This is a genomic window from Janthinobacterium sp. UMAB-56 (assembly GCF_900095265.1).
In the GTDB taxonomy this organism is placed as follows: Bacteria; Pseudomonadota; Gammaproteobacteria; order Burkholderiales; family Burkholderiaceae_D; genus Janthinobacterium.
In genome coordinates this window covers 113,234-161,198 of sequence record NZ_LT607657.1, presented here as the reverse complement: position 1 = coordinate 161,198, position 47,965 = coordinate 113,234, and the positions used below count along the sequence as shown (strand labels likewise).

General features: G+C 61.8%; 46 protein-coding genes and 2 pseudogenes. 26 read left to right on the top strand and 22 right to left on the bottom strand.

Annotated features, from left to right (window positions below; genetic code table 11):
• Window positions 1–846 (bottom strand): annotated as a pseudogene (locus tag K0F85_RS28790) (Ppx/GppA family phosphatase); the annotation flags it as partial.
• Between the two features lie 164 nt (window positions 847–1,010).
• Window positions 1,011–2,093: a calcium:proton antiporter gene (locus tag K0F85_RS14860; protein WP_219116762.1), complete on the bottom strand. Its 1,083-nt coding sequence runs from the start codon at window positions 2,091–2,093 to the stop codon at window positions 1,011–1,013.
• A gap of 280 nt (window positions 2,094–2,373) precedes the next feature.
• On the opposite strand from K0F85_RS14860, the gene K0F85_RS14855 reads away from it, so the two are divergent.
• Window positions 2,374–2,712 (top strand): hypothetical protein, encoded by a 339-nt coding sequence (locus K0F85_RS14855; RefSeq protein WP_219116761.1) that lies wholly within the window; start codon window positions 2,374–2,376, stop codon window positions 2,710–2,712.
• 7 nt (window positions 2,713–2,719) lie between these two features.
• On the opposite strand, the gene K0F85_RS14850 is transcribed toward K0F85_RS14855, so the two are convergent.
• Window positions 2,720–3,871 carry a diguanylate cyclase gene (locus K0F85_RS14850; RefSeq protein WP_219116760.1) on the bottom strand — a complete coding sequence of 384 codons (1,152 nt, stop codon included), beginning with the start codon at window positions 3,869–3,871 and terminating at the stop codon, window positions 2,720–2,722.
• A 37-nt stretch (window positions 3,872–3,908) separates the two neighbouring features.
• Window positions 3,909–4,184, bottom strand: a complete 276-nt coding sequence (locus K0F85_RS14845; RefSeq protein ID WP_219116759.1) for a hypothetical protein — start codon at window positions 4,182–4,184, stop codon at window positions 3,909–3,911.
• Between the two features lie 154 nt (window positions 4,185–4,338).
• Here K0F85_RS14845 and K0F85_RS14840 point away from each other — a divergent pair, with 154 nt between their 5' ends.
• Window positions 4,339–5,115 (top strand): transferase spermidine synthase, encoded by a 777-nt coding sequence (locus K0F85_RS14840; RefSeq protein WP_219116758.1) that lies wholly within the window; start codon window positions 4,339–4,341, stop codon window positions 5,113–5,115.
• A gap of 153 nt (window positions 5,116–5,268) precedes the next feature.
• On the top strand, window positions 5,269–8,139 hold the full coding sequence (locus K0F85_RS14835; protein WP_219116757.1) for an EAL domain-containing protein: 2,871 nt from the start codon (window positions 5,269–5,271) through the stop codon (window positions 8,137–8,139).
• Between the two features lie 15 nt (window positions 8,140–8,154).
• Here K0F85_RS14835 and K0F85_RS14830 read toward each other — a convergent pair whose 3' ends face one another.
• From K0F85_RS14830 to K0F85_RS14810, 5 genes are all read right to left on the bottom strand, one after another.
• Complete coding sequence (locus K0F85_RS14830) at window positions 8,155–9,237, bottom strand: hypothetical protein (protein ID WP_219116756.1); 1,083 nt, start codon at window positions 9,235–9,237, stop codon at window positions 8,155–8,157.
• Between the two features lie 49 nt (window positions 9,238–9,286).
• Window positions 9,287–9,532, bottom strand: a complete 246-nt coding sequence (locus tag K0F85_RS14825; RefSeq protein ID WP_219116755.1) for a hypothetical protein — start codon at window positions 9,530–9,532, stop codon at window positions 9,287–9,289.
• A 14-nt stretch (window positions 9,533–9,546) separates the two neighbouring features.
• Window positions 9,547–10,428, bottom strand: a complete 882-nt coding sequence (locus K0F85_RS14820) for a LysR family transcriptional regulator (RefSeq protein ID WP_219116754.1) — start codon at window positions 10,426–10,428, stop codon at window positions 9,547–9,549.
• Between the two features lie 80 nt (window positions 10,429–10,508).
• Window positions 10,509–11,126, bottom strand: a complete 618-nt coding sequence (locus K0F85_RS14815; protein WP_219116753.1) for a hemolysin III family protein — start codon at window positions 11,124–11,126, stop codon at window positions 10,509–10,511.
• Window positions 11,127–11,211: 85 nt separating this feature from the next.
• The gene (locus tag K0F85_RS14810; protein WP_219116752.1) at window positions 11,212–12,720 is read right to left on the bottom strand and encodes an NYN domain-containing protein; all 1,509 of its coding nucleotides are present in this window, start codon (window positions 12,718–12,720) and stop codon (window positions 11,212–11,214) included.
• A 277-nt stretch (window positions 12,721–12,997) separates the two neighbouring features.
• Between K0F85_RS14810 and K0F85_RS14805 the strand changes: the two genes are divergently transcribed.
• The gene (locus K0F85_RS14805) at window positions 12,998–13,369 is read left to right on the top strand and encodes a flagellar basal body protein (protein WP_219116751.1); all 372 of its coding nucleotides are present in this window, start codon (window positions 12,998–13,000) and stop codon (window positions 13,367–13,369) included.
• Window positions 13,370–13,553: 184 nt separating this feature from the next.
• Here K0F85_RS14805 and K0F85_RS14800 read toward each other — a convergent pair whose 3' ends face one another.
• Both K0F85_RS14800 and K0F85_RS14795 read right to left on the bottom strand, forming a co-directional pair.
• On the bottom strand, window positions 13,554–14,093 hold the full coding sequence (locus tag K0F85_RS14800) for a molybdopterin-dependent oxidoreductase (protein WP_257572789.1): 540 nt from the start codon (window positions 14,091–14,093) through the stop codon (window positions 13,554–13,556).
• Between the two features lie 30 nt (window positions 14,094–14,123).
• Window positions 14,124–16,112 (bottom strand): TonB-dependent siderophore receptor, encoded by a 1,989-nt coding sequence (locus K0F85_RS14795; RefSeq protein ID WP_257572788.1) that lies wholly within the window; start codon window positions 16,110–16,112, stop codon window positions 14,124–14,126.
• Window positions 16,113–16,389: 277 nt separating this feature from the next.
• Here K0F85_RS14795 and K0F85_RS14790 point away from each other — a divergent pair, with 277 nt between their 5' ends.
• From K0F85_RS14790 to K0F85_RS14755, 8 genes are all read left to right on the top strand, one after another.
• Window positions 16,390–17,214, top strand: coding sequence for an IclR family transcriptional regulator (locus K0F85_RS14790; RefSeq protein ID WP_219116749.1), 825 nt, complete (start codon window positions 16,390–16,392; stop codon window positions 17,212–17,214).
• A gap of 50 nt (window positions 17,215–17,264) precedes the next feature.
• The gene (locus K0F85_RS14785; protein ID WP_219116748.1) at window positions 17,265–18,419 is read left to right on the top strand and encodes an acyl-CoA dehydrogenase family protein; all 1,155 of its coding nucleotides are present in this window, start codon (window positions 17,265–17,267) and stop codon (window positions 18,417–18,419) included.
• 11 nt (window positions 18,420–18,430) lie between these two features.
• Entirely contained in the window at window positions 18,431–19,969 is a 1,539-nt protein-coding gene (locus K0F85_RS14780; protein ID WP_219116747.1) for a class I adenylate-forming enzyme family protein, read from the top strand.
• 60 nt (window positions 19,970–20,029) lie between these two features.
• Entirely contained in the window at window positions 20,030–21,196 is a 1,167-nt protein-coding gene (locus tag K0F85_RS14775) for an ABC transporter substrate-binding protein (protein ID WP_219116746.1), read from the top strand.
• Between the two features lie 108 nt (window positions 21,197–21,304).
• Window positions 21,305–22,177 carry a branched-chain amino acid ABC transporter permease gene (locus tag K0F85_RS14770; protein ID WP_219116745.1) on the top strand — a complete coding sequence of 291 codons (873 nt, stop codon included), beginning with the start codon at window positions 21,305–21,307 and terminating at the stop codon, window positions 22,175–22,177.
• Window positions 22,174–23,157, top strand: coding sequence for a branched-chain amino acid ABC transporter permease (locus K0F85_RS14765; RefSeq protein WP_219116744.1), 984 nt, complete (start codon window positions 22,174–22,176; stop codon window positions 23,155–23,157). The genes K0F85_RS14770 and K0F85_RS14765 overlap by 4 nt, the downstream gene beginning before the upstream one ends.
• Window positions 23,150–23,863 carry an ABC transporter ATP-binding protein gene (locus K0F85_RS14760; RefSeq protein WP_219116743.1) on the top strand — a complete coding sequence of 238 codons (714 nt, stop codon included), beginning with the start codon at window positions 23,150–23,152 and terminating at the stop codon, window positions 23,861–23,863. The genes K0F85_RS14765 and K0F85_RS14760 overlap by 8 nt, the downstream gene beginning before the upstream one ends.
• 4 nt (window positions 23,864–23,867) lie before the next feature.
• Window positions 23,868–24,569, top strand: a complete 702-nt coding sequence (locus K0F85_RS14755; RefSeq protein ID WP_219116852.1) for an ABC transporter ATP-binding protein — start codon at window positions 23,868–23,870, stop codon at window positions 24,567–24,569.
• A gap of 41 nt (window positions 24,570–24,610) precedes the next feature.
• Here the strand turns inward: K0F85_RS14755 and K0F85_RS14750 are convergent, their stop codons facing one another.
• A complete protein-coding gene (locus tag K0F85_RS14750; protein WP_219116742.1) occupies window positions 24,611–25,615 on the bottom strand; it encodes an HDOD domain-containing protein in 1,005 nt (334 codons plus the stop codon).
• A gap of 149 nt (window positions 25,616–25,764) precedes the next feature.
• On the opposite strand from K0F85_RS14750, the gene K0F85_RS14745 reads away from it, so the two are divergent.
• Complete coding sequence (locus K0F85_RS14745; RefSeq protein WP_219116741.1) at window positions 25,765–26,349, top strand: DinB family protein; 585 nt, start codon at window positions 25,765–25,767, stop codon at window positions 26,347–26,349.
• A gap of 1 nt (window position 26,350) precedes the next feature.
• On the opposite strand, the gene K0F85_RS14740 is transcribed toward K0F85_RS14745, so the two are convergent.
• Entirely contained in the window at window positions 26,351–26,743 is a 393-nt protein-coding gene (locus tag K0F85_RS14740) for a VOC family protein (protein ID WP_219116740.1), read from the bottom strand.
• 81 nt (window positions 26,744–26,824) lie between these two features.
• Here K0F85_RS14740 and K0F85_RS14735 point away from each other — a divergent pair, with 81 nt between their 5' ends.
• The 5 genes from K0F85_RS14735 (at window position 26,825) to fghA (ending at window position 31,752) form a co-directional block, all read left to right on the top strand.
• Window positions 26,825–27,364, top strand: a complete 540-nt coding sequence (locus K0F85_RS14735) for a GNAT family N-acetyltransferase (protein ID WP_219116739.1) — start codon at window positions 26,825–26,827, stop codon at window positions 27,362–27,364.
• 135 nt (window positions 27,365–27,499) lie between these two features.
• Window positions 27,500–29,074, top strand: a complete 1,575-nt coding sequence (locus K0F85_RS14730) for an oleate hydratase (RefSeq protein WP_219116738.1) — start codon at window positions 27,500–27,502, stop codon at window positions 29,072–29,074.
• A gap of 159 nt (window positions 29,075–29,233) precedes the next feature.
• Window positions 29,234–29,905, top strand: a complete 672-nt coding sequence (gene lepB / locus K0F85_RS14725; protein ID WP_219116737.1) for a signal peptidase I — start codon at window positions 29,234–29,236, stop codon at window positions 29,903–29,905.
• A gap of 54 nt (window positions 29,906–29,959) precedes the next feature.
• Window positions 29,960–30,823: an NAD-dependent protein deacetylase gene (locus K0F85_RS14720; protein WP_219116736.1), complete on the top strand. Its 864-nt coding sequence runs from the start codon at window positions 29,960–29,962 to the stop codon at window positions 30,821–30,823.
• A gap of 56 nt (window positions 30,824–30,879) precedes the next feature.
• The gene (fghA, locus tag K0F85_RS14715) at window positions 30,880–31,752 is read left to right on the top strand and encodes an S-formylglutathione hydrolase (RefSeq protein WP_306984788.1); all 873 of its coding nucleotides are present in this window, start codon (window positions 30,880–30,882) and stop codon (window positions 31,750–31,752) included.
• A 191-nt stretch (window positions 31,753–31,943) separates the two neighbouring features.
• Here the strand turns inward: fghA and K0F85_RS14710 are convergent, their stop codons facing one another.
• The 3 genes from K0F85_RS14710 to K0F85_RS14700 all read right to left on the bottom strand — a co-directional run bounded on the left by K0F85_RS14710 (window position 31,944) and on the right by K0F85_RS14700 (window position 34,190).
• Window positions 31,944–32,600 (bottom strand): hypothetical protein, encoded by a 657-nt coding sequence (locus K0F85_RS14710; protein WP_219116735.1) that lies wholly within the window; start codon window positions 32,598–32,600, stop codon window positions 31,944–31,946.
• Entirely contained in the window at window positions 32,587–33,264 is a 678-nt protein-coding gene (locus tag K0F85_RS14705; RefSeq protein WP_219116734.1) for a cupin domain-containing protein, read from the bottom strand. The genes K0F85_RS14710 and K0F85_RS14705 overlap by 14 nt, the downstream gene beginning before the upstream one ends.
• A gap of 227 nt (window positions 33,265–33,491) precedes the next feature.
• Complete coding sequence (locus K0F85_RS14700) at window positions 33,492–34,190, bottom strand: ferritin-like domain-containing protein (RefSeq protein WP_219116733.1); 699 nt, start codon at window positions 34,188–34,190, stop codon at window positions 33,492–33,494.
• A 559-nt stretch (window positions 34,191–34,749) separates the two neighbouring features.
• Between K0F85_RS14700 and K0F85_RS14695 the strand changes: the two genes are divergently transcribed.
• The 5 genes from K0F85_RS14695 (at window position 34,750) to K0F85_RS14675 (ending at window position 38,401) form a co-directional block, all read left to right on the top strand.
• Window positions 34,750–35,040: a hypothetical protein gene (locus K0F85_RS14695; RefSeq protein WP_219116732.1), complete on the top strand. Its 291-nt coding sequence runs from the start codon at window positions 34,750–34,752 to the stop codon at window positions 35,038–35,040.
• A gap of 98 nt (window positions 35,041–35,138) precedes the next feature.
• Window positions 35,139–35,687, top strand: a complete 549-nt coding sequence (locus tag K0F85_RS14690) for a 2'-5' RNA ligase family protein (RefSeq protein WP_219116731.1) — start codon at window positions 35,139–35,141, stop codon at window positions 35,685–35,687.
• Window positions 35,688–35,765: 78 nt separating this feature from the next.
• Window positions 35,766–37,109, top strand: coding sequence for a sulfatase-like hydrolase/transferase (locus K0F85_RS14685; protein ID WP_219116730.1), 1,344 nt, complete (start codon window positions 35,766–35,768; stop codon window positions 37,107–37,109).
• Window positions 37,110–37,217: 108 nt separating this feature from the next.
• Window positions 37,218–37,841, top strand: coding sequence for a hypothetical protein (locus K0F85_RS14680; protein WP_219116729.1), 624 nt, complete (start codon window positions 37,218–37,220; stop codon window positions 37,839–37,841).
• 14 nt (window positions 37,842–37,855) lie between these two features.
• Window positions 37,856–38,401, top strand: a complete 546-nt coding sequence (locus K0F85_RS14675; RefSeq protein WP_219116728.1) for a class I SAM-dependent methyltransferase — start codon at window positions 37,856–37,858, stop codon at window positions 38,399–38,401.
• On the opposite strand, the gene K0F85_RS14670 is transcribed toward K0F85_RS14675, so the two are convergent.
• From K0F85_RS14670 to K0F85_RS14655, 4 genes are all read right to left on the bottom strand, one after another.
• The gene (locus K0F85_RS14670; protein ID WP_219116727.1) at window positions 38,386–39,111 is read right to left on the bottom strand and encodes an ABC transporter ATP-binding protein; all 726 of its coding nucleotides are present in this window, start codon (window positions 39,109–39,111) and stop codon (window positions 38,386–38,388) included. The genes K0F85_RS14675 and K0F85_RS14670 overlap by 16 nt on opposite strands.
• Complete coding sequence (locus K0F85_RS14665; protein ID WP_219116726.1) at window positions 39,111–39,800, bottom strand: ABC transporter permease; 690 nt, start codon at window positions 39,798–39,800, stop codon at window positions 39,111–39,113. The genes K0F85_RS14670 and K0F85_RS14665 overlap by 1 nt, the downstream gene beginning before the upstream one ends.
• Before the next feature lie 119 nt (window positions 39,801–39,919).
• Window positions 39,920–40,894, bottom strand: coding sequence for an ABC transporter substrate-binding protein (locus K0F85_RS14660; RefSeq protein WP_219116725.1), 975 nt, complete (start codon window positions 40,892–40,894; stop codon window positions 39,920–39,922).
• A 36-nt stretch (window positions 40,895–40,930) separates the two neighbouring features.
• Window positions 40,931–42,097 carry a hypothetical protein gene (locus K0F85_RS14655; RefSeq protein ID WP_219116724.1) on the bottom strand — a complete coding sequence of 389 codons (1,167 nt, stop codon included), beginning with the start codon at window positions 42,095–42,097 and terminating at the stop codon, window positions 40,931–40,933.
• Window positions 42,098–42,558: 461 nt separating this feature from the next.
• Between K0F85_RS14655 and K0F85_RS14650 the strand changes: the two genes are divergently transcribed.
• The 3 genes and pseudogenes from K0F85_RS14650 to K0F85_RS14640 form a co-directional block, all read left to right on the top strand.
• Complete coding sequence (locus tag K0F85_RS14650) at window positions 42,559–43,407, top strand: hypothetical protein (RefSeq protein WP_219116723.1); 849 nt, start codon at window positions 42,559–42,561, stop codon at window positions 43,405–43,407.
• A gap of 25 nt (window positions 43,408–43,432) precedes the next feature.
• Window positions 43,433–44,527 carry a DUF455 family protein gene (locus K0F85_RS14645; RefSeq protein ID WP_219116722.1) on the top strand — a complete coding sequence of 365 codons (1,095 nt, stop codon included), beginning with the start codon at window positions 43,433–43,435 and terminating at the stop codon, window positions 44,525–44,527.
• A 288-nt stretch (window positions 44,528–44,815) separates the two neighbouring features.
• Window positions 44,816–45,232: pseudogene (locus tag K0F85_RS14640) on the top strand (integrase core domain-containing protein); the annotation flags it as partial.
• A gap of 97 nt (window positions 45,233–45,329) precedes the next feature.
• On the opposite strand, the gene K0F85_RS14635 reads toward K0F85_RS14640, so the two are convergent.
• Window positions 45,330–45,995 (bottom strand): alpha/beta hydrolase, encoded by a 666-nt coding sequence (locus K0F85_RS14635; RefSeq protein WP_219116720.1) that lies wholly within the window; start codon window positions 45,993–45,995, stop codon window positions 45,330–45,332.
• Window positions 45,996–46,144: 149 nt separating this feature from the next.
• The coding region (locus K0F85_RS14630; protein ID WP_257572787.1) for a xanthine dehydrogenase family protein molybdopterin-binding subunit at window positions 46,145–47,965 on the bottom strand (1,821 nt) is incomplete at its 5' end.

The window sequence follows — 47,965 nt, the reverse complement described above, 5'->3', positions numbered from 1 at the left end:
CGGCGTCATGGCGGGAATGGCCAGTTCGCGGAACAGGCCGATCAAAATGGCCAGGCCGCCGACGATGGTACTGGCGCGATCAGGCCGCAAGCCGGGCATGTCGATGCGGCTGGTGTGACCGAGTTCAATGAAGCGGCGCGCCAGCGCATCGAGGCTGACGCTGCTGAGCAAGCCGTCGCCCAGCTTGTTGCGGGAGATGATGTCGGCGATCGTGCGGATGGTGCCGGAAGAGCCGTAGGCCGTCTTCCAGTGCTGCGGGCGGTACGGCGGCGCGGCATCTTCAAAATGGCTGCGCGCCGACAGGATGGCCGCCTCGAACGACGGCGCGTCGATGCGCCCGCCGACGAAGAACGACAGGCTTTGCTTGACAGTGCCCAGGCTGAAGGACTCGACCCTTTCGATATCGTTGCCGCGCCCCAGTATCAGTTCGGTCGAGCCGCCGCCGATATCCATCACCAGCCGGCGCTCGCCGGGAATGGCCAGCGCATTGGCCACGCCCATGTAGATCAAGCGCCCCTCTTCCTCGCCCGAGATGATCTCGATCGGGTAGCCGATGGCTTGCTCGGCCAGCGGCAGGAAGACGGCGCCGTTGCGCGCCACGCGCATGGCCGACGTGGCCACCACGCGCACGGCATCGAGTTCGAAACCGGCGAGAATGGCGCGAAAGCGCTGCAGGCAGGCCAGCGCCGCCTGCATGGCCGCCTCGGTCAGGTCGCCATTGTCGTCCAGGCCGGCAGCCAGGCGTATCGGGTCGCGCACGCTCTTGACCACGCGTATGGTGTCGCCATCATGCTTGCCGACGTGTAAACGAAAACTGTTGGACCCCAGGTCCACCGCTGCATACATACTGGCCTCTTGTCATGTCATTGCAATGCCAACTGGAAAAGTTGGCAAATTCAGTTGCTAAACTATATAAATCATTTAAACGATTTAAAAATCCTACCACACTACCCCCATCGTATGACAGCGGCGTGACAGGATTGTGACAAGAAGTCGCGCGATGGCGACGCTTAAGGCACGATGGTGGTAAATAAATATACGGCAAAAATTACCAAATGCACCGTGCCCTGCATGACCGTGGTACGGCCCGTGCCCAGCGACAGGGTGGCCACCATCAGCGACAGCAGCAACAGCACTGTCGACTTGATATCGAGCCCCAATGTGACCGTCAGGCCCGTGGCCAGCGACACCACCACCACGGCGGGTATCGTCAGGCCGATGCTGGCCAGCGCGGAGCCGAGCGCCAGGTTCAAGCTCGTTTGCAAACGGTTGGCGCGCGCGGCGCGCACGGCGGCCAGGCCTTCGGGCAGCAGCACGATGCCGGCGATGACGATGCCGACCAGGGTTTTCGGTGCGCCCATGGCGGCGATCGCCGTCTCCAGCGCGGGCGCCAGCGACTTGGCCAGCAGCACCACGGCGCCCAGGCATACCAGCAGCGCGCCGGCGCTGACCCAGGCGACGGTGGGCGTGGGTGGCGCCGCATGCACCTCTTCATCGCCGACAGCTTCCTTGGGCAGGAAGTAATCGCGGTGACGCACGGTCTGCACCAGCACGAAGGTGCCGTACAGGACCAGCGAGATCACGGCGATGAAGATCAGCTGGCTGGAATTGTAGTACGGGCCGGCGGCGCTGGACGTGTAGTTCGGCAGCACCAGCGTCAGGATGGCGATGGCCGCCAGGGTGGCCAGCGAAGCGCTCACGCCCAGCAGGCCGAAGGTCTGTTCCCGGTGGCGCCCGGCGCCCAGCAGCAGGCAGATGCCGACGATGCCGTTCAAAATGATCATGATGGCGGCAAACACGGTGTCGCGCGCCAGGCCCGTCGTCTCCGGTCCGCCGGCCAGCATCAGCGAGACGATCAGCGCCACTTCGATCAGGGTCACGGCCAGCGCCAGCACCAGGGTGCCATACGGTTCGCCGATGCGGTGCGCTACCACTTCCGCGTGGTAGACGGCGGCCAGCACGCTGCCGATCAGGCCGGCCACCAGCAGTATCTGGTAGGCGCCGCCGAGATTGAAGGTGGAACCGAAGAGTAACAACCAGCCGGCAAGCGGGGCGGCAAGCGGCCATACAGGCAGGGATTTCAGCATTTTCATTATAGGCCTGGCAAGAGTCAAAAAGAGGGTGCGGTGCGAACGGCAAAGGCGAGCCTGGCGTACGCGCCTAGCATAACTTGCTTAGCTTAAATGAAAGTTAGGATATGCACACGTTTGGCTGCCGCTGCCCCGCGCCGCGTCACCTTGCTGCAATGCACCTGTTTGCAGCAAGTAACTATAGTCCCTTTGGTAACATACCGTTGCAATTTTCTAGTCTATATGCTTCCGGCTGCCGTCATACTGCAGGGTACGCCTTCCCGGCACCAAGCAAGGATAAACCATGATTTCAGTAAACAGCGCCGCCATGCGCATGCTCGTCTTGGCGGGCAGCTTGCTGTGCGCCGCAGCACACGCGGACACACCGCCAGCGCACGCCGCGCAGGTCGATGCAAACTGGGCCACCCCGCCCGCACCCGCCGCAGAGTCTAGGTGGCAAGACAGCCTGCCGCCCGCGCCGCCCATTGCGCCACGCGAGGAAAAGATCCTGCCCAAGAGTGAATGGTTGAGCGTGGAGCCGATGAAGGCGCCTGACCGGCGCTGCGATCCTGGCCTGGACGCCTTGTTCTTGAGCAAGGAATGCGGCAAGGAACCCAGCTGGCTGGGCTCGCGCAAAAAGTAAGCCGGCCTTAAATATCCAGCGTGCTGGCGCCTTGCGCTTCCACCACTCTGTTGCGACCCGCGTGCTTGGCCGCCTGCAGCGCCTCGTCGGCCCGCTTGAACAGGCTGACGGTGCTGTCTTCGGCGCGGATGGTGGTCACGCCCAGGCTGGCCGTCAGTTGCAGCACGGCGCGCTCCGTCTTGACGGGCAACACTTCGACAGCGGCGCGGATGCGCTCGGCCACCATCAGCGCATCGACCAGGGTCGTGCGCGGCAACTGAATGGCGAATTCGGCGCCACCCAGGCGCCCCATCAGGTCGCTGTCGCGCAATTGCTGGCGGCAGGTGTCGACGATGGTTTTCAGCACCGCATCGCCCACCGGATGGCCATAGCTGTCGTTGACTCTTTTAAAGTGGTCGATATTGAGCACTACCAGCGCCGTCGGCAAGCCCGGCCGGCGCGCCAGCGCCATCCATGGCGCCAGTGCCTGGTAAAAGCCGCGCCGGTTCGGCACGCCTGTGGCCGCGTCAAGCACTTCCAGGCGCGCCAGCTCGCCACCCAGCTTTTCACGCGACAGCAGCAGATAGCCGAAGGCGTTCGTCAGCATCATCAGGTACAGGGCGCCGAAACCGGCCAGTTGCAGCAACTCGGCGTCAAAGTCGGGGACGGCGGCGGCGAGCACGCCGCGCGCGGCGATCAGCAGCGACAGCAAGCCCATGCTGACGACGAGGAAGCGGCGCAGCATGCTCGCCTCGCGCCATTTCAGGCACAGCGCGGCCACGCCGGCGAGGAAGAAGCAGGCCACGATCAGCGAACCGCCGGCGCTGCGCAGCAGCGGCGCCACATCGAACAGATAGCAGGCGGCAAACAGCGCCACCGATAGCCCCAGCGCCGGCAATACATAGCGGCGCCAGCCGCTGCGCCCGGCCGCCTGCCACAGCGCGCCCGCATCGAGCGCCATGCCGGCAAACAGCAGGCTGTTGCCGAGCAAGATAGAGAGGAAATCGGGCAGCACGCCACGGAAATACAGCAAACACCAGGCCACGGCCTGGCATTGCTTGGCCACCGCCCAGGTAGACATGCTGAGCGACTTCTTGCGCTCGTACTCGAAGAAGAACAGGGCAGCGCACAGGCTCAGGTTGCCGAGCGCCAGGGCCAGTACCAGGGTCTTGATATCCATGGTCTAGGCTATCGATGCGCAGGCGCGGCGCGCCAGGTCAGATTTCGTGTTCGACATTGGTGCTGCCGTCGCCGATCTTGCTGGCCCACGCCTGCACGAAATACTGCTTTTCCACTTCGCTGGGCGCCTCATGCCAGAACACGATGAGGGTGCCCTTGTGATCGTGGATTTGCGCTACTTTTTCAATGAATCCGACATTCTCGGCCACGTCAGCCAGCGCCGCCGCGTAACCATACACGCGCGTCAAGCGCTCGATGCGGTCAGGCTCCGTAAAACTGTTCGTCGCCGTAATGATGGGGTGATCCAAAAACATGCTTGTCTCCATGGTGCCCGACTGCGCGGCCGTGCTGCCGCGCGTCTGCATACGCATGCTCGGCGCGGATTAATCGGGTATGCTCACGGGAGCTTATCAGATTTCTCTGAATGCAACAAAGCATCTCCCCCAGTCCACTCAGCGAAGTCGTCCCATGCCGGAAAACAGAAGCTCTACCCCGCTTGCCCCGCAGGTGCATACCTGTGGCGACCGGCGCCGCCTGGAATTCCAGCCCGGCATGATCCAGAGCGAAATGCTGCTGTCGCGCCCCGACCATCTGCTGTTGCGCTATGCGCGCGCCATGATGTGCTTTACGCTGTTCGTGCCGCGCCCCCGGCATATCCTGATGGTGGGCCTGGGCGGCGGTTCGCTGCTGAAATTCTGCCACCGCCACCTGCCCGACACCCGCATCACGGTACTGGAATTGCGCGCCGACGTGATCGCCCTGCGCGAGCAATTCATGCTGCCGCCCGATGATGCGCGCCTGCGCATCATCGAAACGGACGCCGTCAGCTATCTCCGCCAGCATCCTGGCTGCGCCGACGTGCTGCTGCTCGACGGCTACGATGAAACGGGCTTGCCGCCCGCCCTGGGCAGCGCGCGCTTTTATGCCGATTGCCTGCGCACCCTGCTGCCCGGCGGCGTGCTGGTGGCCAACCTGTTCAGTTATGACGAGCACTACCCCGCCATGCTGGCGCGCCTGATGCTCACCTTCCGCGGCGCCGTGTGCCACTTCGACGGCATCGCCGGCAATAACCGCATCATCTTCGCCGCCAAGCCGGAGCAAGGCCACGCCACAGACGGCCGCGCCATGCGCCTGGTGCGTCTGGTGCGCTGGCGGCGGATGGCCGGCCTGGCTTTCCTGAACCGCTGGCTGCCCGCATGGCAGTTGTGGCGTTTGCGCCGCCGCTCAGGCGCGGGCAGCGACTGAAAGTCGTCCTCCCCTGCTATAGATGTTGTTGCCTATTGGCAGTGAGTTGGTGCATCATTCGCATGATGGATGTGGTTTATGACAAACTACTGCCTGCGTGGGGCCTGCAGGCGCCGCCGAACCCATAGTCCATGAAGTGAGATAGGAAAAACCATGCTGCGTGGCCGCCTGCCATTGTCGATTTCCGCCGCAGCCGCGCTGACCTTTGCCTGCGGCGTCAGCGTGACGGCCGTGCTGTTCGCCGCCATCAGCCAGCTCGAATACGACAAGATGAGCCTGAGCCTGCAGCAGCGCGCCGGCGCGCGCGTTGCCGCCATCGAACAGGGACTCGACGATGCGGTCGAGGTGCTGACCACGACGAACCAGCTGTTTGCCGCCGTCGTGCCCGTCACGCGCGAGCAATTCCACGACTTCACCACGCCGCTGCTGCAGCGCCACCCGTTCATCCAGGCCTTCAATTTCCACCGCATCGTGCCGCATGACCAGCGCGCCGCCTTCGAGGCCGAGCTGCGGCGCATCGTCCCCGATTACGCCATGACGGAAATGCGCGATGGCGTCGTCGTGCCCGCGACGACGCGCGCCAGCTACCTGGTGGTGGACTACCTCGTCCCCCTGCAGGGCAACCGCCCCGCCTTCGGCTTGAACGTCAGCCCGAACGGCGTCCTGGCACGCGCGCTGGAACAAGCCATCATCAGCGGCCAGGCCACCGCCTCCGGCTTGCTGGCCCTGGCGCAGGGACCGCAGCAGGGCTTCGTCATCGTGTACCCCGTGTACCGCCACGGCCTGCCCCTGCAGACGGTGCAGCAGCGGCGCGCGGCGCTGATCGGCGATACGGCGGCCATCGTGCGCGCTGGGGAACTGGTGCAGAAAATCCTCGCCGGCGCCGACCTGCTGGGCGACCCGCAACTCGAACTCAGCGTCTATGCCGACGCCGGCGCCGACCCGCGCCAGTTGATCTTCCGGCATGGCCAGGCGCCTGCCGACGAAGCAGGCGCCTGGAAGGCGCTGCCACGCTGGCTGCATTTTGCCTATCACAGCCATTATGACCGGGCCTTTCTTTCCGCCGGCCGGCCCTGGCATGTGCGCGTGGTAGCCCATCCGCGTCCCTTCCTGGCAGATCATATAGGCTCGCTGTTTACCCTGATCGCAGGCTTGCTGTTCAGCCTGCTGACTGCCGCCTTCGTGCAATCACTGACACAGCGTTCGCGCCGCGTGCAGCTGCTGGTGGAGCAGCGCACGGCCGACCTCAAGCGCAGCAATGAACTGCTCAGCGCCGACGTACGGGCGCGCCAGCGCACGGAGCGCGCCTTGCAAGACAGCGAAAAGCGCTTCCGCCGCCTGCTGGCCCTGTCTTCGGACTGGTACTGGGAACAGGACGCCAACTTCTGCTTCACCCACATCACCAGCGGCTTTACGGACAAGTCGAACATGCCGCTGGAGCGCTTCATCGGCATGACGCGCTGGGAAAACAATGCGGAGATGCGCAATTCGCGCTGGGGCAAGCAGCATATCGCCAACCTGGAAGCGCACCTGCCCTTTTCCAACCTCGAATATGCCATGAAAGACCGCGACGGCCAGCTGCGCTGGTTCAGCATCAATGGCGAACCGCTGTTCAACGAACTGGGCGAATTTCGCGGCTACCGCGGCACGGGGTCCGAAATCACGGAACGCAAGCTGGCCGAGCAGCAAATCCAGCACATCGCCCACCACGACGTGCTGACGGGCTTGCCCAACCGCGCCCTGCTGCGCGACCGCCTGGCACAGGCGATGGCCCTGTCGCGCCGCAAGAACCGCGCATTGTGGGTACTGTTGATCGACCTCGACCGCTTCAAGTTTGTCAACGATAGCCTGGGCCACAAGGCCGGCGACCTGCTGCTGAAAACCATCGCCACCCGCCTGCAGGCCAGCCTGCGCGAAAGCGATACGGTGGCGCGCCTGTCGGGCGACGAATTCGTCGCCATCCTGTGCGAACAGGCCGACGAAGTGCTCAGCGGCGCCATCGTGCAGCGCGTGATGGATGCCGTGGCCCAGCCGGTATTGCTCGACGGTAAGGAATTCTTCGTCACCTGCAGCATCGGCGTCGCCGTCTACGACATGTCGCGCTATGACGCCCCCGGCGACGTGACCCTGAATGGCGAGACGCAGAACCTGATCGAGCAGGCCGACATCGCCATGTATTGCGCCAAGAAACAGGGCCGCAACAATATCAAGTTCTACACGACAGCCATGAACCAGGCCACGCTGGAACGCCTGCGCATCGAGACGGCGCTGCGCAACGCGCTCGAACGCGAGCAGTTCGTGCTGCATTACCAGCCGCAGCTGGACCTGGCCAGCGGACGCATCGTCGGCGTGGAGGCGCTGCTGCGCTGGCAGCACCCGGACCTTGGCATGGTGGCGCCGCAACGCTTCATCGCGCTGGCAGAAGATACGGGCCTGATCGTACCGATCGGCGCCTGGGTCATGCGCGAGGCGTGCGCGCAGGTGAAACGCTGGCATGCGGCGGGACTGGACACGCTGCGCCTGGCCGTCAACCTGTCGGCGCGCCAGTTCAACGAGCCGAACCTGGTCGCCTCGATCGCCGAGGTGCTGCTTGAAACGGGCTTGCCGCCCGCCTGCCTGGAACTGGAACTGACGGAAAGCCTGTTCATGCACGACGTGGCGCTGGCCGTCAGCCAGCTGCACGACATGAAGGCGCTGGGGGTGCAACTGTCCATCGACGATTTCGGCACCGGCTATTCCAGCTTCGCCTACCTGCGCACCTTCCCCATCGACGTGCTGAAGATCGACCGCAGTTTCGTCGGCGACGTGGCGCGCGACGCGGACGATGCGGCCATCGTCGTCTCCATCATCGCCCTGGCGCACAATTTAAAACTGCGCGTGGTGGCCGAAGGCGTGGAAACGGCGGAACAGCTCGATTACCTGCGCCAGCACGGCTGCGACGAAGCGCAAGGCTACTATTTCAGCCACCCGCTGCCGGCGCACGAGGTGGAGACGCTCCTGAGCAGCACGCAGGCGGCCGCGTGAAGACAGGCCGGCGTGCTATTTCTTGTATCTGAGCGTAAATCTGAACGGTACTACCATCGCGCAGGGCTGGCCTGCGCAACGGCCCGGTGTAAACCGGAGATGCATGAACATGGCAGCCGCCAGCTTGCCGGACTCGCTGTCCGGGCTTTTCATCAGGGTGACATTCTGAGCCATGCCCTGTTCATCGACACTGACATTGACGTGCAGCTCGCCGATAGCATCCTTGTACGAGATCAGGCTTTGTAAGGCCCGCGATAGTTCCAGTATGCCTTTTTCCGGATACGGCGGCGCATCATCATCCTGCAAAACTGCGTAGTGTTTTTTCACGCGCTGCTGCTGCTCCGGCGTCAACTGGGCGTATGGCTTTTCCGGGGGGACGTCAAAGCCCCCGGAGGCAATTCTACGAATGTTCGAGCCAAGCGCCGCATTTTGTTCCTTGATGGTGTACACATTGGGTGCATCAGGCAATTTCGGCAGCGCCGTCAGATGGAAGCTACCATTGAAACGCCCCTTCAGTACGAGTCCGTTGGGATACAAGATCTCACCGTCACCAAACGGTCGTCCTTCGCGCCATTGCCCACGATAGGCGCCGCCCATAAAAAACGTCATGGTACCGTGGCCTTCCGGACCATTTTGCCAGCCGCCCTCATACTGATCGTCACCCGGAGAGCCAAACCTGACATTGCCTATTGGCTTGTCCTGCTCGAAATTGCCTTCCAGTTTTTCCCCATCTTTAAAGATCACTACACCAGCGCCCTGCAGCATGCCATCCCGGTAGTTCCCTTCATGCAAGCTGCCGTCCGCCCACTGAGCAATGCCTGCGCCCTCAGGCACGCCCTTGCTCAGCGTTCCTTCATAACGTTCCGTTGCCTTGCCGTCCTTGCTCCACTGCAAAGCACCAGGTCCGCTGGCATAGCCATCAATGCAAGCGCCACTCCAGTAGGCTGCGTGCCCGCTCACCCGCGCATGCTCGACAACGCGGCAGTCCGCCTTGCCCGCATAGTAGACGCTGGCGGCGCCGGCGCTGGACAAGTATAACAAGCCGATCAGGGCAAAATGTTTGTGCATATTTTTTGGCAATATTTTAATTCGCAACATGCTAACATGGCTTGCATGATAAAAAATACACACTTTCTCACGCGAGGCACTACGGTTTTATTTCAGGAATTGCTGGCACTGGCAATCTCTCCACGATCTCGAGCTCATTCCAGTCACCTTGCAGTCCTGACTCGCTGAGAAACGTGCCGACATCAAGCATGTTGTCTGCCGTGAGGCGCGTCTCCGGATGCGCCCACAGCAAATCGCACTCCGAGCAGACGATCACCTGCTGCCCCGTTTTGCGGATGGTTGCGTGCAGCAGGTCGCCATACTCGCCGCAAGTCGGACACTGCATGAAGGTCTCCACGGCTATAGCTTCCGCTGCAAAAATTCAAGGAAACAACTGATGCGCTGCGCCAGTTGCGTGTTGCGGTAGTAGACGGCGTGGATCTGCTGGCGGTAGCCTGTATAAAACGGCTGCAGCACCTGCACCAGGCGGCCGGCGGCGATGTCGTCCTTCGTCATGAAGTCGGACAGGCAGACGATGCCCTGGTCGTGCAAGGCCAGCTGGCGCAGCGTTTCGCCGCTGGAGGCGGCCAGCGCGGGCACGATTTGCAGGCTGTTGCCCGCTTCATGGCGCAGCGGCCATTGGTTGCCCAGGTCGTACTGGGCAAAGCCCAGCAGCGCATGGCCGGACAGCGCTTCCGGCGTGGCAGGTGTGCCGTGGCGCGCCAGGTAGGCTGGCGTGGCCAGCACGTGCAGCGGGCTGGCGCTCAGAGGGCGCGCATGCAGGGTCGAATCGACCAGGGCGCCGATACGGATGGCGATATCGGTGCGGTGCTCGAGCAGGTCGGCGATCTGGTCGTTGCTGGTCAGCTCCAGGCGGATCTCCGGGTACATGGCGCGAAACTCCGCCACGTGGGGCACCACGCAATGGAGCATGAAGGGCGAGGCGGCATCGACGGACAGCCGCCCGGCCGGCTTCTGACGGCGGATACGGATCGACTCTTCCACGTCTTCCATCGAGGCGAGGATGGCGCGCGCCTTGTCCAGGAATAGCTGCCCCTCTTCCGTCAGTTCCATGCGCCGCGTGGTGCGCGTCAGCAGCGACGTGGCCAGCTTGTCTTCCAGGCGCGACAGGGCGCGGCTGACGCCCGAGGTGGTTTGCCCCAGGTGCACGGCAGCCGCGCTCAGGGTGCCGCTGTCGATGACGGTGACGAAGATTTTCAGGTCGTCCGAGTTGATATCCATGCTAGCCTTACTATTGCCCGTGTTTCACATATCGCGCCATTATAATGGAATCACAGCAACAGTGAGGACAGGGACCAACGTCAGGCAACGTAGAACAAAATGGCGATAAAATGGCAGCTACTGCCAGCCAGCACGAACAGATGCCAGATGCCGTGGCCATGGCGCAGCTTGTGATCGGTGGCGTAGAAAACAATGCCGCCCGTGTAGCACAGACCGCCTGCCACCAGCCACAGGAAGCCGTTCCACTCGAGCGCCGCCAGCAGCGGCTTGATGCCGATGACGATCAGCCAGCCCATGGCCACGTAAATCACCAGCGACAGGATGCGCGCGCCTTTCGCGTACACATATTCCTGCACGATGCCGAGCAGGGCCAGGCCCCAGACGACGCCGAACAGCGACCACCCCCATGGACCGCGCAGGGTCACCAGCATGAAGGGGGTGTAAGTGCCCGCGATGAGCAGGTAGATGGCGCAGTGGTCGAGCCGCTGCAGCACGGCCTTGGCCTTGCCGCGCACGCTGTGGTACAGGCTGGAAGTGAGGTACAAGGTCAGCAGCATGGCCGCATACACGCTGCAGCTGACGATTTTCCAGGCGTCGCCCGTGCGGGCCGCCACGACGATCAGGATGACGCCACCGATGGCCGCCAGCGCGGCGCCCACCGTATGGGAAATGCTGTTGAAGCGTTCACCGTGGTACATGCTTATGCCGGGCGTATCGAGACGCAGCAAAACCCCGGGCTCAGACCCGTCACGCCTGCCCCCGGCTTTCCACTGCGGATGTCAATCAAACTTCTGCCGCCTTCTTGCGCGCGGGACGGCGCGCCGGCGTCTTGCGCGGCGCCTTGGCTGGCTGCTCTTCGACCACGACAGCCACATCCACCGGCAACGGTACCGGTACCGCTTCGACGACAGGCGCCGCTTCCAGCACGACATCTGCCGCCTTCCTGGCCGGCTTCTTCGCCGCTGCCGTCTTGCGGGCCGGCGTACGCGGCTTGGCCTTAGTCTTCGCTTCGGCGACGGCTTCCACTATCACTTCGGCTACCGGCTCAGGCGCTGGCATGGCTTCCACTACCGGCGCCACGTCGACGGTTTCGGCGCGCGCTTCGCGACCGCCATCGCCATTCTTGCGGCCGCCACGGCCATTGCGGCGCGAACCGCGCTTGGCGTTGCCTTCTTCGGCCACCACTTCGGCCACGGCTTCGACTTCCTCGTGCTGCACTTCCGGCTGCGACACCGGCACATACTGCTCGACGACGACTGCTTCGGCGTCGGCCACCGGCACGAAGGGCTGTGGCGCTTCGCCACGGCGTTGCTCGTTCTGCTTGCGGCCGCCACGTCCGTTGCGGCGCGAATCGCGGCGGCTGCCACCTTCGCGATGATTGCCCTCTTCCGCCGTGGCGCCAGTCTCGCTGCTGACACTTGCCTCGCGGGCGGCGTCCGCGTTCACCGCAACCGGTACGGCCACCAGGGCGCTGCTGCGGTAGACATAGGCGCCCGATTTTTCATCGCGGCCAAATTCCAGCAAGCCGCGCGTCTGCGCTTCTTCCAGCAGGTTGCCGAAGGTGCGGAAACCGTAATACGATTCGCTGAAGTCCGGCTTGCGGCGCTTGATCGCTTCTTTCAGCATCGAGGCCCAGATCTTGCCGCTGTCGCCCCGTTCGGATACCAGCGCATCGAAGGTTTCGACGGCCATCTCGATCGCTTCCGTCTTGCGCGACTCGTATTTTTCCTTGCGGCGCATTTCTTCATCAGGCGAGCGCTTGGCAGCCGCAGCCGGGCTTTCGCGCGCATCGCGCTTGGCGGCCGTACGGCGGCTTTCGCGCACCAGGTCGTCGTAAAAAATGAATTCGTCGCAGTTCGCCACCAGCAGGTCGGAAGTCGACTGTTTGACGCCCACGCCGATCACCTGCTTGGCGTTTTCGCGCAGTTTCGACACGAGAGGCGAAAAGTCGGAATCGCCACTGATGATGACGAAGGTGTTGACGTGGGCCTTGGTGTAGCACAGGTCCAGGGCATCGACGACCAGGCGGATGTCGGCCGAATTCTTGCCCGACTGGCGCACGTGGGGAATTTCGATCAGTTCGAAGTTCGCCTCATGCATGGTGCCCTTGAAACTTTTATAACGGTCCCAGTCGCAATATGCCTTCTTGACAACGATGCTGCCCTTCAGCAGCAAGCGTTCGAGAATGGGCTTGATATCGAATTTTTCGTAATTTGCATCTCGCACGCCAAGCGCGACGTTTTCAAAGTCGCAAAACACGGCCATGCTGAGGTTTTCGGGGGATGACGCCATAAGGATGAATTCTCGCTGATGATAAGGGCAGACGGGAAGCGCAACGCCTCCCTTTTCCCCTAGTATATTCGCCCATCCCCCGTTTCGGCGACAACTATCGTGCGCGGCGGCCTATTGTGCGCCGCCGGCGGCGCTCGCGACCGGCCAAACGAGGCGTTCATCGAGCGCATACAGCTGGCACGGCAAGCTGCTGCTACGCTGGCAAGAGGGCAGCGCACGCACAGCGTGATTTTCCCCGCTGACAGGAGTAACATAGGCACATTCTGAAGGAGTCGCCATGTCCATATCCGCCCTCACCACCGGTACCTCGGGGCTGACCGCCAACCAGCGTGCGCTGGATGTGGCCGCCAACAATATCGCGAATGCAAATACGCCGGGCTTCCAGCCGCAATCGGCCAAGTTCCAGGAAGCCAGCCCGGCCGGCACGGGCGTCACGCTCTCCGTCGAAGGGCGCAAGCTGGCCGCCAGCGAAAGCGTCAGCGGCGCCAATGCGAATGCGGCCAAGGCGGCAGAAAGCCGGCCGAACGGCGTGGGCCTGGCGTCCGAACTGACGGACAACCTGGTCTACAAGGCCGGTTTTAATTTGTCAGCGAATGTCGTCAAGGCAGCCGACCAGGCCCTGGGCAGCCTGATCGACGTCAAAACCTGAGCCCTGTGACTATCTACATCATAGCTCGACGGCATGATCCACGCATCGATCCACATGTTGGGCTTGACGCCAGCGGCACGCGGATTGTTTGACGTGGCGGGCCAGGCGATGCGAACCGCGCTGGCGGCATCAGAAAACGCGCCAGGGATGGCTCCACGGCGCGTTTTTCCTCAGCAGCCCAACATCAGTCCACCAGCTTGCGCACCTCGATGGCGTTCAGCCACTTCACATGACGCGGACCGGTGCGGATATCCTTCGCCGAGATGAGGGCGATCTCTCCATCGCTGTCGTCGAGCGCCTTGCCGTTTTTTTCGTAGTAGACAATCACGCCCTCGCCGGCCGGCGCGTTATACAACTCCCCCCAGGAAAACACCACCGCATAACCATCCGTGGCCGTGGCGATGATGGCGAGCTTCTTGACGTCGTTATGGCCAGGCGCATCGAGCACCGCCTTGTCGAGGATGTCGCGCAGGCGCACTCCACGATAACTGGTGATCGTCTCGGCCCTGTCGCCATTCTGGCGCGTGACGGCGATTTCTCCGCCATTCGCCGGCGGCAGCTGGCGCAGGTCGGCCACCTTCAGGGTCAAGGGCGTTTCCAGCATGCCCGTCACGGCGAGCGCGTGACTCATGTTGTCGCGCGCAGGCGAAGGAGCGGCAGACCACACGGGTGCCGCGACAAGCAACGCAGACGCGGCCAAAACGGCGGCTATTTTCTTAAACATGCTATGTCCTTTCATTGAACAGTCAAAAAATCAGAACTGGTACTGCGCATTGGCCAGCCAGGTGCGGCCCGCGCTTGGGAAACCGTCAGCCAGCGCGTAATTGCGGTCAGCCACGTTGTGCATGCCCGCTTCCAGGGTCATGGCCGGCAAGGGGCGGTAAACGGCCTTCAGGTTCAGCGTCGTAAAACCACCAAGTTCCAAAGTGTTCGAGACCCAGCGCCCGCTGTTCGTTTCCGCGATGGCCACCACGTCGACCTGGCGCGCCGCGTGCAGCACGGCGTGCGCCGTCAGTTTGTGGCGCGGCACGTCCGTCAGGCGCGTGGCGCGGTCGCTGACATTTTTCATGTTGGTATGCGTGTAGTTGCCGCCAACCTCCAGCCAGGCGCCTATGCGGCCGCGCAAGCCCAGTTCCACGCCGCTGATGTGCGCCCTGCCCGCGTTGCGCATCTGCGCGCGCACGCCCGAGACATACGCCACGCTCTGGATCTTGTCCTTCACGTCGCTGTAGAACAGTGCTGCTTCCACCTTGGCGCCCTGCGAGTTTCCTTGATACCCCAGTTCATAATTCATCGCCTCTTCCGCGCGCAAGGCCGGGTTTTCGATATACGTGCCAAGGCGCTGAGAATAGCGGTCCTTCAGGGTCGGCAGGCGCGACTTGCGCGCCACGGTGGCGTACACGCGCGCATCAGGACCGATCTTGTGAAACAGGCCTGCCTGCAGGTCGGTGGCCGATTGATTGTCCGGCAAGGAATACGCATTGCCGGCGCTGTAGACGGCGTTCGGGCGCAATGCATTGCGCGACACGCCCAGCGACAGTTGCGTCGCCGCGTTGAGGGCGATGCCGTCTTCCGCACCCAGCGTCCACAGGGCATCCTTGTACCAGGTTGTGCGCAGGCCCCTGGCGTCGAGTTCCTGATGCTCATCGGCCTTGTAGCTGGCAACAAAACGCAGGCTGTGCGCGGCCAGGCGGAACGATTCGAGTTCCACCGCGCCGCCATTCGTGCGGTCCTTATAGATGCTGCGCCCGCCGCTGACGCTGCCCTGGCCGCTGCTCTTGATGGTGCTGTAGCTGCCGTTCGTGTAGGACGTGATTTCATTGTCGTAGCTGTCGTGGTACAGGCGCAGTTTCAGGCGCTCGGCCTCGCCCAAACGCGTATGCGAGACGATATACACGCTTTCCTTGTTCCAGTACGGCCACTGCCAATAGCGCGCGCCGACGGGATGGGTCGATGGCGGCTGGCCCTTTTCGCCATGCTGCTTGTAGTAGCTGAGTGCGTATTCATCACCAAACTGCGCGTCGCCGCCACCGGGCGTGTAGCCCACCTTGAACGACAGTTTATGGTCCTTGCGGTAGGCGTTGTTGCGCATGCCGCCGTCTTCCGTGGCCGTGGCGCGGAAACCGGACGACAGGGGGAAGCCGTCGCTGTCGATAGACGAGACTCCTGCCTGCAGATACCACAGGCCCTGGTTCATGCCCACGTTGGCCGACGCCTGGCGCTCGCCACCCGAGCCGAATCCCACCCTGGCATCGCCTTCCATCGGCGCGGTCGGCTTGCGCGATACCAGGTTGATGGCGCCGCCCAGGGTATTGGCGCCATACGCCACGGAACTATAGCCCTTGGCCACCTGGATGGCGGCCAGGTCGGCGGTGCTGAAGCGGTTAAAATCGACATAACCGTCATACGGCACGTAGACGGGAATGCCGTCGATGTACAGCGGCACCTGGCGAGAGTCGAAGCCACGAACGGTGACGGTTTTTTCATTGCGCGCATTCGTCGACAAGGACACGCCGGACAGCAGATTCAGGGCATCGCCCACATTGTCGCGGTTGAAGCGGCGCATCTCGGCGCGGCTCACTTGCGCGCCAGCCTGCTGCGCTGCCTGACCTGCCTGCTCGCGCTGGCCAATCACCGTCACCGTGCCCAGCACGAACGGCGCCGCCGCATCCGCGTCCTCCTTGCCAGCGGCCTGCTGGGCCAGCGCCAGCATCACGGCGCCGGCCATTATCTGTTTCAACATCGTCTACATCTTCCACTATCGTTATATATCGCCTTATATAGCGATACTCGAATAAAACGGCCACTGCTGCGGCGGCCGTCACCCAGTAGCGCAATATACAGACGTATATAACGATGCTCAAGCAACAAGGCCGGAAACACCGTCGCAGGTCAATTTATCTTGAAAAATTCCCGCACCGCACCATTTCGCTGTGCGAACGAATGTTTCACAAAACGGTTGACACGTCCAATTTGGCTAGGCAAACTGATTTCCAGGGAGCCTGAAAATGAATGCAAATATGACAAATGTTCAGACCGCAGCAGATCCGGAACTCATCGTCTTCAGCGATGACGAGGAAGGCAAGGACCGCCAGTTCGTCAACGCGCTGGCGCGCGGGCTGGAAGTGCTGCGCTGCTTTCGCCCCGGCGAAGTCTATCTGTCGAACGCGGACATGGCCAAGCGCACGGGCATCCCGAAACCGACAATTTCGCGCCTCACCTACACCCTCACCAAACTCGGCTACCTCAATTATTCGGACAACCTGGGCAAGTACCAGCTGGGCGCCGGCGTGCTGGCCCTCGGTTACCGCATGCTGTCCAATCTCGACGTGCGCAAGATGGCGCGTCCGCTGATGGAGGAACTGGCCGAGCATGCGCAGGCCTCCGTTTCGCTGGGCACGCGCGACCGTCTCAGCATGGTCTACGTGGAAACCTGCCGCAGCAGCGCCAACGTCACGCTGCGCCTCGATGTCGGTTCGCGCATCCCCCTGATGACGACCGCCATGGGCAAGGCCCTGCTGTGCATCCTGCCGCAGGCCGAGCGCGACTACCTGATGGACCATGCGCGCGTGCACGAAACGGAACGCTGGCCGCGCATCAAGGCCGGCATCGAGCAAGGCTTCAAGGATTACCAGGACCGGGGCTTTTGCATCTCCGCCGGCGAGTGGCAAAACGACGTGCATGCCGTGGGCGTGCCGATGCTGGGTGCCGATGGAGAACAGGTGATGGCCTTCAACTGCGGCGGCCCCGCCTTCCTGCTCTCGCGCGAAAAACTGGAATCGGACCTGGGACCGCGCCTGGTCGCCCTGGTCAAGACAGTGGAAAAAAACCTGGGCCGCGGTTAGACTGCGCGCCCCTCTCAATCACAGCTCCAATGACAGCAGCGAGGACCCCGATGATACGCGACGAAGAAACCCTGAACATCCTGCTCGACAGCATCGCCCGCTTCGTGCGCGAAGTGCTGGTGCCAAATGAGGCGCTGGTGGCCGAAACGGATACCATTCCGCCCGCCATCGTGGCGCAGATGCGCGAACTGGGCCTGTTCGGCCTGTCCATCCCGGAAGCCTACGGCGGCCTGGAACTGAGCATGGAAGAGGAAGTCCGGGTGGCTTTCGAAATCGCCCGCACCTCGCCCGCCTTCCGCTCGCTGATCGGCACCAACAACGGCATCGGCTCGCAAGGCATCGTTATCGACGGCACGCAAGCGCAGAAAGAGCATTACCTGCCGAAGCTGGCGGCCGGCGACATCATCGGCTCGTTCGCCCTGACGGAAGCGGGATCGGGCTCCGACGCGGCATCGCTGCGCACGACGGCCGTGCGCGACGGCGATTTTTATATCCTCAACGGCAGCAAGCGCTACATCACCAACGCGCCCGAGGCCAGCATCTTTACCGTCATGGCGCGCACGGACCCTGTCAAGCGTGGCGCCTCGGCCATTTCCGCCTTCATCGTGGAAAAGGATACACCTGGCCTCTCGCTGGGGAAAATCGACAAGAAGATGGGCCAGCAAGGCGCGCATACCTGCGACGTCATCTTCGACAATTGCCGCGTGCCGGCTGCCAATCTCATCGGCGGCAAGGAAGGCGTGGGTTTCAAGACGGCCATGAAGGTGCTCGACAAGGGCCGTTTGCACATCGCCGCCGTCTGCGTGGGTGCGGCCGAACGCATGCTGGCCGACGCCCTGGCCTACGCCATGGAGCGCCAGCAGTTCGGCCAGCCCATTGCGGAGTTTCAGCTGATCCAGGCCATGCTGGCCGACAGCAAGGCCGAGATCTACGCGGCGCGCAGCATGGTGCTCGATTGCGCGCGCCGGCGCGACAACAAGGAAGACATTTCGACGGAAGCGTCGTGCTGCAAGCTGTTCGCCTCCGAAATGTGCGGCCGGGTGGCTGACCGCTCGGTGCAGATCCACGGCGGCGCCGGCTATATCAGCGAATACGCGGCCGAGCGCTTTTACCGCGATGTGCGCCTGTTCCGCATTTATGAGGGCACGACGCAGATCCAGCAGATCGTCATTGCCCGCAACATGATCAAGGCAGCGCAAAAGTGAAGGAGGCAGCGATGGACATTCCAGCCTTGCTGGCCGGCTTGCCGGCGCGCCTGTCGGCCATCCCCGCCCACTGGGCGGCGCGCACGCCCGACGCGCCGGCGCTGCACGAAGGGAGCCGCAGCTGGACCTACGCGCAGCTGCAGCACAGCGTGGAAAATGCAATACAGTTGTTGCGCGAGCTCGATGTGCGCGCCGGCGACCGCCTGATGGTGGTGGGCGAGAATGGCGCGCTGCAGGTGGCGCTGATCTTCGCGGCGGCCAGCATCGATGCATGGATCGTCAACGTCAATGCACGGCTGTCGGCGCGCGAAATCGACACCATCGCCGCGCACAGTTCCGCGCGGCGGGTGCTGTTCCTGGCTGGCGCCTCGCCGGAAGCTGCCGCGCATGCTGCACGTCTGGGCGCGACCAGCGCCACGGTCGACGGCATGGGCGGGCTGCTGGCGGGCGACTTGAACGAGGCAGCCATCGCGGAAGCCACGTTCCCCGGCAACGAACAGGTGGCTGCGCTGATCTACACGACGGGTACGACGGGACAGTCAAAAGGCGTGATGCTGACGCACCGTAACCTGCTGTTTATCGCCGCCGTCTCCAGCACCTTGCGCGGCCTGACCAGCTCCGACCGCGCCTACGGCGTGCTACCGATTTCACACGTGTATGGCCTGGCCTCGGTGGCCCTCGGCACCCTGTATGCGGGCGCCGCGCTGTACCTGGTGCCGCGTTTTTCCGTCGACGGCCTGCTGGCCGCGCTGAAAGACGATGAATTGACCGTCGTGCAAGGCGTGCCCGCCATGTACGCCAAGCTGCTGCAAACCCTGGGCGGCGCCGATACGCCGCTGCACACGCGGCTGCGCTTTGCGTATGCGGGCGGCTCGCCGCTGGCGCCATCGCTCAAGCACGCGGTGGAAAAGCTGCTGGGTACCGCGCTGCACAATGGCTACGGCATGACGGAAAGCGCGCCCACCATCAGCCAGACCCGCCTGGAAGCGCCACGCCGCGATGATTCGGTCGGCATGCCGATCCCTGGCGTGGAAGTGCGCGTGGTGGACGTGGCAGGCACGGACGTGACGCCGGGCGAGCCGGGCGAATTATGGATACGCGGGCCAAACGTCATGGCCGGCTACTACCGCGAAGCGGCCATGACGGCGGCCACCATGCGCGAAGGCGGCTGGCTCAATACGGGCGACATGGCGCGCCAGGAAGCTGACGGCGCGCTGTTCATCGTGGGCCGCACCAAGGAATTGATCATCCGCTCCGGCTTCAATGTGTATCCGCTGGAAGTGGAAACGGCGCTGAACGCCCACGCTTCCGTGGTGCAGTCGGCCGTGGTGGGACGCACCCTGGAAGATGGCAACGAAGACGTCATCGCCTATGTGGAGCTGGACCCGCGCCAGCCTGCCAGCGTGGCACAATTGCATGCCTGGCTGGCACAAACCCTGTCGCCGTACAAATGCCCGTCAGCCATCATCATCATGGAAGCGCTGCCGGCGGCGGCAACGGGCAAGATTTTAAAGGGGCAGCTGCGGCAAATGGCGCAGAATGCCCGATAAGTTGACCAAGCTGTACCAGAACCGACAATAAAACCAAGCCACATCACCGGAGGAGACACGATGAAACGCACCTACACACGCATTGCCATGGCAGCGCTGGTTGCCAGCGCCTGGATGACCCAAGCCAGCGCCGACGAATTCCTGGTCGGCGCGGAAATCCCGCTGACGGGCAACCTGGCCAGGGTCGGCGCCGGCATGCAGGAAGGCATCATGGTCGCGGCCGAGGTCTTCAACAAGACCAACGGCAAGCACACCGTCAAGATCATCACCGTCGACGATGAGTCGGCGCCCGCGAAGGCCATCGCCGCCGTGGAAAAGCTGGCCAGCCAGGGCGTGGTGGCCATCACGGGCGGCTACGGCTCGAACAATATCTCGCCCGCTTCGGACACGGCAAATAAACTGGGCCTGGTCTACATCACCTCGGGCGGCGTGGACGACAGCCTGGTGAGCAGCGGGCGCAAGAATTTTTTCCGCATCAATAACACGGCCGGATACGAAAAAGCCATGCTGGGATTGCTGCAGGACGTGGGCGCCAAGTCCGTCTCCATCGTGTATTCGACCAAGGATGCCACCACGGGCCTGGCGAAAGACGTGGAGAAAGCCCTGGCGGCCAAGGGCGTGAAAGTGACGACGCATTCGTTCGACCCGGCGATTACGGACTTCAAGCCCATCATCAACAAGATCAAGCTGCAGGATAAATCCGAAGTGGTGGCCATGGTCGGCTACGAAAACGATTACGTGGGCATCATCCGCGCCGCCCGCGTACTGAAGCCGAAGATCAAGGCCATGGTGGGCGTGTGGTCGCTGGCCACGCCGAAAATGGCGGCCGACTTCCCCGACCTGATGCCGAACGTGTTCGGCACGGCCTTGCTGCCCTTCCCTACGGAATTCAAGACGGCTGACGGCAAGGCCTTCAGCGACGCCTACAAGCAGCTGTACAAGAAGGAGCCTGACTACCTGGGCCAGTTCGGCTACGTGCAGTCGATGTTGCTGTTCGAGGCGATCGCGCGCGCGGCCGACAAGGGCACGCTCAAGAAAGGCGGCGTAGCCGAGGAAATGCGCAAGACGGACCGCGAAACCCTGATCGGCCGGGTGCAGTTCGCCGCCAATGGCGACAACCAGAACTTCGTGCACCGCATGGCGCAGCATCAGGACAAGAAAGTGGTGATCGTCTGGCCGAAGGAACACGCCACTGGCAAGCTGGCCTATCCAGCCCTGCCCTGGTAAACAGCAGCCTCCCGCTGCACACGCGCACGCCCTCCGGGCGTGCATCGATGAACGGCTTCCCTGGCGCATCGTTCGCGCCGCGCCAGGGCAGCCTGACGGGATGACGACATGACAGAATTAATCTTGCAGGCCCTGTATTCGGGCTTGCTGCAGGGCGGCTCGTACGCCCTGATTGCACTCGGACTGGCGCTGGTCTTCGGCACCATGAAAGTGATCAACCTGGCGCACGGCGAACTGGTACTGCTGGCCGCCTATATCGCCTACAGCGTGGAATCCGGACTTGGACTCGGTCCCATGTTCGCCATTCCCATCGCGCTGGTGATCGTCAGCCTCACGTCCGTCGGCGTGTACCTAATCGTCAGCCGCATCAAGAAAGACCGCGAAATCAATTCGCTGATCCTGACCTACGGCATCGGCGTCATCCTCACCAATTTCATCCTGCTCGTCTGGAAGGCGGACATCCGCTCGACCTCATCGAGCTGGCTACAGGAAGGCATCGAGATCGGCCCCTTCTTCAGCATGCGCAGCGAAGTGATTTTTTTTGGCGTCAGCCTAATGCTGATGGCGGCGCTGTGGCGCTGGCTGTCGACCAGCTGGTATGGCCGCGCCGTGCGCGCCGTGTCCAGCAACCGCGACGCGGCCAAGCTGATGGGCATTGACCCGGGCCGCACGGAACTGGTGTCCTTCCTGGTGGCCGGCATCCTGGCCGCCTTCGCCGGTGTCGCCCTGTTCAGCTATGGCGTGATCCAGCCCGCCTACGGCGGCGCGCTGACGGTGAAAGCCTTCATCATCACGGTATTGGCCGGCATCGGCTCTATCCCCGGCGTGCTGCTCGCCGCCGTGCTGCTGGGCGTGGCCGAGGCGCTGACCGTCACCCTGGCCAGCTCCGCGCTGCAGGAATTGTCCGGCATGGTGCTGTTCCTGCTGGTGCTGTTCATCATGCCGAACGGCCTGTTCGGCGCACAACGGAGGCGCGGATGAAGCGCTCGACATTGATTTCCACGGCTGGCCTGCTGCTGGCCGCCTATATCGCCGTGCCGCTGGCCCTGGGCGGCAACCAGTATGTGATGAGCATGGTGGTGGCAGCACTGATCATCGGCGGCGTGGCCATGTCCTGGGCCCTGCTCGGCAATCTTGGGGGCATGGTCAGCTTCGGCCATGCCGCCTTCTTCGGCGTGGGCGCGTATGTCTCCGCGCTCACCACCGTGAAACTGGGCTTGCCCGTGTTTGCCGCCATGCTGCTGGGTGGCGTCGGCGCGTCCGTCGCCGCCGTCATCATGCTGCCCGTGCTGCGCCTGCGCGGTCCGTATTTTGCGCTGGCCATCCTCGCTTACGCCCACATCTTCCGCATCCTGGCCACGGAATGGAGTAGCGTCACGGGCGGCTCCGGTGGCGTCAACAATATTCCGGGCTTGCCCAGCGTCTTCGGCTTCGATTTGGCCAGCAAGACGGGCGCCTACCTGGTGGTGCTAACACTGGTGGTGGCATGCGCCTTTGCCTACAGCCGCATCCGCGCCAGCCACTACGGCATCGCCCTGCGCGCCATGCACGACAGCGAAGACGCCACGCGCGTCGTCGGCGTCAACAGCACCTTGCTGAAAGGCGCGATGCTGCTGGTCTCGGCCTTCATGGCGGGCCTGTTCGGCGCCTTCAACGCCCATTACATCAACTTCCTGGAACCCGATTACGCCTTCAACAGCCTGTGGGTAACATTGCCGATCGTGGCGGCCATCTTTGGCGGCTACCGCACGATACTCGGCCCCGTGCTGGGCGCCGTGGTGGTCTACCTGGTCGACCAGCTCATTTTCAAGTCACTGATCCCCACGGGCCACCAACTGGTGCTGGGCGTGCTGCTGGTGACGATGATCGTCTTCAGCCCGAACGGCTTGCTGCCGCTGCTGCAAAAATGGCTGAAAAAAGCGCTGAGCAAGGAGAAAGCGAAGGAGAATGCACATGCTTGAACTCGATAATGTGTCCGTGCGCTTCGGCGGCCTGACGGCAGTCGATTCCGTCACACTGAAGGTCGGCAGCCACGATGTGATCGGCCTGGTGGGCGCGAATGGCGCCGGCAAGACTACGCTGTTCAATGCGATTTCCGGCCTGGTGCGCCCCACCAGAGGCAGCATCCGCTTCGAGGGGCGCGACATCATGGCCACGCCCATGTATCAGCGCGCCCGCCTGGGGCTGGGCCGCACCTTCCAGATTCCGCAGCCCATGCATGAATTGACGGTGCGCGAAAACCTGATCGTGGCGCAGCGCTTCGGCACCGGCAAGGTGGACATGCGCAAGGTCGATGAAATCCTCGATTTCACCAGCCTGCTTGACAAGGCCGGGCGCGACGCGGCGAGCGAACTGGCGCTGACGGAACTGAAAGCGCTGGAAGTGGCCAAGGCGCTGGCCACCAATCCGAAACTGCTGCTGCTCGATGAAGTGCTGGCTGGCCTGGAAACGAATGGCAAGCGCCGCTTCATGGGCATGCTGAAGGACTTGCATGCCGCCTTTGGCGTGGGCATCGTCATGATCGAGCACGACATCGAGACCATCAGCAATCTGTGCCAGCGCGTGGCCGTGCTCAATTTTGGCCAGCTGATCGCCGACGGCACGCCCGATTGTGTCTTCCGCGATCCAGCCGTCATCGAAAGCTACACGGGAGCAGCTCATGCTTGAAACGATGCTTGAAATACGTAATCTGCGCGCCGGCTATGGCGCCATCAATGTGCTGTGGGATGTGTCGCTCTCGATCCAGAAGGGCAAGCTGACCACCATCATCGGCCCGAACGGGGCCGGCAAGACGACGCTGCTGCGCGCCATCATGGGCTTGCTGCCCGTAGGCGCGGGCAGCATCGCGCTCGACGGCGTGTCCATCAACGGCACCCCCACCTGGAAGATGAGCGACGCGAGGGTCACCATGATACCCGAGGGGCGCATGACGTTTCGCGACATGAGCGTGGAAGAAAACCTGATCATGGGCGCCTTCCCGAAAGAGCACCGCAGCCACATGCCGGCGCGCCTGGCCGAAGCCTACGCCATGTTCCCGCGCCTGCACGAACGGCGCAAGCAATTCGCCGGTTCCTTGTCGGGCGGCGAGGCGCAGATGCTGGCCATGGCGCGGGGCTTGATGTCGGACCCGTCGCTGCTGATTATCGACGAGCCTTCGCTGGGGCTGGCGCCACTGGTGGTCAACGAGCTGTTCGAGATCCTCGCGCGCCTGAACGATGGCCGGCGCACCATCATCCTCGTCGAGCAAAACACGGCGCGCGCCGTGGGCGTGGCCGATCACGTCTACCTGATGCAAAGCGGTAAAGTGGCGCTGTCGCAGGCGGCCGTTGATGTCGACCTCGAACATCTGCATGCACTCTATTTTGCGCGCTGAGTGATACCCACCACAAGCGCATTACGAGCGGCCGGCGACCGTCACTCCTCGTCGTCGGCCAGTTTATCGAACACCTGCAGCTCACTCTTGCCGAGTCCGCTCGTCACGAAGGGATCGTCGGCAGGAAAGCGGCCGGTATCGACCAGCATGCGCAGCTTGCTCAAGCGTTCGCCCAGCGCCAGCGCTTGCGCCTGCGGATCGGCATCGGCTTGGGTATCGACGCCGGCCAGCCCGATCGCGCGGGTTACGGACGCGGGGAACTCCCATAATTCGGCGATCCGTACCGACAAGATGCGCGCCTGCGCAAACACCTGGGCAATGAAGGCGTCCGATTGCGGAAAGGCATCGGGCGCATGCATCTGGTCGATCAGCCGGAACGCCACCACCAGGCCGACATTGGCCATCAGTCCCGCGAGATAGGCGTCGAAGGCGTTGGCCTGCATAGCTGGCGCGACCAGGTTGGCCGCCAGCGCGCATTTCTCGGACTGGCGCCAGATCAGCGGCGCCGTGCGTATGGTCAGCCCGCCGCTTTGCATGCTGACGATGGGACGGAAGGCGACGCGGGCGAGCAGCATGCGCATGCCGTTTTGCCCGAGCAGCATGATGGCGCCTTCCATATTGTTGATCGACGGGCTGGCGTTGTAGCGCGAATGGTAGCAGGGCCGGTTCGCTTCGCGGTAGACCTCGGCGACCAGCAGCACGTCCTGTGCCAGCTGGCGCGACAGCTCGGCCGCGCTCATGTTTTCATCTTGCAAGGTCCGCATCAGCTGCGGAATGATGGCCGGAATGCGCGGTATCAGCGCGGCGCCAGCGATCGGTTCACGGGCCAGGCGCGTCAATTCGTCCAGAATCTGCTGTTCAGCCTCCTCGGGAGCCTGCGCCGAACCGGCGGCTGCCAGCCAGCGGTAGTAGATGGCATCGATTTCGGTAATGCTGGCTGGCTGCCGCGTCATCTCGGGCGCCGCCACTGCCGCAACCGGCGCAGCCTTGTTTTTGTCGTCGCCGCCGTTCAGTAATTTTCCTATCCAACCCATTTTGCTATCCAAACCTTCTCTGCATCACTAGCGCGAAACCCGCTGCGCGATTTTACTTGATGCCAGGCGTGCCGGTGCGGCGATCATGACCGGCTTTGTCCACCTGTCGCAAAATGCTACAGTGGCGCTGTCGCAGGTCTCCCTGCCTTGCAAGGTACATCATGAACAATCTGCTGGCCCCTTACGTCACCAGCCAGGCGTATAACAGCGCCTGGGCCAACCACCGCTTGCTGAAGGCTTGCGGGCAGCTGAGCCAGGCGGAATTCCAGGCCGCGCGCGTCAGTTTTTTCCCCACCATCCGGTTCACGCTGAACCACATCCTGACGTGCGACTGGTTTTATCTCGACGCGCTCGAACGCGAGCTGCGCGGCGATGCGCCCCATCCGGATTGCTATGTCTTTTTTGAACGGGACGAACCGTTCACCGACTGCGCGGCGCTGCACGCGGCGCAGCGCGCATCAGACCTGCGCCTGATCGCCCATTGCCGCAGCCTGTGCGATGCGGACCTGGCGCGGCCCGTGACGATCCTGCGCGACACGCCGCAAGTCGACACGCGCCAGCGCCTGCTGGCGCACCTGTTCCAGCACCAGAGCCACCACCGGGGGCAAGTGCACGCCATGCTGGCAGGCACGCACATCGCGCCGCCCCAGCTCGACGAATTCTATTGCGCCGGCGAAGCGGGCGAACGGGCGCAGGATTTCCTGGAACTGGGCTGGACGGAAGACGACATCTGGGGCTCCCGCTAAATCATTGCTCGGCGTGGCAGCAGACGCACAGCTTGTTGCCATCGAGGTCGCGGAAATAGGCGCCATAGTAATGGGCGTGGTAATGGGGGCGCAAGCCGGGCGGACCTTCGCACACGGCGCCCAGCGCCAGCACGGCCTGGTAACTGCGGTCCACCTGGGCGCGGCTGGCCGCCAGCAAGGCCGTCATCTGCCCATTGCCGGGAGACGCCGGCGAGCCGTCATGCGGCGCCGTCAGCACGAACAGGGGGCGCGGCGCCTCCTTCGCCATCCAGCCCGCCCAGGGTTGGGCCGGATCATGAAATTTCTCGATCAAATCGAGCTCTCCGAGCAGGGCCGTGTAGAAGGCGTAGGCGCGGGGAAAGTCGTTGGTGCCAAGGCAAATATGGGACAGCATGCTGCTCCTTCATGAATTCAAGCAAGTGCGGCGAAATGCGCCAGCTGATTATAATGGCGCATCGCTTTCCGACACGATCCCATGCCAGACCTCGACCGCCTTCAGTTGCTCCCCCCCTCCAGCGCCGACCTTCCCGCCTTGCTGGCCTTCGAACTGGAAAACCGCGCGTATTTTGAAAGCTGGGTCACGGCGCGCGCACCGTCCTATTACCACCAGGAAGCCATCGCCGCCGCCATCGAGCAGGCGCAGCGCGAGCGCCAGCAAGACCTCGCTTACCAGTATCTGGCCAAGCTGGACGGGCAAATCATCGGCAGGGTCAACCTGACAGCCGTCACGCGCCCCTATTTCAACAAGGCGACGCTCGGCTATCGCATCGGCGAACGGTTCGGCGGACGCGGCTACGCCACGCGCGTGGTGGCTCTGCTGCTGGAAGAGGCGTTCGGCGCACTGGAACTGTGGCGCGTGGAAGCGACGGCGCGGCCGCAAAACCTGGGTTCGATCGCCGTCATGCAGCGCAACGGTTTTCACCAATATGGCCACTCGGAAAAAGCCATGCGCTTCCAGGATGTCTGGTCGGATTTGCTGTACTTTGAACGGCGCAAGGAACACGCTGGCGCCTGACAAAACCGAGCAAACGCTCTATTGCGCGACCCATTCTCCCCTGGCGTTATAAAATAGATAAATAGGGTACGGCATCAGCCGTGCCGCTTGCCAGCCTTTCGCGCACGCGGATGTGCACACTCCCAGGGAAAAACCATGAGCAATACGAATAAAAAAGCCTATCTCGTCGGCGGCGGCATCGGCTCGCTGGCTGCGGCCGCCTTCATGCTACGCGACGGCGGCATGCAAGGCAGCAACATCACCATCTTCGAAGCATCGTCCGTGAGCGGGGGCAGCCTCGATGGCGGCGGCAATGCCGAGGATGGCTACACCTTGCGCGGCGGGCGCATGCTGACCACCGACAATTACGAATGCACCTGGGACTTGTTCAAGAGCATCCCCTCGCTCGAGCATGCGGGCCAGAGCGTCTACGACGAAACCATCGCCTTCAATGAGCAGCACATTCCCCACTCGCGCGCGCGCCTGGTCGACCGCAACCGTTTCAAGGTCGATGTCAGCAGCATGGGCTTTTCCATGCAGGACAGGCTGGAACTGTTGAAGCTGACGGAAGCGGACGAAGACACCTTGGGCAGCAGCGCCATCACGGACTGGCTCTCGCCCGAATTTTTCGACACCAAATTCTGGTATATGTGGGCCACCACGTTCGCCTTCCAGCCCTGGCACAGCGCCGTCGAGTTCAAGCGCTACCTGCACCGCTTCATGATGGAGTTTTCGCGCATCGAAACCCTGGCTGGCGTCAAGCGCACCGTCTATAACCAGTACGATTCGCTGGTGCGCCCGCTGGTCGCGTGGCTGCAGGCGCAAGGCGTGAACATCATCATGGATTGCACGGTGACCGATATCGAGGTGCAAGAAGCCGATGGCCGCCTGAGCGCCACAGCCATCGCCTGCCAGCGCCGCGGCCTGGCCGACGTGATCCCCGTCGCCGCAGACGACCTGGTCTTTTTCCAGAATGCCTCGATGACCGATGCATCCAGCTATGGCAGCATGCACAGCGCGCCGGCCAAGCGCACGAAGAACGACAGCCAGGGCTGGCGCCTGTGGGAAAAGCTGGCCGAGGGCCGCCCGCAACTGGGACGCCCGGCCGCCTTCAACAGCAGCATCCCCGAATCCTACTGGGCCTCTTACACGGTCACCTTGAAAGACAGCGCCTTCTTTGACAGGATGGAGCAATTCACGGGCAATAGCGCGGGCACGGGCGGTCTCGTCACCTTCAAGGACAGCAACTGGTTCATGTCGGTCGTGCTGGCGCACCAGCCCCATTTCGCCGGCCAGCCCGCAGGCGTGCAAGTATTCTGGGGCTATGCGCTGCACCCTGACCGCATCGGCAACTTCGTCGCCAAGCCCATGTCCGAATGCAGCGGCGCAGAGATCTTGCGCGAACTGTGTGGTCATCTGAACTTCGACCTCGACATCATGGCCACGGCCAATTGCATACCCTGCCGCATGCCCTACATCACCAGCATGTTCATGCCCCGCGCGAAGAGCGACCGTCCCCTGCCCGTGCCGGTCAACTCCGTCAACCTGGCCTTCGTCAGCCAGTTCGTGGAGCTCGCTGACGATGTGGTGTTTACCGTGGAATACTCGGTGCGCGCGGCGCAGACGGCCGTCTACCAGCTGCTTGGCGTGCAGCGCGAAGTGCCGGCCATCCATGCGCACGACAAATCCCTGAAGGTCAAGCTGGACGCCGTCATCAAGGCCTTCAAATAGTCTCATGGCTGATGCTTGCACGCAACACTGGACGCGCTGCCGCTCCTGCAGGCCCTTGATTTAAGACTGGCTTCAGCCTCGCCGTGCATCGTGATAGGGCGCCAGCAGCAATGGCGCCTTCCTTCACCATCACGGGCACAGCCCAGCGAAAGAGCCGACATGAGCACATGGATGCGCGCCAACAAAGGTTTTTTGATGTTTCTGCTGCTCTTCGGCGTATTTCGCACGGCCGTGGCGGACTGGAATCCCATACCGTCGGCGTCCATGCGCCCCAACCTGCTCGAAGGCGACGTGGTCTTCGTCAACCGCCTCGCCTTCAACCTGAAAGTACCGCTGACCGATATCGTGCTGCAGCGCCTGGGCGAACCGCAGCGGGGCGACATCGTCACCTTTTCTTCGCCCAAAGACGGCACGCGGCTGATCAAGCGCATCATCGCCCTGCCCGGCGACACGGTGGAAATGCGCAATGAACAGCTGGTCATCAATGGCCAGCCCGCCCAGTACACGGCGCTCGATACGGCGCCTGAAACCATCGCCCACATGGGCCAGCTGACGGCGCAGCGCATCAGCGAGCGCTACGCGACCGAGCAGCATCGCATCCAGCTCTTGCCACAAATTGCGGGCGCGGCGCGCAGCTTTGCCCCCGTGACGGTACCGACCGACCATTTTCTCATGCTGGGCGATAACCGCGACGACAGCGCCGACTCGCGCTATTTCGGCTTCGTGCCACGCGCATTGCTGATCGGCAAAGCCGAGCGCATCCTCGTCTCGGCCAATATCAAGGAGCATTGGCAGCCGCGCCTGCAACGTTTCGGCAAGAAGCTGGAGTAAGCCTCCGCATCCCCCCTGCAACGGCGCCGCGCTTTTCGGTTAGCATGGCGCATCATGCACAACTTTTTCCCAGCCAGCCTGCCAGTCGCCAGCGACGATCCTGAACTCGAGCAGCTGGCGCAGTTCCTGCAACGCCATCCCGACGTGCTGCTGCTGACGGGCGCCGGCATCAGCACGGCATCCGGCATTCCTGCTTACCGCGACACGGAAGGCGTGCGGCGCGGCAACGCGCCCGTGCAAGGCCCCGATTTTCGCCGCCAGGAAGCCGTGCGCCGCCGCTACTGGGCGCGCAGCATGGTGGGCTGGCCGACCCTGGCGCGCGCCGCGCCGAATGCCGGCCACCTGGCCATCGCGCAGTTGGCCCAGCGCCGAAGAATAGGCGGCCTGGTCACGCAAAACGTGGATGGCCTGCACCAGCAGGCCGGCAGCCCAGCCGTCACGGAGTTGCACGGCAGCATACATGGCGTGGTCTGCCTCGATTGCCGAAGCCGCCACACGCGCCGTTTGATCCAGGACCAGCTCGAACACGACAATCCGCAGATGCTGGGCGCCACGGCCACGCCGGCGCCCGATGGCGACGCCTTGCTGGAGCCGTCTCAGCTGGCCACCTTCCACGTACCCGTCTGTCCCCGCTGCGGCGGCACCCTGCAACCGGACGTGGTGTTTTTCGGCGATGGCGTGCCCGCCGCCTGCGCAGCCGAAGCCGAGCGCAAGATGAAGGAAGCTGGCGCCCTGCTGGTGGTGGGTTCATCGGTCATGGTGTATTCCAGCTTTCGCCTGTGCCGCATGGCGGCCGAAACGGGCAAGCCCGTGGCCGCCATCAACCTGGGCAAGACGCGCGCCGACCATTTGCTGGCCTTCAAGACCGAAGCACCGGCACAGGACATACTGCCAGCACTAGCGGCCATGCTGGGCTGATGCCGACTTGGCGCTGCGCCACTCTGGCTATACTATGGGATTAACGAGGAGAATTCATGCTGGAACTGTTGAGTGAACACGCCTGTTTTGGCGGCGTACAACGCTTTTATCGTCACGACGCGCAAGCCATCGGCTTGCCCATGCGTTTCTCGGCTTTCATTCCGGACACGGCGCCAGGCGCCAAGGTCAGCACCACGCGACCTGCGCTGTTTTACCTGGCCGGTCTGACTTGCACAGAAGAAACTTTCATGATCAAGGGCGGCGCGCAGCGCGTGGCGGCCGAAGAAGGTCTGATCCTGATCGCCCCTGACACCAGCCCCCGTGGCGCCAACATCGCGGGCGAAACGGATGCCTGGGATTTCGGCGCGGGGGCCGGCTTTTACGTGGACGCTACCGAAGCGCCGTGGCGCAGCCATTATCGGATGTATAGCTACCTGCTGGAACTGCACGCCCTGCTGGAACAGGAACTGGCGATCGATGCGCAACGCACGGGCATTTTCGGCCACTCCATGGGCGGCCATGGCGCGCTGGTGCTGGCCTTGCGCAACCCGGAACTGTTCCGTTCCGTCTCCGCCTTCGCCCCCATCGCCGCACCGAGCCAGTGTCCGTGGGGCAAAAAAGCGTTCACGGGCTACCTGGGCAGCGATGCAGCCAGCTGGCAGCAGTACGACGCCAGCGCACTGATGCGCGGTCGGCACGGCCAACCGCCACTATTCCCCGAAGGCATCTTGATCGACCAGGGCCTGGCCGACAAGTTCCTGCCCGAGCAACTATACCCCGAGGTGTTCGAAGCGGCATGCCGCGACGCCGGCCAGCCCCTGCAGTTGCGCCGCCATGCCGGCTATGACCACGGCTATTACTTCATCGCCAGCTTCATGGAAGAGCATGTGCGCTTCCATGCGAAGGCCTTGCGCGCCATAGAGGAATAAGCTACCGAGGCAGTTTTTTGATATTATTTTTACCATAACTCGCTTGATTTCTTAGTTGTCAGAATGCATCCTTCCTGACCCCTGCAATACTAATTCCGTAACAGAGATAGTGTCCGGTAAATAGATGGCGCACAAGGCGGCTTGAGGACAAGTCATCGCTTAACTTGGGTGAATCGGGATGGCCGCTGGCGCTACGACGAACGTTCGCTGAAAGGCCGGCGGCCAGCGCGTATTGTTGCATCGAGCCAGTTCTCCTCGATTGCCGCCACATATTTGCGATTGGCATCCTGCTCAATAAAACGCATCACATCGGCGCTCTCCCAGGCGATGGGGAAATCGAGAACCCTGGCCAGCCAGCGCAAATAATGGAGTTTATGCAGAAAAAAAGCTTCGTAATCGATGAAATGGACTGCATGCGGGCTATTCATCAAATGCGCATAATAATAATCCTGCGCCATACCCAGAGTCACCTGGCCTCCCACGCGCTGCTGCTGAACGGCATTGATATTCTGGTCCCTGACCACGATGGCGATCTCGACGTTGATACCGAACGATGCAGCCCGGTCCGCCACTTCCCGTATCCTGGGCAAATAGCGCGTGCCGTCATAAAAAAATGGACAGCTGACATTGGCGAGAAAATACCGTGCCTCTGCAAATACCTGTTCATCCAGGCGCCCCGGATGGACCCAGTATTCGGCAAACGGCTCCTCATCGCTGGGCACCCAGTATTCCTCCTTCAGCGCGGTCCAGCCCTGCACGGCGGGATGCATGCTCAATATCCGGCTAAACAGATGATTGCCCGACCCCTGCGGTCCCGTCAAGATTAATAATTTTTTAGCGTTCATCATTCTGCTGCCCACGCTGTTGGCCGATATAGGTGCGTACTTTCAGGGCATTGACTTCATCCGTGGGACCGCAGCCCGAATCGGGGGCAAATACAAATAAAACGACCGGCACATCGCCGGTTATGAAATTATGCAATTCGTTCCTTCTCATGAAAAATGCACTCCCCTCCTCCAGATTAAACATTTCCTTGTTATTCAATTCCACCTTTCCATTGCCAGAAAGAATCAATCCCACCCGGTGACTCGGATGGGTATGCAAGGTCTGATACATATTTGACGGAAAATGCACATAATTCACGACAGGATCTCCCAGCCTGCCGGGATTAATCGCCGTCGTATTCGTCCCACCATCCATATAACTGAGATTACCGATATCCAGATTCTTCTGCGTAAAATAACGCTGCTCTTCCAGCCTGAGTCCCGGATAACGGACGACAAAGGCGCTGGCATCCATTCCGCAGCACACCGTATATTCCGTTTCAGCGCTGACCGCCAGGGCGCCATGCACCCCCTTAAAATCAACCTCGTGGCTGGAATAACTCGCATTCCTGAGCAAAATATAGTCCGTACCACTAGAGACAAACTGGCGCTGCTGACCGGGAGCAATCGGAAATATATTCAGCGGCCACCGGTCGGCAATAGAAATATCGGCATTTATTTTAATCATTTTCTTATCTCCACAGGATAGGTATACCGTCGACGTGCCCTTCTGCCTGATTCCCGAACAATGATTGAGTACCCATGGATGACAGAACGGAGGCGCAGGGTGCCCCTTGCTGGCAGTGATCACACCGCCAGCAAGGGGCTGGCTTGTCCGCCTACCTTGCAGCGCACCACCGATGACAGCAGGGAAGCCCTGCGCAGCCGGGTACCGGCCTGCCTGCATGGGAACGCTTACCAGCCATAAGCCTCTTCAACCAGTTGCCTGGCGGCCGGCGCTGCAGCGGTATTGAGGCAACTGATCTCGAACAGGTCGCGGCGCATTTTCCTGATCAACGCTTCTGCATGAGTCTGGTCGGCTTCTGTTTTCAGCAGCTGTTCCAGCTTCATGCCGCCGATATTGGCGTGAAACCCTTCGTCCTTGGCAATTTTTGCATACGTGCGGCGAATGAATTCATCGTCGATGCAATTGGCCATTTCGCTCCAGACGGCTTCTGCGCGGCCCTCGGCAACGAGTTGGTATGCGGCCAGGGCAATCGGATCGGTTTCGGCTTCGTACTTTTTCAGTAAGTCGGCGCCCTTTGCCGTCGGCTTGGCCGCTTCGGCAGCGATTGCCGCCTCGACATTCAAGGGTTTTCCCGTGATATGTTCGATCACGTCCTTGACCATGCGGAAATGGTTTGCCTCGTCGTGCGCCTGCTTGGTCAGGAGCTGCAATTCCTCGACCGACGTGTCGGCCGGCAGCCTGGCCACGCTTTGCGCAATTTCCACCATGTTCAGGCGTTCATTGACCATGCGGCCGATGAAATGGTCGACCATTTCATCCTGCGATGGCCTGGAATCGAAATAGGCCCGCACATTGATCTGGCTGGCCTTAAAAAGCGATTGATTATTTTCTTTGAGACTTGCAACGAATTCTTTTGACGATAACATTTGATTCTCCTTGAATGATTCATTGAAAACACATTTTCAAAAATAAACCAGGAATGCAAAAGTTTCATGACAGCGTGAAATCCCTGAAAATACATGATGTCCCATATCACCACTTACCAGATCACACACCAACAATAAATTTATCACCTGTTCCATTGAAGGTCAACGCGTTTACCTGATTAAAAAATATATTCATATACGATTTTCGATAGCAAACTACCAGATGGTGCGCAGGCTGGCGTTATAATTTGCGTATATTCCCCTACAATTTCTCATGCCATTCAATTCACCAAAAAATCACCAAAATACACGTCGGCATTCGTTTCCATGCAATAGGCGCAGTGCCACGAATAATCACAGAAACCATCACCACATAATCAATCAGCTATCAAGTTGCTAGTGAGTAGCATAAAAAAATATACATCCACCACCACTCCAAAAGCGCGCACGTGGAATAAAAACAGGCAAAGAAAAATATTCTTGAAATAAATAAATTTTGATATAACATACCTCCACACATTCTAGGATGGATGTGCATCGTAACTTTAGGAGGGTTATTATGTCTGGCAATGCAGCGGTACATATGTCCGTGCAATCGAATACGATTGGCGACACGAAGCAATCGGTACATGATCTTGTCCATAAGGCCGATACGGAGCTTTTCCAGCAGTACGGCACGCCAGCTTCGATGAGGCTGTTGACCAACGGCCACGTGGAACGAACCTGGAATATCGGTTCCGGCACCTTGAATGTGATTCATGACAATACAGGCAAGGCATCCGACGTCAAGTTTTTCTCGAAGATCACGGCCAAGGAGCTGGAAAGCATGACGCAAAATTCCCAGCCATAAGCGGGTAGCACAGGATGGCGGTGGCTCCCCAGATGCCACGGCCATCTTACTCATCGGCAAGTCACCTTATTGCAGCATGCAAACGCACTGGAGATGCCTTGGTCAGCCTGACTAGCCTGCGCAACCGCTTGAACCTCGATGCAATCAACGACACCCATGAATGTGCACTGGTGCTGAGCGTCGAGCCTGAGCTGCACAATCATGTTATTGTCGAACGACATCGCTTTGCCAGCGATGACGTGATCGCTCGCCAGCTTGATCCCCACATTACCCTGCTGTACGGCGGCTTCCAGCCTCCGGAGGTACTGCGGCAAATGGAACAGCTTGCCATCTCGCTGGCAACGGCCCGTGTCAGCTTCGAGATCGGCGACATCGCCACCTTCAGCAATCGCAACGGCTTCATCACCAACATCCATTTCCGCGTCCATTCGGAGCAGTTGCAAGCCCTGCACCTCGATGCCCTGCGCCGCTACGGCGAGCTGGGATTGAAGCTGCAGACCGCCTATGCCGGCCCCCACTACGTGCCCCACTTGTCAGTCTACGACCGTATTTTGCTTCCCAAAAATATCACCACCATGATCTCCAGGCCGCCTGGCACGCGCAGTTACCAGGCAGGCGCCTGCCATCTGGTTGGCGAGCCCAGGTAGGGTCGCGCCGACTGCCTGGAAAATGTTGTCCGCAACTGCAACAATCGGCAGGCCTGCCCTTTTGAACTGGAGACGCCCGTGTACGATCACATAGTCCTGTTGTCCATCGATACGCTACGCAGCGATTGCATCGGACGCAATCCCCTGAAACTGTGGCCCGCCAAATATCCCCACCTGAGCGCGCCAGACACGTCGGTGCTCGATGCCCTGGTCGACGAGGGCGCCTTCTTTGCCAACTGCGTCTCCGCCGCGCCGTACACGTCGGCCTCGCACGCCTCCATCCTGAACGGAAAATGGCCGCTGCGGCACGGCGTCTACGAATTTTTCAACAAGAAACTGAGCGGCGAAACCCTGTTTACCCGCGCGCAGCGCTCCGGATACCGCACCATACTGAAAAGCGATTTTCCGCTGATACTCGGTCCGACCCTGGGTTTCGACCGCGGCATCGATCATTTCCTGGTCGAAAACGACGACGCCTATCTCGCGGCGCTGGGACAGGCGGAACGCTCAGTCAGCCTGGCCCATTTTGGCGGCGTGCATGTGCCCTACGGCTTTCACAACCTGCAATATGGCGGCGACGCCTACCGCAGCAAGCTGGCTGAACTGGAAAAGCGCGTCGGCACCTCGGCCAGCCTGCCCAAGGATCAGCTGTTCGAGACCTTGCGAGACGAAGAAGACATGCAGCACCTGATGCGCTACAAGCGCGTGATCCAGGAACTGTGGAAGGCGGACCGTGCCGAAGACATATTCGGTCTGTATCTGGAAGGCATCGAACATTTCCTGCGTTACCGCTTTGCCCCGTTCATGGCCAAACTCAGGCAGCGCCTCGCAGGAAAACGCTGGCTGATCGTGCTGTTCGGTGACCACGGCGAAGAATATGACGAACAGAGCTTCGGGCACTTCAATTCCGTCGCCGAGGGCGTGCTGCGGGTACCGCTGCTCTTCATCGGCGACGATGTCGCGCCTGCCATCCATACCGAAAGAGTGCGCACGGTCGATATCCTGCCAACCATCCTGGACCTGAATGGCGAGCGCAGGCGCCAGCGTACCAGCATCGACGGCATATCGCTGGCGGCAACCGTGCGCGACAGAATGCCCTATACCAGCCGCCACGGCTATGCGCAGGCATACGTCGCCGACACAGCGCGTTTCGTCAAGTTTCAGCAGCGCATGCTTTCTCATGGCAAAAAGCAGGGACACCTGCCCCATCTGCTGTTCAAGGAAACTGTCTGGGACGGCAAACACAAATTCAGCCGCACGGTGGCCGACTTCGAACAATACCTGGGCGGCATGGCGCCGATCGATCCGATCCACCGGCTCGAACGCTTCAACGACGCGCATTTTCCGCAACCGTCGAACGAAGCATCGATACAGCAGAAACTGGCAGAGATGTTAGTGCACTACAACACCATACGTGCCTGACGCCCACCTCACCGGACAAGGACTAGCATGTTTAAGGAAGACGGAGCAGATATTGTTTTTGTGGTGGGCACGCCAGGCTCGAAATGGAGCGCCATCGCCCATGCGCTGATGTATGCGAACGGCGTCAATCGTTCGGACATGCGCTTGCAGCGCAGCCATGAGGGGGGAAGCCGCGCTTTGCATTTCGGAAATTACTTCGGTCCAGGGATGGAGTACGGGCGCCAGTTCGACAACCTTGGCAGCATGAGCAAGACGGAACTCCTGGACGAATTCGCCGGCCCCTATGCCGCTGCCGGCGGCACCAAGCTATTGAAAAGCCATCTGTTTGCCCGGCATTTGCCGTGGCTGAAACAGACTTTTCCTGCAGCGCGCTTTCTGCTGGTGCACCGCCCAGACCACGCGTGCCTGGCATGGTGGGAGGCGGCCGGCGGTTTCAGCATCTCCTATCCGGATTACAGCTGGTACAAAAGTTCGGCCAACATGGCAAAGCAGATCGCCGCCGACAATGCGAACATCGCCGCGTTTGCCACCCAACATCAGCGGCAGCTAACGCGCCGGCGCAGCATGAAACCGATACTGAACGAACTGGGCCTGCACTACAGCCATTCCGAGGTCCAGTGCGTTTCGGAGTTGGAATTCGAACGGCAGTGGGGACTGGGCAACCAGCCCGTCGCCGACGTCCTGGCGGCCTGCCATGCCATGGCAGGGCTAGCCCGCACCTGCGTGATCTGAGGGAGATGCCAGACATGAACGACAACGCCAGGCTGATTGCCTTTTTTCACCCCCAAACCTGGCAAGCGTCGATCGACCGCTTTCCCCTCAGCGGTTTTGCGCTGGTCGAACAGGTCAATGCACTGCGGCCACGCACCGTGGTCGACGTCGGCTGCGGCTTCAATCCATTCAAAGGCAAAATTTCCAACCTGATCGGCATCGATATCGCCAATGATGCCGCCGATCTCGTCTGCGACCTGCACGATGCACCGTTTGCCGAGGACTCGATCGACGTGTGCCTGGCGCTGGGCAGCATCAACTTCGGCGGCGCGCAGCAGGTCGCCGCAGCATTGCGCAGGGTGCACGGCTGGCTGCGGCCAGGCGGCACACTCTTCATGCGCGCCAACCCCGGCGAACCGATAGGGAACGATATTGCCGTCTTCCCCTGGCATCCGCAATGGATACGGCAATTTGCGCACGAGGTGGGTTTCGAGCTGGCCTCCGCCATCGAGGAAGAGCGGCTTGTGCTCAGCAATGGCCAAGCGGCACGGCGCCTGTTCTGGCGCTACGTCAAGTGTTGAGCGGCCAGCAGGTCTAGCAGCAGCGCGTGCTGCTGGCGGCCATCGCCGGGGGGTATCGGCAAGTCGGCGGCAATGCTGTCGCCATTGCCCGTCAGCACGATGATCCGCTGCGCTAGCCGTATGGCTTCCAACAAATCATGCGTGACCAGCACGGCGGCACAGGCAAGTTGCTCAAACACCTCAGCCAGCTGCCCCTGCAGGTGTTCACGCGTCTTCTGGTCCAAGGCGGACAGCGGCTCATCGAGCAGCATCAGGGCGGGCCGCGCGACAAGCGCGCGGGCCACGGCGACGCGCTGCCGCATGCCGCCAGATAACTGGCTCGGGTAGAGACGGCCGCTGTCGCCCATGCCGACCTGACGCAGGGCCGCCTGCGACGCAGCCTGGCGCTGCGCTCTGGACACGCCATTGACCAGCAGGGGATATTCGACATTGCCCTGCGCACTGAGCCAGGGAAACAGCGCGTAATCCTGGAACACCATGGCCAGGCCGGACATGCCGGGCCGCACCGCGCGGGCCGACAGCGTCACGCTGCCCTGCTGCGGATGCACCAGGCCCGCCAGTATGCGCAGCAGCGTGCTCTTGCCAACCCCGCTGGGTCCCACCAGCGCCACGACCTCGCGTTCGCCTAGAGTGAAGGAGCAATTGCGTATCACCTGGCGTGCTTGAAATGCATGGGAGACCGCGTCTACCCGCAGCAGGGGACGGGCCATCACCGTTCCTCCAGATGCGGCGTGCATGCGCGCCCCAGCCATCCAATGGCGCCATTGATGCCCAGCGATACCACACCAGTGACAACAATCGCGCCATACATCGCGGTCACCTGGAAGGTTTGCGACCATTCGAGGATGCGAAAACCGATGCCGGCGTTTGCGCCCAGCATTTCGGCGGCGACGACGGCAAGCCAGGCGCTGCCCAATGCAAGCCGCAGGCCAGCCAGCAGGTGCCCGGATACGGCGGGCAGGTAGACGGTCGCCAGCAGCCAGGGCAGATTCGCGCCCATGCTCCGGGCCGCGTCGATCAGCGTACGGCAGGTGGCGTCGAGTCCGCCCAGGACATTGATGAACAGGGGCGGCCAGGCGACCCAGACAATGATGGCGATCGTGCTCTTGCCGCCCAGTCCGAAGATCAGCAGAAAAGCCGGCAGCAGCGCCAACGGAGCAATGCCGCGGACCAGTTCGACCAGGGGAGCCGTCAGCCACCGGAACGGCGCATAAAAATGGGCCAGCGCCGCTGCCGGCAGCGCGAAAAGGCAGGCAAGCGCCGTACCGGCCAGCACGGCATGCAGGCTGGCTCGCACATCGGCCAGCAGCGGACCGTGCCACAGCAGGGACGGCAAGGCCGCCAGTACTTCGCCGGGCGGTGGCAGATAGACAGGGTCGAGCAGCTGCAGGCGGATCAACGCTTCCCATGCCAGCAGCGCAGCGGCAACGCCCAACAGGCCAAGCAGCTGCGGCGCGCGCCGACCCCGCCAGCGGCCCGCATTGCCAGGACCGCCCAGGCCGGTCGCAGGGTGCGCCATCACGGATTGAAGCGGTCCGTGGCGAAGGCATTGCCGCGCAGGCCAGGCGCCTGCCTCAGGCCGCCGTCCTGCCGCATGACATCGAGCCAGAACTGGACATCGCGCATCCGCACCTGCGCATTGCTGGTATAGCGGTGCGACACCATCAGGCTTTGCTTGAGGCCGAGCGCCCTGGCCATGATTGCATTCCCACGTTGGGTATCGCTCTGCAGAAAGGCGACGGCTTGGCGATAGCCGGCCAAAAAGCGGCTGACCGTATCGGCCTGCTCTTCCAGCATCTTTTTGCGGAAAAATACCAGCGAAAACTGCCGCTCGCCGATGATGTCGGCTCCGGTAAAGAGCCGGCGCAGCTTACCCTGCGCAGTCATCGATACGCTGTAGGGATCGATCAGCGCGGCAACATCGATCAAGCCTGCCAGCAAGGCCTGCTCCTGGCGTTCATGCGGCAGTGTCACGAAATGCACCTCCGACTTGGCAATGCCGTGTTTGCGCAGCGCGAGCAGCGTGGTGTAATAAAAGGAACCGGACAGGGAATTAACGGCGATGCGGCGCCCGCGCAGGTCGGCCATGCCCTTGACCGGCCCCGCATGCAGGACGAACCATTGCTGCAAAGGAGCATCGCCGAACTCCGTCTGGGAATCGGCAACGCCCATCACCCCGACACCCTGCGCCGCCGCATTGGCCAGGCCCGTGATCGCCGCATGGCCGGCATCGAGCTGGCCCAGGCCTGCGGCCTGGACGATGGCTGGCCCGCTGCTGAAATTGCCGGTCATTTCGACATGCACACCGGCAGACTTGAAAAAGCCTGCGGCAATGCCGATGTACACCGGCTGGTAGTTACGAAACGTGCCCCAGCGTACGACAGGCAAGCCGGCCGCCGCTGCCTCCCCGGCAGCAAAGCCGGGCCAGGCAGCAACAGCAGCCAGTGCCGCAGAGGAAGTCAACAGCGCGCGGCGGGTACGGCAGATGGACATGGGCATCATGGACCTTGAGCGTGGACGGATCGCAGGCTAGGATTTCATGACATCCCTGTCTTTCAGCGAACCGGGGGGCAAGCCCGCTATCTCGAGGTGAAAGCCTGCCGTATCGATGGCATGCTGATACTCGCGGTTGCTGCGTGCCAGCGCCAGGCGCAGCTGCGCTTCAAACGCGCGCCAGGCCTCGACAAACAGGCGCGGATCAAACAACATTTCCACTTCCAGCCTGGCGCGGCAATCCCCCTGCGAGGCCAGCCGCCATTTGGGAAAGGCGTCGCCCTCCGTCGGCGTGACCAGCGAATGGCGCGTGTTGTCGATCCGGCCTACCAGCGGATGATGGTCGAGCGCTTCCTGGATATCCCCATAACGGACCGGATACAGGCTGCCGCCCCCAGTGCCATCGATCACGATACTGTGATCCACCTTGCCCCAGGGCTTGAAACCGCACTCTCCCGCCATCTCGCAATACGCGCCTATCTGCACGACGTCGCCGCTGTCGAAGCGAAGCGCCGGCATGGCATGATCGTGCTCTTTCAGGAGGCGCGTCACCAACAGACGTCCGTTGGCATGCGGCGCGGTGAGCAGCCTGTCCCGGGCATCGACCACTTCGGGATAAATAGTGTCAGGAAAATGATAATAACCGCAATACGGACATTCATGCGCGCGCGCATTCTGAATTTCAGTGAATCCGTAATGATCTATTAACTTCGCATTCAAGACCGATTCAATTTTATTGCGCCAGGATTGCGTCACGAACGAAGAATTCGTATGTACTTCCTTCAGGCCAGATCCATGCAGTTCAATATTATTCACCAATATATAATGAACCAATTTCTTTGCCGCCGGCAAAGGTATCGAGACGCGGGAAAACTGGTCTTCATATCCGGCGAAATTATATTTCGTCTTTAATATCTCGATCATGATGCGGTAGCCATCCTCATCGCGCAAAGGCGCGATCAGCGCCCCCACATCGCGCGGAAAGTGCGGCACAGTCCCCTGGCGGCCATCGCCGGCCTTCAGGTACAGCGGGCGCAATGCCTCGCCGGGCGACGGCGCAGCGGGCGGGGCATAGGGCGGCATATAACCCCACTGCAAGGTCGGCATGCCCGTGGTGCCCCCCGTGCGTATCATGAAATGGGGAAGCGACGCATTCGTCTGCAGCCATTCCTGCGCCAGGATCTGGTATTGCGCCTTGTCCATGACGGGCAGGCGGCGCAGCGATTGCAGGTCAATTTCCCGCTCGGCAAGCGCCGGCATCACGCGCTGCAGCGAGGGCAGCCGCTGGCGACTCAGGCCCCAGGTGCGTGTCAAATGAAAGTTGCGCGACAATTCCAGAGGCGACATGGCAGCTCCTATTGGATTGCAATTAACCTGATAAGATGTATTTGGCGCAGGTCTTAAAAACAGTATAAATGGAATTCACATGCCTGTCGCACGTTTGTAATTCCATGTATCCCATATTATAATCAGATTTCACTCACCGCACACCACTACGCTCCGGCATTATTTTTCCGGGCAATTTTGCAACGCTGCTGTCATGCATCGGGAATATTTTCTCCCATGGTTATACCTTATTAAACTATCGATAGGATAGGAATATGAGAAACAACACAGTCGGGCGCCAATTAAATACCAGAGCCATGCATTTTTTAGCAGAAAACATGGCGCAGCAAACCATTCAATTGTCACTCATCGAAGCAATTGCCGGCACAGTCCTCGCCTGTGGCGACGCTGACATGGTGTTGACTGGGTCGCTATCCACGGGCAGCGGCGATGCCTATTCAGATATCGACCTGACCATGTGCTGCGATGGCCCGACAAGCCGCCTGCGCCTCCAGGCCACCGTCGCGCAATGCCTGCAGCAGCACGGACGCGCGATAGCGCAGTTCCCGGCGACCCATTTGCAGATGCCCGACCTCCTGATTCATTTCTGGGATTGCCAGGATACCCTGGTCAAGATCGATATTCTCTATCTACATGAAAGCGCAGCAAGCCAGCCTCAGCAAGGGCTGCTGCTGGTGGGCGTTCCACCGTTCCTGGCGTCGGCGCCGCATGCGGCAGGACATGCGGCACCGGCCGATCCAGCTTTTCTCGAAGATACGTACAATAAATTTTGCGGCTGGATCTGGTACACCCACACCAAGATTGCCCGTGGCGAGTATTGGGAAGCCGACGACTCGCTCAACGTCATGCGCGCGAAGGGCTTGCTGCCGATGCTGCAGCTGGCGCATGGCTTGCCGCTGGAAGGATACCGCCATGCGGAGCAGCGCCTGAGCCCCCCACTACTGGTGCGCCTGGCCGAAACGCGTTGCGATGAGCTGGCGCCCACCCAGTTGTATCGCGCCCTCTTTGCAAGCTGCCGCTTCTTTGCCGAGACGGTCCAGCTGGTTTCGGCCAGCCACGGCGACGCCTGGCTCACCGCCCGGCTGGAACTGATGGTCGATTTTGTTCTACGCACAACTGAACCGGCGCATGCCGCCAGCAGCAGGCCCGGCCCGAAGGCCCGCTAGTCTGCCACCAGAAAGGAGGAGCATCATGCTGCGGATGGAAGCGATCAAGCGCTATTATTCGGACGTCGACGCCTGTCTGCGCACCTGCCTGCAACGGCATTGCCAGCAATTGGTCGCTGCCCCCTCGATAGACGAGAAGATAGCCATCGGGCTTGCGCTGGACGGCCTGCTGCAATTGTTTGGCGCAGTCGGCGCGCGCCGGTCGCAGATCGCCACGGACGAGATCATCAGCCTGCCCGACATGCCGGTGATCGCTGCGGCCATCATGCCGGAGCAGGGACCAGCGGCCCTGGCGGCGCGTGCCCGGACGTTGCTGCCGGCCTTATCCAGCGCCATCCTGTTTGCGCCGGAAATGCCGCTCATGGCCTTGCTCGTGGAAAAAATGCCCTTGCTGGAGCAGCGCCACGCGGCTGGCGACAGCACTCCGCCACGGCAACCGGCCCGCGACGCCGCGTTGCACTGGTCTGCCGACAAGCCGTTCCGCTTCGTCGAAGGACGCGGCATCCTCGACGATGACGCAAACTACCTGGGCTTTCTTTTTTACGTGCTGGTCGACGTCGAAATCTCCGCAATGGAAATTTGTGCCTACATGATCCTGGATAACCCGGACATGCCGGCCGCCTTCATGGGCGACATGGGCAGGCAGATATGGGATGAGGCCCGCCACGCAAGCTACATCCAGGCGCTTTACCTGGAGCGCGGCGGCATCATCGGCGCCTTCCCTTATACCAACACGGTACTGGAACGCTTCATGTCGGCGGACAATCTACTGGACGGCCTGATCGTCCAGCAGTTGCTGCAAGAGGCCAATGCGGTCGAGACCAACCTGAACCTGGCCGCCCAATTGCAGCGCGCGGCGCGCGAAGAAGAGGCGCTGAGCTTCTTGGTCATCAATAATGACGAAGCGCTGCATGCGCGCATCGGCAACCGATGGCTGCACTATCTGGCGCAGCGCGATGGACTGAGCGAAGAGCATGTGTTTGCGCAAATGCTGCGGCTATCAAAAAAAGTCGGCATGCCCGTCTTCGGCACCGGCGGATGGCGCGATACGCTGCGCTCCGACATCGGTTTTCCCACCTGGCTGATCGAAAAGAAAAAGATGCTGCTCAGCCTGACCTGAGGCTGCCGTTGCCTGGCACAGGAATGCCTTTAGGATCGCTCATTCCTAGCACTCCAAGGGCCATGAAAGACTTACCCGCCGACAAGCCGATCATGGCCGCAGGTTTTTCAAGACGAACTGGAGCAGCGCGGCGTCGATGTTGGTATACAGATGGAAGACTAGCGATTTTCGGCGGGGCAAGGTGCTCGCGCCTCACTATCGTAAACGTCGATCCGGTCAGCGGTCGAAGTCGTCAGGCAAAGGGCGCGCTCAAAATTGGCGAACTTGCTGTCATTCGTGCGTTGGCTTGCCTGTCCGGTCACCATCGTCAAGCCGCTCACGGACAAGGGCAGCCAGCTCACGGACCGCTTCACCGGCACGAGGAAGGCGCCGGAAACCGGCGACCGTATCCCTACTGGCCAGCATGTCTTTGACGTCCTTTGCAAGCAACTGGCGATCAAGGATCGGCTGGTCCCAACACGCCATCCACAAAGCAATGGCATGGTCGAGCGCTTCAATGGCCGCATCAGCGAGATTGTCAATCAGGCCCGTTTCGGCTCCCGGGCCGAATTGGAATCGACGCTGCGCAACTACCTGAAAATCGACAACCACAACAGTCCCCAGGGCGGCCTGGATAATGCAACATCGATTCAGGCGATGAAAAAATGGCAGGAGAAGAAGCCGCCTTTATTCGTTAAACGCATCTATAAGCAGGCGCGTCTTGACAGTTACACCAAGACTGGCAATATCCCGGCCCCTCTGGCTGCGCCCGTCATGCGAAGACCTTGCGCGCCGCCTGAGCGCCAATCCAGCAACTATCGCGCTACTGCGCCGTGCTGATATGCCCGTTGAAGTGGCGCATATACCAGTCCGTCGCCAGCAAGGCCGCCTGGTGGCGCGTATCGGAGCCGCCGGGGGTGGCGATCTGTTCCAGCTGCTTGTCGCAGCGCAAGGTGGCGAAAGCCATGCGGTTCAGGCCAGCCACGTCGGGGTCGCGCCCGCCCACAATCAGCAAGGATGGCACGCGCACGTTTTCCAGCGCCGCCTTGCCCGCCATTTCCACCTGGCCATCACAGACGGCCAGCGCGGCGATTTCTGCGCTGCGCCAGGCCGCCAGTTGCATCACCACAGCCGCGCTGGTGCCATCGCCATACAGGCCGCAGGGCAAACGCCGCGTGGCCGGGTCGACTTGCAGCCAGCTCAGGGCTTTTTCCAGTTGGCGCGCCAGCAGCACGATATCGCTGCGCACGAAATAAGCATGGCCATTGCTGCCGCCGCCAGGCTCGACACCGCCCTGGTCGAAGCGCAAGGTGGCGATGCCCGCCCGCAGGAAATCCTGGGAAGTGGCATGACTGGAGGCGCCCAGGTAGTCGCTGTCGGCGCCCGCGCCGTGGGCAAACAGGACGATGCCCACCGGCCGCTCGGGCATTTCAAGCACGCCGTCCATTTGAAGTTCATCGGCCGTGATGCTGACAAATTGTTCTTGCATGGTTGCCTCCGCTATCGAGCTGACATCACAATGCTATTGCGCTGATCGTGCCGCTCAGTGCGCCGCCTGCGCGCACTGAGCGGCATGTCTCAGTGTAGCAGCCTGCGTCCGTTTACGCGCGGCGCCCCTCATTTTGCCCCGTGCCGATATCAGACGGCGCCGTGCCGGTCCAGTCCTTTCAGCACGGCTTCCGGGCGGATCGGCAAATGCCGCACGCGCGACGCCACGGCGGCAAAGATGGCGTTGCCGATGGCCGGCGCCACGGCTGTGGTTGGCGGCTCGCCCATGCCGGTCGCCGCTTGCGTGCTGGAAACAAATTCGATATCGAGCTCGGGCACGTCGGCCATGCGCAGGGGCGTGTAGGTATTCAGGTTGGTATCCTTCACTTCGCCGTTCAGGAACGCCGTGCCTTCATGCAAGGCCATGCTCACGCCCCACAGGGCGCCCCCTTCCGCCTGCGCCAGCGCGCCGTCGGGGTCGACGATGCTGCCCGCGTCGATGACCATGAACAGTTTTTCGACTTTCACCATGCAAGTGCTGCGGTCTACTTTCACCCGGGCAACACAGGCCGTCCAGGTCGGCATGTCGCGTTCCTGGCCAAACGTGGCGGCGATGCCCAGGCCCGTGTCGGGCGGCATGGCCTTGCCCCAGCCGGCCTTGTCCGCCACCCGCTGCAGCACGTGGGCCAGGCGAGCGGCGCCGCCGACGGCATTCGGCGCGCTGCCCGCATTGCGGCCCGTGGCCTGCAGCAGCGACAAACGGAATGCCAGCGGATCGACCTTGGCCGCCTGCGCCGCCTCGTCCATGAAACTTTCCACGGCCCAGTTGGTCCAGCCCGGCCCCACGGAGCGCAGCCAGCCGGGGCGGAAACTGCTGTTGGCCAGGTCGTTCGACACGGCGCGCACGCGCTGCGCGCCCACCGTGTACCAGTGGTCGGCGCCAGAGATGGCGAACGGGTCATACGGATGGCCCTGCTTATCCTTGGCCAGGAAGGCGGGTATCATCGCTTGCGTGGGCCAGCCAGCGCCGGCCTCGTGCTGCATCGCCGAAACCTTGCCGGCAGCATCAAACGCCATGCGCACATGCTGCACGGACGGCGAACGGGGCGAATCGAAACGGGCATCGTCGGCCCGCGTGCATATCATCTTGACGGGGCGTCCCACGGCTTGCGCCGCCAGCGCGGCCGGCACGCAGTAATCGCCATTCAGGCGCCGCCCGAAACCGCCGCCCAGCAGATACGTGTGCAATATCACCTTGCCCTCCGGCACCTTCAACGCCTGCGCCAGCACGGGCAGTATCAACGATTGCCACTGGTTGCCCGCATGAATGTGCCAGACGCCGTCGATTTCCTGCGCCAGCGCATTCACCGGTTCCAGCTGGAAATGCAACACGGTGCTCGTCGTGTAGTGGCGTTCGAGTTGCAGGCTGGCATCCTTGAACGCTTGCTCCACGCCATCATCATCGACCACGCGGGCGCCCAGGCTGGCATCGGCCAGCTGCTTGGTGGCATAGTTCAGGATATCCTGCTCTGCCACGTGGGCCGACGCACCGGCCCGCCACTTTACTTGCACCAGGTCGGCCGCGCGGATGGCAGCGGCATACGTCTCAGCCACCACCATGACCCAGCCGGGCACCGTGCCGCTGGGGTCCTGCAAGACCACCGAACGCAGATAGCCCTTCACCTTTTTCGCGGCCGTATCATCGATGGAGAGCACTTTTGAGCCATAGCGCGTGGGCGGGATCTTCGGGCGCGCATACAGCATGCCATCGACCTGCGCATCGATGCCGTACACGGCCGTGCCATCAATTTTTGCAGGGATGTCCAGCGCCTGCGCCGGCTGGCCGATCAGGCTGCGCTGCTGTGGCGTTTTCAGCACGATGGCTGTCAATTGCTCGGGCGTGTACTGACGCGCCAGCTTGCCACGGCGCACGATTTCACCATAGCTGATCGAACGCCCCCGGCCATGCAC

Bases quoted from the DNA above. Each gene is read 5' to 3' on its own strand.
- K0F85_RS14745 (WP_219116741.1), top strand. From the start codon at position 25,765: ATGAACAATCTGCTGGCCCCTTACGTCACCAGCCAGGCGTATAACAGC.
- K0F85_RS14670 (WP_219116727.1), bottom strand. From the start codon at position 39,111: ATGGCCCGTCCCCTGCTGCGGGTAGACGCGGTCTCCCATGCATTTCAA.
- K0F85_RS14840 (WP_219116758.1), top strand. From the start codon at position 4,339: ATGCCGGAAAACAGAAGCTCTACCCCGCTTGCCCCGCAGGTGCATACC.
- K0F85_RS14785 (WP_219116748.1), top strand. From the start codon at position 17,265: ATGATACGCGACGAAGAAACCCTGAACATCCTGCTCGACAGCATCGCC.
- K0F85_RS14825 (WP_219116755.1), bottom strand. From the start codon at position 9,532: ATGCAGTGTCCGACTTGCGGCGAGTATGGCGACCTGCTGCACGCAACC.
- fghA (WP_306984788.1), top strand. From the start codon at position 30,880: ATGCTGGAACTGTTGAGTGAACACGCCTGTTTTGGCGGCGTACAACGC.
- K0F85_RS14800 (WP_257572789.1), bottom strand. From the start codon at position 14,093: ATGTTTAAGAAAATAGCCGCCGTTTTGGCCGCGTCTGCGTTGCTTGTC.
- K0F85_RS14655 (WP_219116724.1), bottom strand. From the start codon at position 42,097: ATGGACAAGGCGCAATACCAGATCCTGGCGCAGGAATGGCTGCAGACG.
- K0F85_RS14790 (WP_219116749.1), top strand. From the start codon at position 16,390: ATGACAAATGTTCAGACCGCAGCAGATCCGGAACTCATCGTCTTCAGC.
- K0F85_RS14700 (WP_219116733.1), bottom strand. From the start codon at position 34,190: ATGTTATCGTCAAAAGAATTCGTTGCAAGTCTCAAAGAAAATAATCAA.
- lepB (WP_219116737.1), top strand. From the start codon at position 29,234: ATGAGCACATGGATGCGCGCCAACAAAGGTTTTTTGATGTTTCTGCTG.
- K0F85_RS14645 (WP_219116722.1), top strand. From the start codon at position 43,433: ATGCTGCGGATGGAAGCGATCAAGCGCTATTATTCGGACGTCGACGCC.
- K0F85_RS14740 (WP_219116740.1), bottom strand. From the start codon at position 26,743: ATGCTGTCCCATATTTGCCTTGGCACCAACGACTTTCCCCGCGCCTAC.
- K0F85_RS14820 (WP_219116754.1), bottom strand. From the start codon at position 10,428: ATGGATATCAACTCGGACGACCTGAAAATCTTCGTCACCGTCATCGAC.
- K0F85_RS14635 (WP_219116720.1), bottom strand. From the start codon at position 45,995: ATGCAAGAACAATTTGTCAGCATCACGGCCGATGAACTTCAAATGGAC.
- K0F85_RS14755 (WP_219116852.1), top strand. From the start codon at position 23,868: ATGCTTGAAATACGTAATCTGCGCGCCGGCTATGGCGCCATCAATGTG.
- K0F85_RS14680 (WP_219116729.1), top strand. From the start codon at position 37,218: ATGTATGCGAACGGCGTCAATCGTTCGGACATGCGCTTGCAGCGCAGC.
- K0F85_RS14705 (WP_219116734.1), bottom strand. From the start codon at position 33,264: ATGATTAAAATAAATGCCGATATTTCTATTGCCGACCGGTGGCCGCTG.
- K0F85_RS14730 (WP_219116738.1), top strand. From the start codon at position 27,500: ATGAGCAATACGAATAAAAAAGCCTATCTCGTCGGCGGCGGCATCGGC.
- K0F85_RS14795 (WP_257572788.1), bottom strand. From the start codon at position 16,112: ATGTTGAAACAGATAATGGCCGGCGCCGTGATGCTGGCGCTGGCCCAG.
- K0F85_RS14760 (WP_219116743.1), top strand. From the start codon at position 23,150: ATGCTTGAACTCGATAATGTGTCCGTGCGCTTCGGCGGCCTGACGGCA.
- K0F85_RS14710 (WP_219116735.1), bottom strand. From the start codon at position 32,600: ATGATGAACGCTAAAAAATTATTAATCTTGACGGGACCGCAGGGGTCG.
- K0F85_RS14810 (WP_219116752.1), bottom strand. From the start codon at position 12,720: ATGGCGTCATCCCCCGAAAACCTCAGCATGGCCGTGTTTTGCGACTTT.
- K0F85_RS14855 (WP_219116761.1), top strand. From the start codon at position 2,374: ATGATTTCAGTAAACAGCGCCGCCATGCGCATGCTCGTCTTGGCGGGC.
- K0F85_RS14765 (WP_219116744.1), top strand. From the start codon at position 22,174: ATGAAGCGCTCGACATTGATTTCCACGGCTGGCCTGCTGCTGGCCGCC.
- K0F85_RS14780 (WP_219116747.1), top strand. From the start codon at position 18,431: ATGGACATTCCAGCCTTGCTGGCCGGCTTGCCGGCGCGCCTGTCGGCC.
- K0F85_RS14720 (WP_219116736.1), top strand. From the start codon at position 29,960: ATGCACAACTTTTTCCCAGCCAGCCTGCCAGTCGCCAGCGACGATCCT.
- K0F85_RS14835 (WP_219116757.1), top strand. From the start codon at position 5,269: ATGCTGCGTGGCCGCCTGCCATTGTCGATTTCCGCCGCAGCCGCGCTG.
- K0F85_RS14845 (WP_219116759.1), bottom strand. From the start codon at position 4,184: ATGTTTTTGGATCACCCCATCATTACGGCGACGAACAGTTTTACGGAG.
- K0F85_RS14830 (WP_219116756.1), bottom strand. From the start codon at position 9,237: ATGTTGCGAATTAAAATATTGCCAAAAAATATGCACAAACATTTTGCC.
- K0F85_RS14805 (WP_219116751.1), top strand. From the start codon at position 12,998: ATGTCCATATCCGCCCTCACCACCGGTACCTCGGGGCTGACCGCCAAC.
- K0F85_RS14850 (WP_219116760.1), bottom strand. From the start codon at position 3,871: ATGGATATCAAGACCCTGGTACTGGCCCTGGCGCTCGGCAACCTGAGC.
- K0F85_RS14735 (WP_219116739.1), top strand. From the start codon at position 26,825: ATGCCAGACCTCGACCGCCTTCAGTTGCTCCCCCCCTCCAGCGCCGAC.
- K0F85_RS14650 (WP_219116723.1), top strand. From the start codon at position 42,559: ATGGCGCAGCAAACCATTCAATTGTCACTCATCGAAGCAATTGCCGGC.
- K0F85_RS14860 (WP_219116762.1), bottom strand. From the start codon at position 2,093: ATGAAAATGCTGAAATCCCTGCCTGTATGGCCGCTTGCCGCCCCGCTT.
- K0F85_RS14660 (WP_219116725.1), bottom strand. From the start codon at position 40,894: ATGTCCATCTGCCGTACCCGCCGCGCGCTGTTGACTTCCTCTGCGGCA.
- K0F85_RS14815 (WP_219116753.1), bottom strand. From the start codon at position 11,126: ATGTACCACGGTGAACGCTTCAACAGCATTTCCCATACGGTGGGCGCC.
- K0F85_RS14675 (WP_219116728.1), top strand. From the start codon at position 37,856: ATGAACGACAACGCCAGGCTGATTGCCTTTTTTCACCCCCAAACCTGG.
- K0F85_RS14695 (WP_219116732.1), top strand. From the start codon at position 34,750: ATGTCTGGCAATGCAGCGGTACATATGTCCGTGCAATCGAATACGATT.
- K0F85_RS14770 (WP_219116745.1), top strand. From the start codon at position 21,305: ATGACAGAATTAATCTTGCAGGCCCTGTATTCGGGCTTGCTGCAGGGC.
- K0F85_RS14775 (WP_219116746.1), top strand. From the start codon at position 20,030: ATGAAACGCACCTACACACGCATTGCCATGGCAGCGCTGGTTGCCAGC.